Below are 57,671 nucleotides of genomic sequence, written 5' to 3' on the forward strand. Positions count from 1 at the left end.
TTGAAGAAGTTCCAGAAGGGCATCTGTTTGTGATGGGGGACAATCGTCGCTATAGTAAAGACTCACGCCATATAGGTCCAGTCCCTATAAGCGAAGTACTAGGAGAAACAAGCCTAATCTACTGGCCGCTATCTGACTTTGGTATTGTAAGATAAGTCCAAAGCAAAAATAATCATAAATTTAACCATATAAGTTGGTGAAGCATTTTGACAATTCAATGGTTTCCAGGCCACATGGCAAAAGCAAGGAGACAAGTAACAGAAAAACTCTCACTCATCGACATCGTATTCGAACTTGTGGATGCTAGAATCCCAGCATCATCAAGAAATCCAATGATCGATGAAATCATTAAAAATAAGCCGAGACTACTCCTTTTAAACAAAGCTGACATGGCTGATCCAAAGGTAACAAAAGAATGGATTGAATACTTTAAAGAAAATGATATACATGCCCTAGCTATAAATTCACAAGCAGGAAATGGCATGAAACAAATCGTGAGTGAAGCAAGGGAAATTTTAAAAGAAAAATTCGACAAAATGGCGGCCAAGGGAATTCGCCCACGTGCCATTCGTGCGTTAATCGTTGGTATCCCTAATGTCGGAAAATCGACTTTAATTAATCGCTTAGCCAAGAAAAATATCGCGCAAACAGGGGATCGCCCTGGTATAACAAAAGCGCAGCAGTGGATCAAGGTAGGCAAAGAACTAGAACTCCTTGATACACCCGGTATTTTATGGCCCAAATTTGAGGACCAAGAAGTAGGTTTGAAACTCGCAACAACGGGTGCGATTAAAGATACAATTTTAAACTTACAAGATATCGCAGTATATGCACTTAGATTTTTAGAGGCGAATTATCCAGAAAATCTAAAGGAACGTTTTTCTCTTGAAGAAATTCCGGATGATATTGTATTGCTTTTTGACGAAATTGCAAAACGTCGTGGGACTAGAATGTCTGGTGGAGTTACCGATTACGACAAAACAGCTGAATTAATCATTCGAGAAATCCGAACTGAAAAACTAGGTAGGCTCACATTTGAAAGACCGTAAAGGTTCGCATAATGCGGGCCTTCATTTTTTTGTGCAAATGACGATATTACATACATAGAGCTCGAGAAATAGAAGGTGAAGGCATGTCACAATTAACAATCAAAGATATCGAAAAGAAGTTAGCGACGATTTATGATGAACAGGATTCTTTTCTAAAAGACTGCGAACAAGATAGCCGGAAAGGCGTTCAAGTTCTGTTGCAGCGTTGGAAAAAGAAAAAGGCAGATGAAAAGGCGTTAGAGCAACAATATAAAGAAATGACCCAATATGAACAAGCTCTTTATAAAAAAAGTTTTACATATATTGCAGGTGTGGATGAAGTGGGGCGTGGCCCATTGGCAGGACCTGTTGTTGCTGCAGCGGTAATTTTGCCTCAGGATGCCTATTTACCAGGCTTGAATGACTCAAAGAAACTATCTGAACAAAAAAGAGAAGAATTATTTCAACTAATCACAGACTGTGCCATCTCTGTTGGGATTGGGATCATCCCTGCTGATGTTATTGATGATGTAAATATATATCAAGCAACAAAGCAGGCGATGAAAAAGGCCTTATTAGGTTTGTCAGTTAAGCCGGATTATCTTTTAGTGGATGCCATGGAAATTCCAATTGATATTCCACAAACATCCATCATAAAAGGGGATGCAAAAAGCGTGTCGATCGCTGCAAGCTCCATCATTGCAAAAGTAACGAGAGATCGTCTTATGGTACGCTTAAGCCACGAATTTCCACAATACGGATTTGAAAAGCACATGGGATATGGAACGGCATACCATCTGGAAGCACTTAAAAAATATGGTGTTACAAGTGAACATCGTCGTTCATTTGCTCCAGTACGAGAGTTAATCGAGGTAAACAAATGATACCAATTCATTTACTTCAAATCTTAATGAAGAGTGAAGCCTTTCAAAAGCTTCACTCTTTATCAAATGCAAATCCAACTGAACAAAAGACACAAAATGCTACCGGTCATCTTCCTAATCTATTACCAGTAGGAGGAGAAGAAATTGCAGACAATATAGTCAATCATAGTCGGATGCTTCAAACAGACACTGTTGAATTAACATCTAGTGACTCAACCCAATTTCTCCAGCAACAATTTACTTTTCAGAACTCAGCTAATCAAACTATATCGATACGAATGGATGGTAGGAAGAAAAACGGGAAAATCGATCCTGCTTTTTGTCACCTCCTCTTTTCTTTAGAGCTACATGAGTTAAAAGAGGTGGTCATTGATGTAAAAGTTCAAAACCGTATCTTATCCATATCCATCTTTAATGACAGAGAAGGAATCGAGTTGCTAGTCGAAGAACTGAAGCCCACTCTTCATACCAATTTGGAAAAGCAAGGATATTTGCTTTCATCGATTAAAATTGTGAACCCAATTGCAAGAGACAATCAATATGAGAAAACCGGATTTGAAGAAGTTCATGAAAAAGTGGATGTGAAAATATGAAAAAGTCACCGGAAGAAAATGGACTGAAGGCGGTTGCTTTGTCATACGATGAAAAGCTAGATGCTGAACCAAAAATTGTTGCAAAAGGTAAGGGGCTCATTGCTCAAAATATCGTTGAGATGGCTGAGGCTCATAGTATCCCCATCCAGGAGGATAGTGCATTAGTGGAGATATTAGGTGAACTAAAATTAAATGAGGGGATTCCTGAGGAATTGTACCAGGTAATCGCGGAAATCTTTGCTTTTATTTATAAAATGGATAAAAGTATCGAAAAACGAGATGAATAGTTTTTTGATATAGTATTTTTTGTAATTAGCAGTAAAAAAGAACAAATTCATGCGAAATGGTAGACAAGCAGTATTTTCAGTTATAAAATGAAAGCGCAGTCTAATTTTTGTCTAGTTTGCGTCATTATGATTTGGGTTAATTCCCGGTCATTTAAATGATGTCCTTTTCTATGCGTATGTGATTTTTCTGAAAAATTATAATTGTCATAGAAAGATTTAAAAAGAAAATGTATAATAACATTTGGACTGACAAAAAATTCTTTGCTTTTTTTACATAAGAATGGAGGATGGGAAATGAATATCCATGAGTATCAAGGAAAAGAGATCCTCAGAAAATATGGGGTAGCTGTTCCTAATGGTAAGGTTGCATTCACAGTTGATGAGGCTGTTGAAGCTGCAAAAGAACTTGGAACCCAAGTTTGTGTTGTTAAAGCACAAATTCATGCAGGGGGTCGTGGTAAAGCTGGTGGAGTTAAAGTAGCAAAAAACCTAGATGAGGTTCGTACATATGCTAATGAAATTCTAGGTAAAACTCTTGTTACACACCAAACAGGTCCAGAAGGTAAAGAAGTAAAGCGTCTACTTATTGAAGAAGGCTGCGATATTAAAAAAGAGTACTATGTTGGACTTGTACTTGATCGTGCAACTTCTCGCGTTGTTTTAATGGCTTCTGAAGAAGGTGGAACAGAAATCGAAGAGGTTGCTGAAAAAACTCCTGAAAAGATTTTCAAAGAAGAAATCGATCCAGTTGTTGGATTATTGCCATTCCAAGCACGTCGAATTGCATTTAATATCAACATTCCAAAAGAGTTAGTGAATCAAGCCGTTAAATTCATGACAGCTTTATACACTGCATTCGTTGAAAAAGATTGCTCTATTGCTGAAATCAACCCTCTAGTTGTAACTGGCGATGGCAAAGTAATGGCTCTTGATGCGAAATTAAACTTTGATTCTAACGCATTATTCCGTCAAAAAGACGTATTAGAGTATCGGGACTTAGACGAAGAAGATGTAAAGGAAATTGAAGCATCCAAATATGATTTAAGCTATATTTCACTTGATGGAAACATTGGCTGTATGGTGAATGGTGCAGGACTTGCGATGTCAACAATGGATATCATCAAACACTACGGTGGAGATCCTGCGAACTTCCTTGATGTTGGGGGTGGCGCTACAGCTGAGAAAGTAACTGAAGCATTCAAAATTATTCTTTCTGATGAAAATGTAAAAGGTATTTTTGTAAACATTTTTGGTGGCATAATGAAATGTGATGTTATTGCAGAAGGTGTTGTAGCTGCAACGAAAGAAGTAGGCTTGGAAATTCCTCTAGTAGTACGCCTTGAAGGAACAAATGTAGATTTAGGTAAAAAGATTTTACAAGAATCTGGTCTAAACATTACGGCTGCTGGATCAATGGCAGACGGTGCACAAAAAATCGTATCACTAGTAGGGTAAGAAAGGCAGGGGACAAACATGGGTGTTTTTGTTAATAAAGATACAAAAGTAATTGTTCAAGGGATAACAGGTGCTACGGCGCTTTTCCATACAAAACAAATGCTTGAATACGGTACTAAAATTGTTGGTGGTACTTCACCTGGTAAAGGTGGAACTGAGGTCGAAGGTGTTCCTGTATTCAATACTGTAAAAGAAGCTGTAGATCAAACAGGAGCAACAGCTTCTGTCATTTATGTACCTGCTCCATTTGCGGCGGATGCAATTATGGAAGCAGTTGACGCAGAACTTGACCTAGCAATCTGTATTACCGAGCATATTCCAGTATTAGACATGGTTAAAGTGAAACGCTATATGGAAGGTAAGAAGACTCGTCTAGTCGGTCCTAACTGCCCTGGTGTTATCACAGCTGACGAATGTAAAATTGGTATCATGCCTGGATATATTCATAAAAAAGGTCATGTAGGTGTTGTATCACGTTCTGGTACGTTAACATATGAGGCTGTACACCAACTAACACAAGCTGGTATTGGTCAAACAACAGCAGTAGGTATTGGTGGAGACCCTGTTAACGGAACAAACTTCATCGATGTGTTAAAGGCTTTTAACGAAGATGAGGAAACATATGCGGTTATCATGATTGGTGAAATTGGTGGAACAGCTGAAGAAGAAGCTGCAGAGTGGGTTAAAGCAAACATGACAAAACCAGTTGTAGGATTTATCGGTGGGCAAACTGCACCTCCAGGAAAGCGTATGGGACATGCTGGCGCAATTATTTCTGGTGGTAAGGGTACGGCAGCTGAAAAGATCAAAACAATGAATGAATGTGGAATTAAGGTTGCTGAAACACCATCTGTAATGGGTGAAACGTTAATTTCTGTTCTAAAAGAAAAAGGTTTATACGAAAAATGTAAAACACACTAAACAAAATATCGAAATGAGACAGTTCTGTCCTGAGGAACTGTCTCTTTCTAATGAAAAAAGGAGACAATATGGAAAAATTTCGAGTAAATTTAATACATCTTCACCATTGTCGGGGAATAGGTTGGAAATCTATTTTTCGAATTCTACAGCATGACCCAACACTTTCTTCTATTTATAATTACCCCTCATCGTTTTATGAAAAAATCCTTCCATTAACAAAAATCCAACTCAATATTTTTTTAAAAGATTTGCATTCTTTATCAATCCAAAGTATGCTAAAACAATATAGCAATAAAAGTGTGGGCATTATTACCATATTTGATGAAGAATATCCTCGTCTTCTGAAACAAATTTATGATCCGCCGTGGGTGTTATACACTGCTGGAGACAGGGCATTATTAAACCGTGATAAATTATTAAGTGTAGTAGGCTCTCGTACACCTACCGCATCGTGCTTGCAAAGTATGACGAAGGTGTTGGTGCCTTTACTCAAGCAAAATTGGGTATTGGTTAGTGGTTTGGCGCGTGGAATAGATACAATGGCTCATAGACTAGCAATCGCTCATAATGGGAAAACCATTGCGGTCATTGCTGGTGGCCTTCAACATATTTATCCCCTTGAAAACAAAGAGTTGGCAACTACTATCACTCAAAATCATATACTTATATCTGAATATCCCCCTTTTACAAGGCCAGAAAAATGGCAGTTTCCGATGCGAAATCGAATAATTAGCGGTTTGACACAAGGTACATTAGTTGTAGAAGCGAAGGAAAGAAGTGGTTCATTGATAACTGCAGATCAAGCACTACATCAGGGTAGAGAGGTTTTTGCCATTCCAGGGTCTATTCTTGAACCTTCATGTGTTGGAACGAATAAATTAATTCAATCAGGTGCAAAACTGGTGCTTACCAGCGAGGATATTTTATCGGAAATTCACACTTTTTCATAAAAAATGTATAAAAATTATCATAACAGTTTGACAAACTGTCCATAAATATTTAATAATATGGAGGATTTATTTTAATTTAGAATTTAACCTCTAAGGAGGAAGCGATACATGTCGGACTATTTAGTCATAGTTGAATCACCAGCAAAAGCAAAAACAATTGAAAGATATTTGGGAAAAAAATATAAGGTGAAGGCCTCAATGGGTCATATTAGAGACCTCCCAAGAAGCCAAATGGGTGTTGATCCAAAAAATCATTTCGAAGTGAAATATATAACAATCCGCGGTAAGGGACCCGTATTGAAGGATTTGAAAACTGCCGCAAAAAAAGCTAAAAAAGTATATCTCGCAGCTGACCCCGATCGTGAAGGGGAGGCAATTGCATGGCATCTTGCCCATTCATTAGATCTAGATATTCATTCAGACTGTCGAGTTGTTTTTAACGAGATTACGAAAGATGCTATCAAAGAGTCTTTTAAGCATCCGCGCCCGATTAATCAGGATTTAGTAGATGCACAGCAAGCAAGGCGGGTTCTTGACAGATTAGTAGGCTATAACATTAGTCCTCTGCTTTGGAAGAAAGTAAAAAAAGGCTTAAGTGCCGGACGTGTACAATCTGTTGCTGTCAGATTAATCATTGATAGGGAAAAAGAAATTCAAAATTTTGAGCCTGAAGAATACTGGACAATTAAAGCTGACTTTTTAAAAGGGAATGCGCAATTTGAAGGCCAATTTTATGGTGTAAAAGGAAAAAAACTGGAATTAACAAATGAAGCAGAGGTAAAAGATATTCTTTCAAAAATTGAAGGTAACTCATTTACGATTGCTTCTGTCACAAAAAAGGAACGAAAAAGAAACCCGGCACCACCTTTTATTACTTCTTCTTTACAACAAGAAGCAGCACGTAAATTGAATTTTCGTGCTAAGAAAACCATGATGCTAGCACAACAATTATATGAAGGTATTGACCTAGGCAAAGAAGGAACAGTCGGTCTAATCACATATATGCGTACAGATTCTACACGAATATCAGATACGGCAATTGCAGAAGGTTCACAATATATTGAGAAAACGTTTGGCAAACAATTTTTAACAGATACAAAAAGAAAAGAGAAAAAAGGAATGAATACCCAAGATGCTCATGAAGGGATTCGACCAACATCTGTTTTTAGAGAGCCAAATAGTGTGAAACAATATTTAGGCAGAGACCAATTAAGATTGTATAAACTTATTTGGGAGCGTTTTGTTGCAAGTCAAATGGCTTCTGCGATTATGGATACAATGAGTGTTGATTTAAATAATGGGGATGTTGTATTTCGAGCAACTGGCTCTAAAGTTAAATTTCCAGGGTTTATGAAGGTGTATGTTGAGGGTAATGATGATAATGTTGAAGAAAAAGAAAATATGCTCCCTGTGCTAGAAGAAGGAGACCAAGTATTTTCAAAAGATATTGATCCCAAGCAACATTTTACCCAGCCACCTCCACGCTATACGGAAGCACGACTTGTTAAGACCCTTGAGGAATTAGGAATAGGCAGACCTTCAACTTATGCGCCAACGTTAGATACCATTCAAAAACGAGGGTATGTGTCATTAGATAACAAACGTTTCGTACCAACGGAACTTGGAGAAATTGTAGATGAATTGATGCTCGAGTTTTTCCCAAGAATATTAGATGTTGAGTTTACTGCGAAAATGGAGCATGACCTTGATGAAATCGAAGATGGAAAGACAGAATGGATTAAGATCATAGATGATTTCTATAAAGATTTTGAAAAGAGATTAGAAATTGCAGAAGCAGAAATGCAGGAAGTTGAAATAAAAGATGAACCTGCAGGTGTGGATTGTGAAAATTGCGGTCATCCAATGGTTTATAAGATGGGACGTTATGGAAAATTCATGGCTTGCTCCAATTTCCCTGATTGCCGCAATACTAAACCAATTGTTAAAGAAATTGGGGTCCCTTGTCCGAAATGTGAAAAAGGAAATATTGTTGAACGCAAAAGCAAGAAGAAGCGAATTTTTTATGGTTGCGATCAATACCCTGAATGTGATTTTCTTTCTTGGGATAAACCTCTACCAAGGAAATGTCCGAAGTGCGAGAACTTACTTGTTGAGAAAAAACTCAAAAAAGGAATTCAAGTACAGTGTATTGAGTGTGATTACAAAGAGGAACCTCAAAAATAACTTGTGTGGTGGGTTATCTTATAACTCACCACTTTCCATGTTAACGTATTTGGAAATAGATGTGATTTCTTGCGCAATTCAGAATTTTGTAAAAAAATCAGAGTTTTTATTTGCAAGGGCTACTAAATTGTGATAATATTTAGTAGCCCTTGTGAGGTGAAAATAATGGAAAATGTGAACAAATCGTTACAGTTGTTCAAAGAATATTTACAAATCGAGAAAAATTATTCAGAATATACAATTGTCCATTATGAGCAATCAATCGAACATTTTTTCTTATTTCTGAATCAAGAATCCATCTCCAATTTGTCGGATGTGACATATTCGGATGTACGACTGTATCTGACGGAGCTTTACAAGAAACAATATGCAAGACGTACTGTTGCAAAGAAAATCTCAACATTGCGCAGTTTTTTTAATTTTCTTCTTCGGGAAAAGCTTATTTCCCAGAATCCATTCTCATTGGTTTCATTGCCAAAAAGGGAACAAAAGCTACCACACTTTTTATATGAAGAAGAATTGGAAAAACTTTTCAAAGTATCGGATGTTTCTACAAGTTTAGGGCAGCGGGATCAAGCTTTACTTGAATTGCTTTATGCGACCGGAATCCGTGTAAGTGAATGCTGCAAACTTACACTTCAGGATCTCGATTTCTCAGTAGGAACTGTGTTTGTTCACGGAAAAGGAAATAAACAACGCTATGTTCCTTTTGGAAGCTATGCTGAACAAGCACTTACAAACTATATACAAAAAAGTCGTAAGGAATTGCTCAAAAAAGCATCAGTACATACAAACAGTCTTTTCCTTAATTTTCGTGGTGGACCTTTAACAACGAGGGGAGTCCGGTTAATCCTAAATAACATGATTAAAAAGACTTCATCCACGATACATATTAGTCCACACGTATTGAGACATACATTTGCTACACACCTTTTAAACGAGGGCGCTGATATGAGGTCTGTACAAGAACTGCTCGGGCACGAAAATCTGTCGTCAACACAAGTTTATACGCATGTTACAAAGGATCATTTGCGGAATATTTATTTATCCTCACATCCACGTGCATAAGGAGGTTGTTCTAAAAAATGTCAAATTTTCATGCTACAACAATATTTGCTGTCAAACATAAAGGTCAATCAGCAATGGCAGGAGATGGCCAAGTAACCTTTGGTAATGCCGTTGTTATGAAGCATACAGCAAGAAAGGTACGAAAGTTGTTTCAAGGGAGAGTAATTGCAGGATTTGCGGGTTCTGTTGCAGATGCATTTACCCTTTTTGAAATGTTTGAAGGACGCCTTGAGGAGTTTAATGGGAATTTACAAAGGGCAGCGGTTGAGCTTGCAAAGGAATGGAGAAGTGATAAAGTTCTTCGTAAATTAGAGGCTATGCTCATTGTGATGGATGAGAAGGATTTGCTTCTCATTTCGGGAACAGGTGAAGTGATTGAACCGGATGATGGAATTCTTGCCATTGGTTCTGGCGGAAACTACGCTCTTTCTGCTGGCCGTGCATTAAAAAAATACTCAGGTGATCATTTAACGGCCAGGGAGATAGCAAAAGCTTCATTAGAAATTGCAAGTGAGATTTGTGTGTATACTAATGAAAATATTATAGTTGAAGAACTATAAGGAGGGGATTACTTTGAAAACGAATTTAACCCCAAGACAGATTGTTGAAAAATTAGATCAATACATTATTGGCCAAAACGATGCTAAACGAGCCGTGTCAGTGGCATTAAGAAATCGATACCGCCGAAGTCTACTTAACGAAAAGCTGAAGGATGAAATCGTACCAAAGAATATACTGATGATTGGGCCAACGGGTGTTGGAAAGACCGAAATTGCTAGACGATTAGCAAAGCTAGTAGGTGCTCCGTTTGTTAAGGTAGAGGCTACTAAGTTTACCGAAGTAGGTTATGTTGGTCGTGATGTAGAATCAATGGTCCGTGATTTAATCGAGACAGCTGTTCGCCTTGTGAAAGAGGAAAAAATGGCGGAAGTTTCTGAACGAGCTGTTGAAAATGCCAATAAGCGTATTGTCGAATTGCTAGTCCCAGGTTCAAAAAAGCAACCAACTTATAAGAACCCACTTGAAATGCTATTTGGTGGGAATACTAATGAACCAGAGGCAGAAAAGTCTACAGAAGAAGACAGTGTAAGTGAAAGAAGAAAGCGAATGGCTCACAAGCTTGCACTTGGAGAACTTGAAGATTATTATGTTACAGTAGAAGTAGAAGAACAGCAGCCATCTATGTTTGATCTTTTTCAAGGCTCCGGTATGGAGAACATGGGAATGAATATGCAGGATGCGCTAAGTAATTTAATGCCGAAAAAACGTAAAAAGCGTAAATTAACGGTTAAAGAAGCAAGGAAAGTCTTGACAAATGAGGAAGCAGCGAAGCTAATTGATATGGATGAGGTTACTCAAGAAGCTGTAAATCGTGCTGAACAATCAGGAATTATTTTTATAGATGAGATTGACAAAGTAGCAGGTAAAAGTCATAATTCTTCTTCGGCAGATGTTTCCAGAGAAGGAGTTCAAAGAGATATTTTACCGATAGTGGAAGGTTCAACCGTTGTAACGAAATATGGCTCCGTTAAAACAGATCATATGTTATTTATTGCAGCTGGTGCATTCCATATGTCAAAGCCTTCGGATCTAATTCCTGAATTACAAGGTCGTTTTCCGATTCGTGTAGAGCTCACTAAACTAACAGTAGATGATTTTTATCGAATCCTTGTTGAGCCAGATAATGCGCTATTGAAACAATATTCAGCATTATTAGAAACAGAAGGTATACAACTTGAATTTTCTGACGATGCTATTCGTAAGATAGCTGAAGTTGCCTTCCAAGTGAATCAGGACACAGATAATATCGGAGCTCGTCGCCTACATACAATTTTGGAGAGACTTTTAGAGGATTTATCTTTTGAAGCACCAGATATTACGATGGAAAAAATCACGATTACCCCACAATATGTGGATGATAAATTAAGTACAATCGTGAAAAACAAAGATTTGAGTCAGTTTATTTTGTAAGAATATCAGGAGGAACAAGTAAAATGCCATTATTACAAAGAACACGAAAAATTAATGCTATGCTGCAAAATGCAGCTGGTAAACCAGTTAACTTCAAGGAAATGTCTGAAACACTACGCGATGTGATTGGAGCAAATATTTTCTTATTAAGTCGCCGTGGAAAACTTCTTGGATATGCGATCAATCAACAGATTGAAAATGAAAGAATGAAGAAAATGATTGAAGATCGTCATTTCCCAGAGGAGTACACGCAAAGCCTATTCAATATTCAAGAAACTTCATCAAACCTTGATATTGAAAGTGCTTATACTGCTTTCCCAATTGAAAACAAAGATTTGTTCAAAAGCGGTTTAACAACAATCGTACCAATTATCGGTGGTGGTGAACGATTAGGTACACTTATTCTTTCAAGACTTGATCAAAGTTTTGAAGATGATGATTTAATTTTAGCTGAGTATGGTGCAACAGTAGTTGGTATGGAAATCCTACGTGAAAAAGCAGAGGAAATTGAGGAAGAAGCTAGAAGTAAAGCGGTTGTTCAAATGGCCATTAGTTCATTATCATATAGTGAGTTTGAAGCTATTGAACATATTTTTGAAGAATTAAATGGCAACGAAGGGTTATTAGTTGCAAGTAAAATTGCAGACCGCGTTGGAATCACACGATCAGTTATCGTTAACGCATTAAGAAAGCTTGAAAGTGCGGGCGTAATTGAATCACGTTCATTAGGAATGAAGGGAACTTACATTAAGGTCCTAAATGATAAGTTCTTATTGGAATTAGAAAAGCTAAAATCACATTAAGTATAAAAAGAGCGAAGATGGTTTTAATCCATCTTCGCTTTTTTTATCATTCAATAAAAGAACAAATGTCTGAAATAGATTTCTATCATAATATGTCGATTTTTTATAGTGGAAATAAGTTCTTGTCTTTTTTTGTAAAAAACAGATGAAAACCAACGACTTAAATCCTATAATTAAGAATAGAATCTGTAGGGAAAAAGACCTATATTGTCGAAAAACATCACTTTTTATCGTAAGCTTCATAGACAGATAGATTTAATTTCATTACAATAATAAAGAGTTAACACAATACGTTATATTTATTCGAAGAAACAATTTTTTTTGTGAGGGGATAAGATGAAACTTTTTTCTAATACCATTCATTCACTAGAGAAAGCATTAGATAATTCAGCTCTTCGACAGAAGGTAATTTCAAATAATATTGCAAATGTAGATACACCAAATTACAAAGCACAGGACGTTAGCTTTAAGAACCTTCTTTCAAATGAAATGAATAGTCCATTGAGAGCAAATCGTACGAATGAAAAGCATTTCGAATTTACTAGTAGCAAACGCCTAAACAGCCAAGTTGTTACCAAAAATGATACAGCATATAACCATAACGGTAATAACGTAGACATAGATAAAGAAATGGCGCTATTGGCGGAGAACCAAATTTACTACAATGCCGTAACAGAAAGAATTAGTGGGAAATTCAATACATTAAAAACAGTGATTAAAGGAGGGAACTAAGAGTGTCGATTTTTCATAGCCTCAATACTAGTGCTTCAGCATTAACAGCTGGACGACTCAGAATGGACGTTATTTCTTCGAATATGGCAAATGTGGATACAACAAGGGGGAAACTTGTTGATGGCCAGTGGCAGCCTTATAGAAGAAAAATGGTTGTTCAGCAACCCCTAGGTAATAGTTTTTCCTCACATCTATCAAAAGCGATGAATCAATCGAAAGTTGGCAATGGGGTAAAGGTGACAGGAATCGTTGAGGATAATACTCCATTCCAGCTGGTATATAACCCAGATCATCCTGATGCGAATGAAGAAGGCTATGTAGCACTTCCGAATGTAGACCCTCTAAAGGAAATGGTCGATTTGATAAGCGCCACAAGATCGTATGAAGCGAACGTGACAGTCCTTAATGCCTCAAAAGGAATGTTAATGAAGGCTTTAGAAATTGGAAAATAGGTGATGAATCGTGATTGAAAAAATAAATATTGCTACACCGCAGGTTTTTACAAAGCCTGGGATACAACCAAAGACAGCAAGCACTGTTCAAAAGGAATTTAGCCATTTTTTAAAAGACGCAATCAATAATGTGAATGATTCACAAAAGACATCGGATATCATGACCGAAAAGCTGATTAAAGGCGAAAACGTTGATTTGCACCAAGTAATGATTGCTTCTCAAAAAGCGAGTGTTTCCTTACAAGCGACACTTCAAATTCGAAATAAAGTAGTAGAGGCATACCAAGAAATCATGAGGATGCAGGTCTAATCTGAAATAATACAGCTTGATAGGGGTATGTAAATGAAAGAGAAACTTCTTTTATATAAAACGAAGATAAGTGAATATTGGAAGAAACAATCCGGTCTTCAAAAGACCACAATAATTGGATTGCCATTACTTTTAATTTTCGTGATTTCGCTTACCGTGTTTTTTACAACAAAATCAACCCTTGTTCCTTTGTATAGTAACCTTACACCACAGGAGACAGGGCAAATAAAAGCAACTTTAGATTCCAGGGGAATTCAATCAGAAATAGCGGATAATGGATCAACCATTAAGGTACCAGAAGAAGTGGTCGAAACCTTAATGGTTGAACTTGCGGCAGAAGGAATACCGGATAGTGGCAATATCGATTATTCATTTTTTGGTCAAAATGCGGGTTTTGGGATGACCGATAATGAATTTAATATGCTTAAACTCGAATCCACTCAAACTGAGTTAGCTAACCTAATCAAAGGCATCGATGGGATAAACGATGCGAAGGTTATGATTAGCATGCCGAACGACGGGATTTTTGTTAAGGACAGCCAGGCAGAGGCGTCCGCTTCTATCGTTCTAAACACGAAACCTGGATATAGATTTGAACAAGAGCAAATAAAATCTTTGTATCATTTGGTTTCAAAAAGTATTCCTAATCTACCTACTGATAATATCGTCATAACCAACCAAAACTTTGAGTATTTTGATTTGGAAAATGAAGAAAATTTAGCGGTAGTTGGAAATGTTGCGTCACAGCTTGAATTAAAACGTGAAATTGAAAGAGATCTACAAAGACAAGTCCAGAAAATGCTTGGAACAATGATGGGACCAGATAAAATTGTCGTGTCGGTTACAACGGATATTGACTTTACACAAGAAAACCGTCAGGAGAATCTTGTAACACCAGTTGATCCTGAAAATATGGAAGGTATTGATATCAGTGTTGAAAGAATAACTGAGACCTTTTCTGGTGATGGTGCCCAAGTTGGTGGGTTAAGCGGAACTGGAGAAAACGAAGTTCCGGCTTACAATACCGGTGGACAAGCTGGTAGTGGCGATTACGAACGTATTGAGGAACGTGTTAATAAAGATGTGAATCGGATCACAAAGGATATTGTAGAAGCTCCTTATAAAATAAGAGATTTAGGAATTCAGGTTATGGTCGAAGCGCCAGACCCTAAGGATCCTGCATCGATGCCACAAGAACGTGTCGATGATATTGAAAGAATTCTAAGTACGATCGTGAGTACTAGCATAAATCAAGATGTTAATAATCAATTAACACAACAAGAAATTCAAGATAAGATTGTTGTATCTGTTCAAGAATTTAATGGAAAATCAACTACAGTTAGTGAAACGCCTGTAATTTCAGCAATTCCTTTATGGGTTTATATTTTGGGTGGTCTTTTAGTACTTGGACTTATCATTCTATTATTCTTATTTTTACGCAAAAAGAAAGAACCAATTATCGAAGAGGAAGTTCCTGAAACAGAACCGGTTTTCTTTGATCATATCCCTGATGTTAATGAAGAAAAAGAATCAGAAGCAACGGTTCGAAGAAAGCAATTGGAGAAGCTTGCGAAGGATAAACCAGAGGATTTTGCAAAATTATTACGTTCATGGTTAGCAGATGAGTAGGGGGTGGCGAAGTGGCAAAACGAGATAGTAATAGTGGTCTTACTGGCAAACAAAAAGCAGCCATTCTTCTCATTTCACTAGGTCCAGATGTTTCCGCTTCAGTGTATAAGCATCTATCAGAGGAAGAAATTGAAAAGTTAACATTAGAGATTTCTGGAGTTCGAAAAGTAGAAGCTAATACTAAAGAACAAATTATGGAAGAGTTCCATCAAATTGCCATTGCCCAGGATTATATCACTCAAGGTGGTATTGGATATGCAAAGACAGTACTTGAAAAAGCACTTGGGGAAGAGCAAGCAGGAGTCATCATTAATCGATTAACGTCATCTCTTCAGGTTAAACCGTTTGATTTTGCTAGGAAGGCGGATCCTGGACAAATCTTGAACTTTATTCAAAATGAGCATCCTCAGACAATTGCATTAATACTATCTTATTTAGATTCAAGACAAGCGGCACAAATTTTATCGGAGTTGCCACAAGAAGTTCAAGCAGATATTGCAAGAAGAATTGCAATTATGGATAGAACTTCACCTGAAATTATCAATGAGGTCGAACAAATCCTCGAACGCAAGCTTTCAGCTACCGTAACACATGATTATACGCAAACCGGTGGAATTGAGGCTGTTGTGGAAGTATTAAATGGAGTCGATCGTTCAACAGAAAGAACGATTTTAGATGCACTTGAGATTCAAGATCCTGAGCTAGCAGAGGAAATCAAAAAGAGAATGTTTGTATTTGAGGACATTGTTACTCTTGATAACCGCGCTATTCAGCGTGTCATTCGTGATGTGGAAAATGAGGACCTCATGTTATCACTTCGTGTTGCAAGTGAAGAAGTGAAGGAAATTGTCTTTAAAAACATGTCCAAACGAATGGTTGAAACATTTAAAGAGGAAATGGAATATATGGGACCGGTTCGCTTACGTGATGTGGAGGAAGCTCAATCACGTATTGTAGCGGTTATAAGAAGACTTGAGGAAGCTGGGGAAATCGTCATCGCTCGTGGCGGAGGAGATGATATTATTGTCTAACGTTATAAAGTCAAATTCGACTCCGTCTAAGGATACTCAAAAAAGAGTCATCGGGCTAAAAGTGTTACAAACAAAAGAAAACAATCAAGTTGAGGTGGAACAAGAAGATTTACAGGTTGTTTCCAAAAAAATGCTAGATGATGCAAAGGAACAGGCTGATCAGATTGTCAAAGATGCCATTGCATACTCCAATTCAAGCAGACAGCAAGTATTAGTCGAAAAACGTAATTGGGAAGAAGAGCAACAGGAACTTTACCGTAAAACTACAGAAGAGGGCTTTCAAGCCGGGTTGAATGAAGGAAGAGAAAAGGGATATCAAGAGTATTCTGACTTACTAACTGAAGCTCGTCAAATTATTGATGCATCAAAGCAAGATTACAATCAATATCTGGATTCTTCAGAAGAGGTTATTTTAAAGCTAGCAATGACAGTTGCAGAAAAGGTCATTGGGATTCATCTTTCACAGCAACCAGAAAACTTTACACACCTTGTAAAAAAGGCGATTAAAGAAGTAAAGGAACATTCTGATATAACGATTCAAATACACCCACGTTTTTATCCATTTGTGATTGAGCAAAAAGAGGATTTAACCGCTATTCTTAACCGGGAAACCAATCTTTTTGTTTATCCGAATGATGACCTAGGAGAAACAGATTGTGTAATTGAATCGTCCTTTGGAAAGATTAATGCAAGTGTTGATACCCAGCTTTCTGAGATTAAAGAAAAATTACTTTCTTTGCTATTGGAGGAATAGTCTGTGAAAGCAATCGAGCTTCTTAATGAAATACATGCAATCGATTCTTATAAAAGGTACGGTAAGGTAACAAGAGTCGTTGGCTTAATGATTGAATCGCGCGGACCAGAATGTTCGATTGGAGATCTGTGCTTTATATATGTTGGTTTTAATCATAAAAGATGTATTCAAGCTGAAGTTGTGGGTTTTCGTGAAGAGCATGTCATCCTTATGCCATTTTCTAATGTCAAGGATATTTCACCAGGAAGCATTGTGGAAGCTACTGGCAAACCGCTTGATATAAAGGTTGGCGCTGGATTAATAGGAAAAGTATTAGATCCACTTGGCCATCCGTTGGATGGAAGTGGGCTACCTAGGGGGTTATCTTCTGTTCCTACTGAACAAGATCCTCCAAATCCATTATCTCGTCCTCCTATTGATGAGCCAATTGAAGTTGGTGTGAAAATGATAGACACCTTGTTAACTGTTGGTAAAGGCCAACGTGTCGGAATTTTTGCAGGTAGTGGTGTCGGGAAAAGTACACTTTTGGGTATGATTGCTCGTAATACGACCGCGGATATAAATGTGATTGCCCTTGTTGGAGAACGTGGACGCGAGGTGCGAGAATTTATAGAAAAAGATTTAGGCAAGGAAGGTCTTAAAAGATCCATTTTAGTTGTGGCAACTTCCGATCAGCCAGCACTACTTCGTATCAAAGCAGCAATGACTGCAACAGCAATAGCTGAATATTTCAGAGACAATGGGCAAGATGTCATGTTAATGATGGATTCGGTTACGCGTGTTGCGATGGCAAGTCGCGAAATTGGCCTAGCTATTGGTGAGCCACCGACAACCAAAGGATATACACCAAGCGTTTTTACAACACTTCCAAGACTGTTGGAGAGAACCGGGACGAATCATTTAGGTTCGATAACTGCTTTTTACACAGTTCTAGTGGATGGAGACGACATGAATGAGCCGATAGCAGATACGGTCCGAGGGATCCTTGATGGACATTTCGTACTTGATCGAAGTCTTGCCAATAAAGGGCAATACCCAGCCATTAATGTTTTAAAATCCATCAGTCGTGTTATGAGCCAAATTACAACAAGGGAACATAAGGCATATGCTGAAAAACTTAGAGGGATTATGGCAACCTATCTTAATTCAGAGGACTTAATTAATATTGGCGCCTATAAAAGGGGCTCCTCCATTGAAGTTGATGAGGCCATTAGGTATTATCCAAAGATTATATCGTTTATCAAACAGCAAACGGATGAGAAATTTACGTTTGAAGAAAGTTTACACTTATTGGCACAATTAGCTGAAAAAGGTGAATGAATCGAATGAGCTACAAGTTCAAATTTCAAAAAGTGATGTCGATAAAAGAAAATGAGAAAAATCAAGTTTTGGCAGATTATAAATCTTCTGTTAAGGAATTTGAAGAAGCAGCTAAAAGCTTATATGAATCGCTAAAGAAGAAGGAAACATTAGAAGAAGATCAAAGACAGCAATTACAAAGTGGCTTATCTATCCAGAGCATTCGGCATCAGCAGTCTTTCATTACTGGCTTAGAAAAAACAATTATGTATTACCAACAGCTTGTCATTAAAGCAAGAAATAAAATGCAGCAGTTGCAAGCAATATTAACTGAAAAAAATATTGAAGTTAAAAAATATGAGGTCATGCATGAAAAGGACTTTGCAGTTTATGAAGGACAAATAAAAATGCAGGAAAGCCAGATGATGGATGAAATTTCAATTCAACAATTTATGTCAAAAGGAAGATAGGTGATCAAATGGAGCCCAACGATAAAGAATATAGCAAATTCCAATGGTTTCTGTTTGTCGTACTCATTCCATCCTTCTTTACATTGGTTGTCATTTTTGTTCTATTATCTGTGGCTGGATTTAATCCAATTGGAACTGTTAAGGATTATGCATCCAAGGTTCCAGGTATTTCTTCCCTTTTTAATGATAAAGAAGATTCAAAGGTACAAATAGAGGATGATGTATCGGTTTCAGAATTAGAGGTAGAAATTCAGGCAAAGGAATCAAAAATCACACAACTTGAAAGTGAATTAGAAACAAAAGACAGCGAAATCCAGTCATTAGAGCTTGAAATCGAAAATCTTTCTGATGAAATAGTCAAACTTCAGGAAGAGCGTTTAGCGAAAAATAAATCATTGGAAGATTTAACCAAAATGTATGAGCAAATGAGTCCCAAAAATGCGGCAAAAATTATTCCAAATCTAAAAGATAATGAAGCAAGAGAGATACTTTCAAGTATTAATACTGAAAAACTTGCTGCTATCTTTGAAAAAATGTCACCTGAAGATGCTGCGAGATTTACGCAATTGATTACCCAATAAAGCATTCTAAACGCTTGAAAGGAGGTGAAATGACATGAACATGGTTGCAAGCTTCGATCCCTCAATGGCTTCCATTCGAAATGCCGTTGAAACCGGGTCAGTGGGTAATAGAAATCTACTAGGAAATAGTTCATCACAAATGTCTTTTCGGGAAAGTTTAGAGGCATTAGTAAAAGAACAGCAACCGAACGAAAAGACTATTACAAATGGTTCACATAGCCTAGCAGAAGAAATTGGAGAAGATGAATCAATCAAGAATTTATTAATTGACATCGAAACGGTTACAAAGGAGTCTATCGACCTAGCAGATTATGAAGATGTATTTATAATGCTGCCGCCTGATTTGGTAGAACAAATAAAAGCATTTATTACGGATATTCAAAATGGCGATAAAAAGTTGGAAGCAGAGCAGGGGTTTGGTAAGGCAGAGCTCATAGGACTACTTATGGTTATAGCACAATATGCAGAGAAACCCTCAAATACAAATAAGGAAGGGCTTATCAATCTGCTAAAACAATTGAAAATGGTCTTTAACGAGACATTACAAACATCATCAAGTGGGCTTGTTGAAAAAGAACCGACAGATTTAAGGTTTAACAAGATTGTACAGGAAATGATGCACACACTTGAAAACAAGCTTCCAGATAAGCCTTTAACAGAATCACAGAATAGACAACAATATTTGCAGGTAGTCCATGCAAGGTATTTCTCCACACCAAAAGGGTTGGAAACACCACAAACGATAATAACGGAAAAACTCTTGCAAAGGACAAGCAATACGAACCAGGCTGTAACAACAACGCCAGAGGGCGCACCATTAGGTGATGTTGGTTCAAATCAACTATCTAAAGTCCAACAATTTTCATTATTTGTTGAACAAAATGGAAAGCAGCTTCCTAATCAGCAACAATTTATTAAGCAATTTCAAAACATCCTAGCGCGAAGCAACTTTTTTAATAGTGGTGGGCAGCAAAAACTATTAATTAACTTATATCCAGAGCATCTTGGTTCATTACGAATTGAACTACTTCAAAGTGAATCAGGAATGATTGCTAGAATTATGGCTTCTACGACTCAAGCAAAGGAATTAGTTGAATCACAGCTAACGAATCTAAAGCATACTTTCTTAGCACAAAACATTTCAGTGGATAAAATTGAAGTCTCATCTCAACTTCAGTATCAAACTGAAAGAAGTTTACAAAGAGAAAGTGAACAACAGCAAGGACAACAATCAGGAAGACAACCAAAGGAGAATAACCAACAAGAAACCAATGAGGATCACTCTTTTACGTCTGTCTTACTTGATGAACTTGTCAATTTTAAAGTATAGGTGGTGAATGAAGTGGCGACTAAAATTGATCCAAATCTTTATCTGACAAATTTAAAACCCGAAAGAAAAACAAGTAATGACATATTAGGCAAAGATGATTTCTTGAAAATCTTAATGACTCAGCTTCAAAATCAAGACCCGATGAATCCAATGGAGGATAAAGATTTTATCGCTCAAATGGCGACCTTTACTTCGTTAGAGCAAATGACTAATATGAATAGTACTTTAGAGAAATTTGTGAATGGCAATCAGGGTGAGCAACTTTTAAAATACAGCAATATGATTGGAAAAGAAGTTGAATACAGCTTTAAAACGGAAGATGAAGATGGCAAAGAATTCATTAAAAATGGAACAGGGATTGTCACATCCGTTTCACAAAAATCTGGTTATATCGAGCTAGAGTTAAAGGATGGAACGAAAATTTATAGTGATGAAATTTTGAAAGTGAAACAACCTTCTAACGAAGAAGAATAGGAGGTGAAAACATGGATCATCGAATTTTTCAAATACAAAATCATCCATTATCATTACAAACTCGTAAAAAGGTGCAGCATACCGAGCCTCCTAAAATATCATTTAAAGAAACATTCGAAAAAGAGACAAACTTGGTTATAAGTAAGCACGCACAAAAAAGGTTAGACGAGAGGAATATAAATATTCAAGATTCAAAATGGAAAGAAATCCAAATGAAAATAACGGAAGCTAAAACAAAAGGAATCCGAGATTCATTGGTTGTTACGAATAATGCTGCATTAATTGTAAATGTCCCAAATAACACGGTCATTACTGCAATGAATCGAGATGAGGCAAACTCACAGATATTTACGAACATAAATGGAACCATTATTTTAGATTAATTAGGCTGGACCTTAACAGGAAGCCAAGGTGTGCGGATCGACAGAAGCCACCTACATTCGAAAGGGGAAAATGAAATGTTACGTTCAATGTACTCAGGAATCAGTGGAATGAAAAACTTTCAAACCAAACTAGATGTGATTGGTAATAATATTGCAAACGTAAATACGTACGGCTTTAAGAAAGGTAGAACCATCTTTAATGACATCATGAGTCAAACAATCAATGGTGCAACTGCACCTGGACAATCGCTCGGTGGTGTTAACCCTAAACAAGTTGGACTAGGTTCATCTTTAGCAGCAATTGATACAATCCACAATAGTGGAAGCACGCAAACGACTGCTAGAATCTTAGACTTAGCAATTGCTGGCGATGGATTTTTCCAGGTATCACCAACAGATACACCAACTACTGGATTTTCACAAGACGCAGTATACACAAGAGCTGGTAACTTCTATATGGATCAGGAAGGCTACTTGGTAACAAGTGCTGGTATGTATGTTCAAGGTTTTTCACCAAATGCAGTTATTGAACCAACTGATGTAAATTCAGGGTTATTCGATTTTAATGTATCTCCACCTGAATATAATCCAACTAATATTGATGGAGAACCAGTGATAAATTATAAACCTATCCAAATCCCAACAGATGCGAAAAGCATGAGCATCGGTAAAGATGGTTCAGTTACTTATGTAGATGCAGCTGGTACATTACGTTGGGCAGGTCAGCTTGTGTTAGCGAAATTCCCAAATACAGGTGGTTTAGAAAAAGTGGGAGGGAATCTCTTCCAACAATCATCAAACTCAGGTATTCCAGTCGTCAATTTTGCTGGTGAATCCGGACTCGGATCAATCGAATCGGGTGCACTTGAAATGTCAAACGTTGACCTTTCTGAGGAATTTACAGAAATGATCGTTGCGCAGCGTGGATTCCAAGCGAATACTCGTATCATCACAACATCTGATGAAATCCTGCAAGAACTCGTAAACTTAAAACGTTAAGGGGGCAGGGGTTTTAGTCATTTCCTAAAACCCCGATAAATCTTGATTACTTTGACGAAATTAAATAACAAAGAATTTACATTAAATGCAATATATATTGAGCAGGTTGAATCTTTTCCTGATACAACAATCACATTAACAAATGGTAAAAAATTTGTTGTAAAGGAAACAGAAGAGGATGTACAAGTGAAGGTTCTTGAATTTTATCAAAAAATAAATTTGCTTGGCCTTCGTTAAAGCTTGGGGGGAAAAGGTACTATGAAAAATAAGCTGCTTGTCATAATGGTCATCATTTTAAGTACGATTACTTTAGTCGGTACCACCGCTTTTGTCATTTTAACTAAAGTGACTGCTAGTGAAAGTCAAAAGGAACCGTCAATCGACCAAGTTCTTAAGGCGACCGTCGAAATTCCAGAAATCACAACTAAATTACTTAGTGATGATTATATTCGTATATCCTTTAACATTCAGACAGATGGTAAAAAGGGAAAAGAAGAATTAGAAAAACGACAATTCCAGGTAAGCAATCTCATTATAAAAGAGCTTTCCAACATGACATCTGAAGAATTTAAAGGTGAAGAAGGAATCGTCAATCTTGAAAATAGATTGAAAGATCGAATTAATGAATTAATGCAAGATGGAACTATTATCAAAGTTTATGCGACATCCTTTCTTCCGCAATAACCAATAATATGATGAAAGAAGTATGTAATGAGCGGAGGTGGAACCTTGCCTGGAGAAATATTATCCCAAAGTGAAATAGATGCATTACTTTCAGCTCTTTCGACTGGTGAAATGAATCCAGAAGAACTAAAGAGAGAAGAAAGTGAACGCCGTGTAAAAGTATACGATTTTAAAAGGGCACTTCGTTTTTCAAAGGATCAAATTCGGAGTATCACTCGGATCCATGAAAACTTTGCACGATTATTAACAACCTATTTTTCGGCCCAACTTCGAACCTATGTGCAAATTACAGTAGGTACAGCCGACCAAGTGCCATATGAGGAATTTATACGTTCCATTCCAAATATGACGATTTTAAATGTATTTGAAATGCCTCCTTTAGATGGGCGTATTATTTTGGAGGTAAATCCGAATATTGCTTACGCCATGCTTGATCGAATGCTTGGGGGAAGAGGAACAGGTCTTAACAAAATCGAAAATTTAACTGAAATTGAAACAAAAATTATGAGCAATATGTTTGAAAAAGCTTTTGAACAAGCTCGGGATGCATGGGCTAATTTGGTTGAGGTAGATCCAATATTAACCGAATTTGAGGTGAATCCACAGTTCCTTCAAATGTTTTCACCCAATGAAACGGTGGTAGTCATCTCACTTAATACCCAAATCGGAGAAACAAGTGGAATGATCAATATTTGTATTCCTCATGTGTTCCTTGAACCGATTATTCCGAAATTATCAGCCCATTATTGGATGCAATCAACACCTAAAAAAGAACGAAATATAGATGAAATTACTTATATCCAAAACAATCTTAAGGATACAAAGTTACCAATTGTTGCAGAGTTAGGAACTACAAATATTGCTATCCAGGAATTCCTGTTATTGGATATTGGGGATACTATTCAACTTGATAAAATGATTGAACAACCAATCGAGTTGAAAGTTGAGGGAGTACCTAAATTCTATGCACAGGTTGGTAAGGTGAATAAAAAACAAGCCGTACAAATCTTAGAGGAAATTAAAGGGGGGGACCGTGAAAATGAATAATGGAAATATGCTATCACAAGACGAAATTGATGCACTATTAAAAGGTACCGCAGACTTAGACAACGAAGAACCGGTAGCGAATGTGAATAAACCCCTTGTAGAAGATTTTTTATCTTTAATGGAACAAGATGCGCTTGGGGAGATTGGAAATATCTCTTTTGGAAGTTCAGCAACTGCGCTTTCCACATTACTCAATCAAAAGGTTGAAATTACGACACCAAATGTCTCGCTTGTTTTAAGCTCTGAGTTAGCTGATGAGTTTCCACACCCATATGTTGCAATCTATGTTAATTATACAGCTGGTTTTACAGGGACAAATCTATTAGTCATAAAACAAAGTGATGCAGCGATCATTGCCGATTTAATGCTCGGTGGAAATGGTCTTGCAGCACCGGAAAACTTAGGCGATTTGCAATTAAGTGCTGTGCAGGAAGCCATGAATCAAATGATGGGGTCTGCCGCAACGTCTATGTCAACTGTTTTTAGTAAGAAAATTGATATCTCTCCACCGAATATTGACATTCTCGACATAAAACAAGGTGAAGGAGCTGAAAACCTTCCAGCTGATGATATTCTAGTGAAAATATCGTTTCGTTTAACGATAGGTGAATTAATTGATTCAACCATCATGCAATTGGTTCCAGTTGGATTTGCGAAAGAACTTGTTGGAGAACTTTTATCTCCACAGTCGGAAAATACTGGTTCAGCACCGGAAAGTACAACTCAACATGTGGATGTTGAAATGCCAGTCCAGCAAAAGAATTATGCGTTGCCTAATGCTGAATCTGAACAACAAATGGAGACACCATATCAATCTACACAGCAATTTCATCAACCTAATTTTATTCAACCGATGACAAATAGTGCTCCACAGCATCTGGGTGGTACTCACGCGAAACATCCTGAAATTCAACCAGCTGTATTTTCAGAGTTTGAATCTGTTCATTTACAAGAAGCTGAATCAAGGAACCTAAATATGTTATTAGATATTCCACTTCAAGTAACGGTTGAATTAGGAAGGACAAAACGCTCTATTAAAGAAATTCTTGAATTATCCACTGGCTCAATTATTGAATTAGACAAGCTTGCTGGTGAGCCGGTAGATGTTTTAGTAAATGGAAAGCTAATCGCACAAGGTGAGGTAGTAGTAATTGAAGAAAACTTTGGTGTCAGAATTACTGATATCATCAGCCAAAGTGATCGAATTAAAAAATTGAATTAATGTAGGGGGCAATACAAATGGCACATAAAATTCTTATTGTTGATGATGCAGCATTTATGAGAATGATGATAAAGGACATCCTAACTAAAAATGGTTACGAGGTTGTTGCTGAGGCAGCTGATGGAGCACAGGCTGTTGAAAAATATAAAGAACACCAACCGGACCTTGTAACAATGGACATTACAATGCCTGAAATGGATGGGATATCAGCACTGAAAGAAATTAAAAAAATGAACCCAAATGCAAAGGTCATTATGTGTTCAGCTATGGGTCAACAGGCGATGGTCATTGATGCAATCCAAGCGGGTGCAAAGGATTTTATTGTAAAGCCATTCCAAGCAGACCGAGTAATTGAAGCAATCAGTAAAACTTTAAGCTAATAATCCCAGGAGAGTGGCAACGAAGTGAAACATATAAAAAAAGCTTTTATAGCCATCATTTTCTTTCATACATTGCTTGTCACTTTTCCTGTTCAAGCAGAAGATGGCCAAATTGATAAAAATGTTTACAACAACTATAATCCAGAAAACCAAACAGAGCCTGCGCAAGAGAATGATGTTACAGAACTTGCACCGCCAGCCAATGAACTAACATCCGGCGATTTTTTTAAAATGATTTTTACAACTTTATTTGTAATTGCACTTATTTATTTTTTATTAAAGTTCTTGAATAAAAGAAATCGCATGTTTAACCAGCATAGGTTTATTGAAAACCTTGGTGGAACAAGTCTAGGTACAAACCGTTCGATTCAAATTGTAAAGGTTGGAGAGCGTATCTTAGTTGTGGGAGTCGGAGATTCCATTCAGTTACTTAAGGAAATCGAAGACACAGATGAAATAAATGAAATACTTGAACAACACAATTCTTCATTAGAATCAATGATTCAACCAAAAGATATCATTAATCGTTTTCTTGAAAAAAGAAAAGCAGCAAAGGAGAAAGATCAAGCTCTTTTTTCCTCAATTCTGCAAAAACAATTGACGGAGTTAAAACATGGGAGAAAGAAAATTGTCGAGCAACTTGAAAATAAGGAGTCTAGCAAAGAATGAACGAATTTATGGAATTTTTTAATACTAGCGCCCCTGAAAATGTCTCGACATCAGTTAAGCTCCTTCTCCTTCTAACTGTTCTTTCAATCGGACCTGGTATTTTAATGTTAATGACGAGCTTTACAAGAATTATTGTTGTTCTTTCTTTTGTTAGGACATCTTTGGGGACACAGCAAATGCCACCCAATCAGGTTTTAATTGGACTCGCATTATTTTTAACTTTTTTTGTGATGGCACCAACATTTAGTGAAGTGAATGAACAAGCTTTAACCCCGTTATTTAATGAAGAAATAAATTTAGAGGAGGCGTATACGCGGGCTGCCATACCGTTTAAGGAATTTATGAGTGTACATACTCGACAAAAGGACTTGGAATTGTTTTTAAATTACTCTGGAGCAGACAGACCCGAAACGATTCAAGATATCCCTTTAACCGCATTAGTACCAGCTTTTGCAATAAGCGAACTAAAAACAGCATTTCAAATTGGATTTATGATTTTTATTCCATTTCTTGTTATTGATATGGTTGTCGCAAGTATCCTAATGTCAATGGGAATGATGATGCTTCCACCTGTCATGATTTCCTTGCCATTCAAAATACTGTTATTTGTTCTTGTGGATGGATGGTATTTGATCGTTAAATCCCTGTTACAAACCTTCTAACTTTATTTAGCAAAAGATCTCACTTCTGCTAAATAAAGTTAAAGCCTCCGGCGGATGCCACGATTTTTTAAAGGAAATTTTTCGAGCATAAGATCAAAGACTAATTACGCCACTTCATGTGGCAACTTCTTTGTGACCCACCTCGTGTGGGCCTAAAAAAATCGGGCGCAAATACGCCAAGGCGCATTTGATAAAGTAGGTGAACCGTGTTGAATCCTGAAGTAGTTATATCGTTGGCAGAAAAAGGTGTATATACGACATTAATGATTTGTGGTCCGCTATTATTGGTTGCACTCGTAGTCGGGCTAATTGTGAGTGTGTTTCAGGCAACAACACAAATCCAGGAACAAACTTTGGCTTTTATTCCTAAAATCATTGCTGTCCTTGTTGGCTTGGTCTTCTTTGGACCTTGGATGCTTTCTAAGATGCTTGCATATACCCATGATATTTTTAGTAATTTGACGAGATTTGTAGGTTGAAAAAATGACAGAGGTATATACCTATTTTCCTGCTTTTTTGCTGGTCTTAGTTCGAGTAACCAGCTTTTTTGTAACAATGCCGTTGTTTTCCTATCGAACACTTCCTGCTTCCCATCGGATCGGCATTGCATTTTTTATCTCTTGGATTATGTTCCTATCCATGGAAAAGCCGATATTTCAAATTGATGGCTACTTTATCATGCTGATTTTTAAAGAGGTCATGGTAGGGCTTTTAATTGGTTTAGTTGCTTATATGATTTTTGCTGCTATCCAAATTGCAGGTGGCTTTATTGATTTTCAAATGGGGTTTGCCATTGCCAATGTAATCGATCCCCAAACTGGAGCACAAAGCCCGTTAATGGGTCAATATTTATATACATTCTCCCTTCTCTTTTTACTAGCTATTAATGGTCACCATCTTTTATTAGACGGAATTTTTTATAGCTATGAATTCATTCCAATGGAACAAGCGACCCTTCCATTTGGAAATGAACATGTAGTGGAGTTTGTTTTAAAGGCTTTTAGCACCATGTTTATCATTGCATTTCAAATGTCCATGCCCGTTGTGGGTGCTTTGTTTTTAGTGGATATTGCCTTAGGAATTGTGGCAAGAACTGTTCCGCAGTTAAATGTGTTTGTTGTCGGATTACCATTAAAGATCGGGGTTAGTTTTGTTGTCATGTTAATCGCAATGTCGATGATCTTTATGCTTGTCGGAAAACTAGTAGACAATATGTTATATACGATGCGAGGATTAATGGAACTTTTAGGAGGAAGCTAGATGTATTTTGTTCGTCTAAACCTACAATACTTTGCAGGTGAAAAAACAGAAAAAGCAACTCCTAAAAAACGTCAAGAAACAAGAAAAAAAGGGCAAGTAGCAAAAAGTGCGGATGTAAATACAGCTATTTTGTTGCTTTCCATCTTTTTTACACTCCTTGTTTTTGGTGGTTTTATTTTTGATCGGATGATGACGTTTTTAAAACATTCATTCAATCATTATTTATCAATTACACCAACCGAGCAAAGCGTTCAAGAAATTTTTATCGAGTTATCTTTAGAAGCTGCGATTATTTTAGCACCCATCATGGTCGTAGCTCTGATTGCTGGAATAGCAGCAAACCTTATGCAGGTTGGGTTTTTATTTTCACCTGAAGCGATTCAAATGAAGCTAAATAAGCTTGATCCTATTCAAGGATTCAAACGTATTTATTCGATTCGTGCGCTTGTAGAGATGATTAAATCTATCTTAAAAATAGTCATTGTTGGTGGCGTGACCTTTGCCATTCTTTGGTTCCGACTGGAGGATATCTTGTCCTTATCACAAAAAACAGTCGGATCAGCACTAATTGTTCTGGCAAAACTGACTGTTCAGATGGGGCTATTTGCTGGAGGCGCACTTTTATTCTTATCCTTCTTAGATTATCTTTACCAACGCTTTGATTATGAAAAAAACATAAGAATGTCAAAGCAAGATATTAAAGATGAATATAAGAAGACTGAAGGGGATCCACTAATTAAATCAAAAATCAAGCAAAAACAACGTGAAATGGCAATGAGTCGGATGATGCAGGAAGTGCCAAAGGCAGATGTGATCATTACGAACCCAACTCATTATGCTGTCGCATTAAAATATGACGAGGCAAAAATGGATGCACCGTTTGTTGTTGCTAAAGGTGTAGACTTTGTCGCTCAGCGAATTAAGGAAATTGCCAAAGAACATGAAATTACAACGATTGAAAACAGACCACTTGCAAGAGCTCTTTACGCAGGGACAGATATCGGGGATGCGATTCCTGAAGATTATTTCAAAGCGGTAGCTGAAATTCTTGCCTATGTGTACCGCTTAAAAGAGAAGGTTTAATTTAAATGCTATCAAACCTTCTCATCACCAATTGTGCTTTTTTGACTAAAGGAGAGAAAAACAATGCAAGCAAGAGATTTATCCGTTTTACTAAGTGTAATCTTAATAGTTGCGATGCTTATTATTCCATTCCCATCTTGGATGCTGAGCATCTTAATTATCATAAATATTTCTCTTGCACTCTTGGTCCTCTTAACTTCAATGAATATGCAAGAACCACTTCAATTTTCAATTTTCCCATCATTATTACTCCTTCTAACTCTATTTCGATTAGGGTTAAATGTTTCAACAACAAGATCAATTCTTTCAACAGGGGATGCTGGTGGAGTTGTTCACACCTTTGGTACCTTCGTTGTTGGGGGAAATATTGTCGTTGGATTCGTCGTTTTTTTAATCCTCGTTGTTATTCAATTTATTGTAATTACAAAAGGTTCAGAACGTGTATCAGAAGTGGCTGCTCGATTTACATTAGATGCAATGCCAGGAAAGCAAATGAGTATTGATGCTGATTTAAATGCAGGGATGATTTCGGATACAGAGGCCCGCGAACGTCGTGATAAGGTAAGTAGAGAAGCTGATTTTTACGGGGCAATGGACGGTGCAAGTAAATTCGTAAAAGGGGATGCGATTGCGGGGATCATTATTGTCCTTATTAACTTACTATTTGGTTTTATAATTGGAATGACTCAGCATGGGCTAGGCTTTCAAGAATCCCTTTCTAAGTTTACACTTTTAACAATAGGGGATGGACTCGTTAGTCAGATTCCAGCTTTATTAATTTCTACTGCAACAGGGATCGTCGTAACGCGTGCTGCTTCAGAAGGAAATTTAGGAACAGATATTACAAAGCAATTATTTGCCTATCCGAAAATGTTGTATGTAACAGCCGGTACTATTTTCCTGTTAGGGTTGTTCACACCGATTCACGATTTGTTAACCATATCCATTTCAAGCTTTTTAGCGATTGGTGGCTTTATGATTTCTAAGAGTAAGGATCAGGAAATTCAGTTAGAACCAGATACTGAAGAAGAAGTACAAGTTGAGGACTTAAAAAGTCCTGAAAGTGTTGTGAATTTGTTAAATGTAGATCCAATTGAGTTTGAGTTTGGCTATGGCTTGATACCTTTAGCTGATACTAACCAAGGTGGGGATATCTTAGATCGAATCGTTATGATCCGTAGGCAATTAGCGATTGAGTTAGGTTTAGTCGTACCGGTCGTTAGAATTAGGGATAATATTCAATTGCAACCCAATGAGTATCGCTTGAAAATAAAGGGAAGTGAAATGGCTCGAGGAGAACTATTGCTTGACCATTACTTGGCGATGAGTCCAGGCTATGAAGATGATTCGATTGAAGGGATTGATACGGTTGAGCCATCGTTTGGTCTTCCAGCAAAATGGATTGCCGAGAATATGAAGGAGCAGGCTGAAATGCTCGGGTATACAGTGGTTGACCCACCATCTGTTGTATCTACACATATTACAGAGGTCATTCGAAGAAATGCTCATGAATTACTCGGTAGACAAGAAACGAAACAGTTAATTGATCATTTAAAGGAATCATACCCAATTTTAGTGGATGAAGTAACACCAAATCCACTATCCGTTGGAGATGTTCAAAAGGTACTGGCAAAACTATTAAAAGAAAGTGTTTCAATCCGAAACTTACCGATTGTATTCGAAACATTAGCTGATTTTGGTCGGATGACAACTGATACTGATTTATTAACAGAGTATGTAAGACAAGCCTTGGCTAGACAGATTACAAACCAATACATCGTACAAGGAGAGACAATGAAGGTTGTGACTCTTTCTGGCAGAGTCGAAAAGTTCGTTGCGGATGGTGTTCAGCAAACAGAGCATGGAAATTATTTATCTATCGACCCAAGTGTGTCACAATCAATTATTGAATCGATTGCAAAGCAAATCGAAACTGTTAGTATCCAAGAGCAGTCACCGATTTTATTATGTTCTCCTGCTGTCAGAATGTATGTAAGGCAATTAATAGAACGATACTTTCCACAGGTCCCTGTTCTTTCCTATAATGAGCTTGAGGCTAATGTAGAAGTTCAAAGTGTTGGGGTGGTGAATATAGATTGAAGGTAAAAAAATATATTGCGCCTTCTATGCCGGAAGCAATGAAAATGATACGTGCAGAATTAGGTAGTGAAGCGGTTATTTTAAACTCAAAGATTGTTCAAACACAAGGAGTTTTCGGCTTTTTTCGGAAAAAGAATTTTGAGGTAATAGCTGCTGTAGACCCAGTAGCTACAAGAACACAAAAGGTTCAACCTAAAGAAAAGGAACGAAAAGTACCGGTAATCACCAAACAAACTGAACCACAACAACCGGTTGTTCATGAATCGTCTAAAAAGTACGACACACCGGAAACTCATAGCGCTGCACCAGAATTACTTAAAGAAATTAAAGATATAAAAGCAGCAATGAAAGATTTATCCTCTGATATTAGCCTGTATTCTGGATATCTGCAGGAAATGAATCAAATGTTAATGAATCAAGAAATAGACCCATCAATTCGAAAAGAAATCATGTCTAGTCTGCTTGAAAAATGGTACCTATCGTCTGAAAAGGCTTCATTTGCAGAAGTTCAAAATTGGACGAGAAAAAGTATTATTTCAAAAATATCTAACGTTGATTACGGTGGCTTAACCTATCAAAAAAAATATATTAATGTAGTCGGTCCAACTGGGGTTGGGAAAACGACAACCATTGCAAAAATTGCTGCTGATTGTATGTTAAAGGATAAAAAGAAAATTGCTTTTATTACTACCGATACATTTCGGATTGCGGCGATTGAACAGTTGAAAACTTACGCAAAAATTCTAGGTGCACCTGTTGAAGTTTGTTATTCCTTTGAGGATTTTAAAAAAGCAAAGGAAGCCTATAAAGAGTACGATGTTGTTTTCATTGATACCGCGGGGAGAAACTTCCGCAATGAAAAATACATTAATGATTTAAATGAATTAATTCATTTTTCAAATGATATGGAGACGTTTTTAGTACTCTCTTTAACATCAAAAATGACTGATATGAACATGATATATCAACAATTTTCCAAAATTAAGATATCAAAATTTATATTTACAAAAGTGGATGAAACGGCAAACTATGGAGCAATAGTCAATTTAATAGTCAATTCTGGCATTGGTGTAGCCTATTTAACAAATGGACAAGATGTGCCCGATGATATTGCCATTGCTTCACCTTCTTTAATCGCTAATACTATCCTTGGAGTCGATGAATCATGATAGACCAAGCTGCAGCTCTTCGTAGAAAACTAGCTATGATGAATAACAAACGAGATCAAACGAAGGCAATTGCCGTTATCAGTGGAAAAGGTGGAGTTGGAAAATCGAATGTATCCCTAAACTTTTCCATTGCCCTTTCTAGATTTGGTAAGAAGGTTTTGCTATTTGATATGGATATCGGAATGGGAAATATTGATATATTGATGGGAATAACCGCCCATCATACAATTGTTGATTTATTTGAAAAGAATCTTACCATAAAAGAATTGCTGATCAAGGGACCTGAAGGCATTGATTATATCGCAGGTGGAAATGGGTTGCCGAATCTATTTAAGCTTGATGAAAAGAAATCAGAATATTTAATGGAACAATTGCAATTCATCCTTAATGAATATGATTACGTTATTTTTGATATGGGTGCAGGAATGACAGAGGAAAATGTAAAATTCCTTTTGGCCATGGATGAAATCTTTGTCATTACAACATCAGAGCCAACCGCAATTACGGATGCTTATTCAGCGATGAAATATATCTGTTTGTTTGACCAATCTATTCCATTGTACCTTGTTGTTAATCGTGCAGAAAATGAGGCGGAAGGGATGCAAACCCTTAAAAGAGTCAAGCAAGTCGTGTTACAGTTTTTAGTAAAAGAAGTCAACTTATTAGGAGTTTTACCAGATGATAAAGCGGTTCAAAAGGCTGTAAGTCACCAGGAACCATTTTTGCTATATGCACCAAAAGCTTTAATAAGCAAAAATTTGCTTGATATTTGCAAAAAATATCTTGATGAAAATAATGAACAAAGTCAAGAAAAGAATCAAGATACGTCCTTCATATCAAAGTTACAGCGTTTTTTCGTACGTGGTAGATAGGAGCTTTAAAATGGATAAAATCAATGTTCTCATTGTAGACGATTCGGCATTCATGAGGAAACTCATTGCTAACTTTCTTCAGGAAGATTCAAGGATTCATGTTGTTGGAACTGCAAGAAACGGAATGGATGCTTTGGACAAAATTAAAAAACTCAATCCTGATGTTGTCACTTTAGATATTGAGATGCCTGAAATGAATGGCATTGAAGCCTTACAGCGAATTATGAATGAAAGTCCACGACCAGTGGTGATGCTCTCAAGCACAACGAAAGAAGGAGCAGAGAATACATTACTCGCGATTCAAAATGGTGCGGTCGACTTTATTCAAAAACCATCAGGTTCAATATCCATTGACCTTCATCTAATTAAGAACGAACTTGTGACAAAAGTACTACAAGCAGGTAGAGTGAATATAGCTTTATTAAAAAAGCCATTGAAAATACAAGAAAATAATACAAGTAGAAACATAGATTATAGTAAAATAGAACTAGAACCAAATAGGAATATTAAAAAAATTGTTTGTATAGGTACCTCTACTGGGGGACCAAGAGCATTACAACAAGTTCTTCCTAGATTTCCCAAAAAATATCCTGCGCCAATTGTTATTGTTCAACATATGCCGGCAGGTTTTACGAAATCGTTGGCTACTAGACTTAATAGTTTATGTGAAATTACCGTTAAAGAAGCTGAGAATGGTGAAGTTTTGAAGGCTGGAATAGCTTATATTGCACCTGGTGGTCATCACATGAAAATAAAAAAGATCGGCACTTCACTAGCCGTGAATGTTGATGAGAGTGAAATTAGAAATGGACATAGACCCTCCGTTGATGTCCTTTTTGAATCGATAAGTGACATTAAAGGTATTCAAAAAATATCGGTTATTATGACTGGAATGGGTACGGATGGATCCTATGGTCTGAAGAAATTAAAAGAAACCGGACAAGCTGTTGCCATTGCGGAATCACAAGAAACTTCAATCGTTTTTGGAATGCCGAAATCGGCAATTGAGACACATTTAGTTGATCGTGTTGAAAAATTAGAGGAAATAGCTGATACCATAATTAACCTTACATAAGAAAAGGGGTGTTGTTTGATGGAAATGGATCAATATTTAGAAGTCTTTATTGAAGAGAGTAAAGAGCATCTCCAGTCTTGTAATGAGCATCTATTAGAATTGGAAAAAGAACCTGAAAATATTTCAATCGTCAATGAAATTTTCCGCTCAGCCCATACATTAAAGGGAATGTCAGCGACAATGGGGTATGACGATTTAGCTAGCCTCACACACCAAATGGAAAATGTCCTTGATGGCATTCGAAATATGAAAATTAATGTTACACCTTCCCTATTAGATATTGTTTTCAAAGCAGTAGATTATTTGGAAGAAATGATTTTTTCAATTGCTGACGGGGGCGACGGAAAAAAAGATGTTTCAGATGTCGTGTTTTTATTGAAAAAAATTGAAAGTGGAGACGTAATCAAGGATGATGAAGATACACCTGTCATTGTAAATCCAAAAACGGAAGATGCGGCTATAAAGTCTAATTATGATGATTTTGAATTAACAGTCATCCAACAATCAAAAGAACAAGGTTTTAATTGTTATGAAATTTCAATTGTTCTTAGAGAGGATTGTTTATTAAAGGCTGCTCGTGTATTTATGGTATTTGAGGTTCTCGAACAGATTGGTGAAATTATTAAATCCATTCCTTCAGTTGATCAGTTAGAGGAAGAGCAATTTCAAAGTGAGTTTACTGTAACCCTTGTATCAACTGAATTAGCCGAAAATATCGAAAAACGTATTATGAAAGTATCTGAAATAGATAGAGTAACAGTTCTAGATGTCCAACTTGATTCATTGAATGCTGTAACTCAAGAACATCTTCAGGCACAAGCAGAAGTTGCTCCTACACTTGCTGTTGGGGATGAACAACTGAAATCTGAAAAAGAAGACCAGCATCCTGCTAGATCAGGTACTAAGCATGGAGGAAATCACAAGACGATTAGGGTCAATATTGAACGACTTGATATTCTGATGAATTTATTTGAAGAACTGGTCATTGATAGAGGACGTTTAGAGCAAATTTCTCGTGACCTAAACCATTCTGAGTTAAATGAAACGGTAGAAAGAATGTCAAGAGTTTCAGGAGATTTACAAAATATCATCCTCACAATGAGAATGGTTCCTGTTGAAACCGTTTTTAATCGTTTCCCACGTATGGTACGCCAATTAGCCAAGGATTTGCATAAAAAAATTGACCTTCAAATCATAGGAGCGGAAACGGAATTAGATCGGACTGTTATCGATGAAATCGGTGACCCACTTGTACATCTTTTGCGCAATGCACTGGACCATGGGATTGAAACACCTGAAATCCGAGTGCAAAATGGAAAACAAGAAGAAGGTACTGTTATTTTACGTGCCTATCACAGTGGGAATCATGTCTTTATTGAAATTGAAGATGATGGTGCTGGTATTAGTCGTGATAAAATCATTCAAAAAGCGATTAACAAAGGGTTGATTACAGTGAAATCAGCCGAGACCTTAACTGATAGCCAAGTATTTGATTTCATTTTCTCATCCGGTTTTTCAACTGCTGAAAAGATATCGGATGTTTCTGGCCGTGGGGTTGGGCTAGACGTTGTAAAGAATACAATTGAATCACTAGGTGGCTCGATTACGATTCAATCTGCGATGGGAAAAGGATCTGTTTTTTCCATCCAGCTACCATTAACGTTATCTATCATATCGGTCATGCTTGTTGAAGTTCAAAATGAAAAGTTTGCAATACCACTTTCTTCAATTATTGAAACGGCTATCATCAAAAAAAGGGAGATCCTTCATGCCCACAATCAAAAAGTAATCGATTTTAGAGGCAAAGTTGTTCCGCTAGTAGACTTAAAAGATATTTTTGAAATACCTGCTGACACAGTTGAGGATGAATACCTTTCCGTTGTCATTGTGAAAAAAGCAGATAAATCCGCAGGACTCATTGTTGATTCGTTCATTGGTCAACAAGAGATTGTGTTGAAGTCGTTAGGAAACTATTTATCAAATGTGTTCGCCATTTCTGGAGCAACCATCTTAGGTGATGGTCAAGTAGCTTTAATCGTTGATTGTAATGCATTAATCAAATAAATTTTTTGTAGGTAATAGGGGGAGGAAACATGACTGAACAAGCAGCTGTGTTAAAAGTAATTGTATTTTCACTCCAAAATGAGGAATACGGGATACCAGTTTCTCAGGTACGTTCTATTGAAAAAGTACAGCACATTACTCGTGTACCTAGAACAGCACCATTTGTAAAGGGTGTTATTAATCTAAGAGGAGTTGTTACTCCAATTATTGATTTAAGAACACGTTTTGGTATGGTTGATACTGAGTATACGGACAGCACAAGGATTATTATTGTTGCGACGGATGATGCTGAAGTCGGATTAATTGTAGATACCGCAAATGACGTAATGGATATTCAAGTTGACTCAATTGAGCCTCCACCCGAGATTGTAGGTAGTGTTGAAGTAGAATACCTAGAAGGAGTAGCAAAGCTGGAGAAAAGGCTGCTTATTTTATTAAATCTAGAAAAGGTTCTTAATCCAAAATTAGTAAAGGAAAAGATGGAAGGATAATCGATATGTCATTTTTCAAACGTATTAATTCTACACATTTAGATATTTTAAAAGAGATTGGAAATATTGGGGTTGGGCACTCTGCTACCGCTTTGTCGAAGCTATTACAGCGAAAAATTGATATGCAGGTGCCAAATGTGAGAATCGTTTCGTTTGATGAAATGATGGAGTTTGCAGGTGGTGCTGAAAATATTGTTGCGGGTATTTTCCTCCGTATTGAAGGGGATTTAACCGGGAATATGTTTTTTATTTTGCAGCTTCCACAAGCTACAACATTAATCCAGGATGTCGTCGGTGATAAAAGTTTCTCTTTTGAAAGTGACTCTCAAAATGAAATGGGGATATCAGCGTTTCAAGAAGTTGGAAATATACTATCTGGCTCCTATCTTACATCATTATCAGATTTTACTGGGTTGAATTTGTATCCATCCGTTCCCGGTTTTTCAATCGATATGGTAGGTGCTATTATCGGCTATGGCTTACTGGAATTATCACAGGTAAGTGATTTTGCGATTGTCATCGAAACCGAAATTAAAGAAAATGAAAATCCAGAAAACAACAATATAAATGGGCATTTTTTGCTGTTGCCGGATCCTGATTCATTCGAAAAAATCTTCACTGCATTAGGAGTTCAAATTCATGATTGACTCTTCTCAAGTCATAAAAGTGGGGATCGCTGATATGAATGTTATTACTGCACCTGACTTAATCCGAACCTCTGGATTAGGTTCCTGTGTGGGGGTGGTCATTTATGATCAAGCAAAAAAGGTAGCAGGACTAGCCCATATCATGTTACCAAGTTCGGCCTCGACAAAAGCAGGAAACATCAATATTGCTAAATATGCAGATACTGCAATAGAGGAGCTCATATATAAAATTACTGGAATCGGTGGTCGGGAAAAGAGCCTAAAAGCCAAAATTGCTGGTGGGGCCCAAATGTTTCAATTTCAATCAGGCAGTGATATTATGAGAATTGGCCCGCGCAACATTGAAGCGGTGGAGGCAGAGTTAAAACGCTTAAAAATCACTCTTGTTGCTTCAGATGTTGGTGGGAGCAATGGTCGAACGATTGAATTTAATCCGGAGACAACCATATTAAAAATCCGCACAGTCAACAAAGGGACTAAGGAAATTTAAGTAGGTTAAAATAATGTTTCTTAAAATTAACGAAAAGGAGGAGTAGAATGTCCAGATTATCATCAACTGATCAAGAGGAGCATTGGCAGAAATGGACCGACTCAAGAGACCCAGATGCAGGGGATGCGCTTGTAAGAAAATACTTGCCTCTCGTATCATACCATGTACAGAGAATCTCAGTCACACTACCGAAAAGTGTGAATAAAGATGATTTAAAAAGTCTTGCGATGGTTGGGTTATATGATGCTCTGGAAAAATTCGATCCTTCTCGTGACTTAAAATTTGATACATATGCTTCCTTTCGAATACGAGGAGCCATATTAGACGGGCTCAGAAAGGAAGATTGGTTACCTAGAAGTTCAAGAGAAAAAACAAAAAAAGTGGAGTCTGCCATCGAAAAGCTAGAACAAAAGCTGATGCGCAATGTAACAATTTCGGAAATCGCCGCTGAAGTCGAGATGAGTGAAGAGGATGTTTATCAAACCATGAATGAAGGCTTCTTTGCAAATGTACTTTCCATGGACGATCATCAACATGATGACGAGGGCCTTGATAAATCAGCTTTTACCATAAAGGATTATGCGACCTTAACACCAGAAGAACATGTTGTTAAAAAAGAAGTACTTCACCAATTAATGAATGTCATCCAACAATTAAACGAAAAAGAGCAGTTGATTATAAGTTTATTTTATAAAGATGAGCTTACATTAACTGAAATTGGACAGGTTATGGGGTTATCGACATCGAGAATATCCCAAATTCACTCGAAGGCCCTCTTTAAATTAAGGGATATCTTACAAAAACACATCCATTAAAAAAAGGCATCAAAAAGGCGGGAGGATTGTGTCAGAATTAGAATTATTAATATCCAAGGATAAATTAACTGTACATATCAATGTCATGAGAGATTCTATACCTCTTCAAATTGAAGAGTCTGACGTCTATTCTTTACTGTCTAAACATGGAATTTCGTTTGGAATAAAACGAGATGTCATTTCTAAAATGGTTTCGGATGTGAATAGCATGCTTTTCCCCGTATTACTTGCAGAGGGCGAGGCTTCACAAAAAGGCGAAGATGGTTTTATAAAGCTAGAAACTGTTGAACAGAAACACGAGATTCATTCTAACGAGGTATTAAATTTTCGAAATGTAAGGCAAATACCGTCCGTAAGAGCAGGTCAGCTTGTTGCAACCATTTATCCGAGTAAGCTTGGGATTCCAGGAAGAAACGTATTCGGACATCCAATTGCAGCTGCAGATGGGAATCCAAATCCATCTATGGTGGGTAAAAACGTTGTGGAGACAAATGGGAAGCTTTACGCCTCAATTGACGGACAAATCACCTTATCAGATAAAAAGATTAACGTTCTCCCATTTTTTGAAGTAGATGGAGATTTAAATTTAAAAACCGGAAATATTGACTTTGTTGGGAATGTAACCATTAGAGGGAATGTACCTAGCGATTATGTTGTCAAAGCAGGTGGTGATATCTCAATATATGGCATTGTTGAAGGCGCACAAATAGTGGCGGGAGGTTCCATTTTTATATATGGAGGGATTGTTGGGTTTACAAAAGCATTGATTCGTGCCGAAGGGGATATTATTGCATCCTATTTGAATCAATGTCAGGTATATGCAGGAAAAAATATCGAAATAACAGGTTCGATTTTACATAGTGTCTGTTTTGCCAAAGAAAATGTTCATGCCATAACTGGGAGTCTCATTGGAGGACTAATATCGGCAGGGAACCATGTAACGGCAAAGGACATCGGCAATGCATCACATACAAAAACAGAGATCCAGATTGGAACAACTGAACATAATAGTGAAGAAGAAAAACGAATTCGTTCGGAAATAGATACAACAAAAGCCCATCTTCAAAAAGTTTTACTAATACTGCAGAAATTAGCAGAAAAATACAAGCGGACATCCATTCTAACAGAGGATGAAGTGCTACTTCTCAAAAGAGACAAACTCACACAAACGGAGCTAACAAAAAAGCTAGAGTTACTTGAATCAGAATTACTTGAACTTTCTTCAAAACAGAAGGAAGTGACTGCATTTATAATAGCTACCGGAAATCTATATCCGAATGTCAATATCCAATTTGGTAAATATAAAAGAATCACCAACCAACTCTTTCACCATGTAAAAGCGCAACTAGTTAATAAAGAGATTTCAATAGACATCTATTCTGAAAAATAAATTGGAAGAAGTGATAATCATTGAGTCTAAAATTAGTCGAGTTACAAGTTGCGATTCCAAGAACTCAGGATGCAGGAAAGGTCCAGGAACAAGTAATTAACCGTGGACAGCATATGCAAGACAAAATCACAGCAGAAAATGAGAAATTGGAGAAAAGAAACCGAGCAAAAGTCAACGAAAACAACAAATCTGAAAACGCACAAATACATAAGGATGCATCATCAAACTCTTTTTCAAAACAGCCTTCAAATAAAACTAAACATGCTGAACAAGAAGAGAAAGAGCAACATCCATACAAGGGCAATTTTATTGATATTGTGGGATAGAGGGAATTGAATGACAACCATATTATTTATACTTAGTTTTGCGTTACTTGCTGTTGCCTTTTTTTTAATCATTCTTTTATATCTTAAAATAACGCAACTAAAAGATGTTGAAATGAAACAAGAACGTTTACTAAAAGAATTTGAAAATGTGATCACTTCATATGTGATGGAAATCAAGGAAGAAAATGAAGTGTTTTTAAATAGAATTAAAGATATGAACCATGAACAAAAAGAAGAAAGCCAGAAGGAATCCATTCACATTAGAGAGCCGGAGTTAACTACTGATGATCTACAAGACCTTCTCCCGTCTTATTCAGATAGGGAGGAAGCTGGGAAGGTTAATCTAGTAGAAAATGAAATAAAACAAGAAACCCATGGAAATAATGAAAATAGTAAAGATACTATTGTTAGAGACATCGAACATCTTCTAAAACTGGGCCTTTCTTATGAAGAGATTGCAAAAAAACTAAATAAGGGAAAAACTGAAATCGAACTTTTACACAAATTTCGTCAAAACCACTAATTTTTCTTGACCCACTGATTTCGATTGTGGTATATTAATTTTTGGTGTTATCACACACGTTCATAGATTTAAGCATTGGTGCTGTTCATACAGTTTTGCTTAAAGATGATATGAACGGAGGACAAAAAACCATTAGGAGGATTCATCCATGTCAGTAATTTCTATGAAGCAATTGCTTGAAGCTGGTGTTCACTTCGGTCATCAAACTCGCCGTTGGAACCCAAAAATGAAGCGTTACATCTTTACAGAGCGTAACGGAATCTATATCATTGACCTTCAAAAAACAGTTAAGAAGGTTGAAGAAGCTTATAATTTCGTTAAGGAATTAGCAGGTAACGGTGGAACAATGCTTTTTGTTGGTACAAAAAAGCAAGCTCAAGATTCTGTTAAAGAAGAAGCTGAGCGTTCTGGAATGTACTTTGTTAACCAACGTTGGTTAGGTGGTACATTAACAAACTTTGAAACCATTCAAAAGCGTATCAAGCGTCTGAAAGACATTGAAAAAATGCAAGAAGACGGTACTTTTGATGTTTTACCTAAGAAAGAAGTTGTTCAGCTTAAGAAAGAGTTAGAACGTCTTGAAAAGTTCTTAGGCGGAATTAAAGATATGAAGCAATTACCAGATGCTTTATTCATCATCGACCCTCGTAAAGAGCGCATTGCCGTTGCAGAAGCACATAAATTAAACATCCCGATCGTAGGTATCGTTGATACTAACTGTGATCCAGATGAAATTGATTATGTAATCCCTGCAAACGATGATGCAATTCGCGCGGTTAAGCTTTTAACAGGAAAAATGGCAGACGCTATCCTAGAAGCTAAACAAGGTGAAGAAACATCTGCTTAATGAGCGAAAGGTGATAAGAGGGTTATGCCTTTTATCACCTTTTTTAAGAACTATATATTTTTACCGTTTTTAAGTCATAATACAAACAGAATGTTTAAAGAATTAATATTCGTTCAAGTACATAGTGGCAAATAAGGAGGAAAACATAATGGCAGTTACTGCACAAATGGTAAAAGAGCTCCGTGAAAAAACTGGAGCAGGAATGATGGACTGTAAAAAGGCTCTTACAGAAACTGATGGTGATATGGACAAAGCGATCGACTACCTTCGTGAAAAAGGTATTGCGAAAGCTGCGAAAAAAGGTGACCGTATCGCTGCTGAAGGTTTAACTTCTATTGAAGTTTCAGGTAATGAAGCAGTTATTTTAGAAGTAAACTCTGAAACAGATTTCGTTGCAAAGAACGAAGGCTTCCAAACGTTAGTAAAAGAATTAGGTGCTCATCTTTTAGCGAAAAAGCCAGCTAATGTTGAAGAAGCATTAGAACAAAAGATGGACAACGGTTCAACTGTTTCTGAATATATTAATGGTGCAATTGCAAAAATTGGAGAAAAGCTTTCCCTTCGTCGTTTCGAGATTGCTACAAAAGAAGACGGTGATGTATTTGGTGCTTACCTTCACATGGGTGGACGTATTGGCGTTCTGTCTGTTTTAGGTGGTACAACAGACGCTGATGTAGCAAAGGATGTAGCAATGCACGTAGCAGCGGTAAATCCTAAATATGTATCACGTGATCAAGTTTCTTCTGAAGAAGTTGAACATGAGCGTGAAGTTTTAACACAACAAGCATTAAATGAAGGTAAACCAGAAAATATCGTTGCGAAAATGGTTGAAGGACGCCTTGGTAAGTTCTTCGAAGATATCTGTCTTCTTGACCAAAGCTTCGTTAAAGACCCAGACCAAAAAGTTCGTAAGTTTGTTGAATCTAAAGGTGCTACAGTGAAGAGCTTCGTTCGTTACGAAGTTGGTGAAGGTATCGAGAAACGTCAAGATAACTTCGCTGAAGAAGTAATGAGCCAAGTGAAGAAGTAAAAAGAAAACAGGGAACACGTTATGTGTTCCCTCTTTTTGAAATGTTTAGTATTGCGCCATTAAAAAAGGTGCTAGTACTTTTTTTGTGTCTAGCACAAGGCGCCATCGGCTCTCAGGTCTAAGCCAATCGCTTCTGAAGGTAAAATGCACCTTCTGTCAGCGCTCGTCTTATGCTTGGCGCCGATAGGCGGGCGCATTGTACTTTTCTTAAAAGATGGAGGTTTTTTATTCGATGAGTGGTGCCAAATATAAGCGTGTAGTGTTAAAATTAAGTGGTGAAGCATTAGCGGGTGAACAGGGATTTGGCATAAATCCATCTGTAATCCAGTCTGTAGCAAAACAAGTGAAGGAAGTTGCTGAACTAGGAGTAGAAGTTGCAGTAGTTGTCGGTGGTGGAAATATTTGGAGAGGTAAGATTGGCAGTGAAATGGGGATGGACCGTGCTAATGCTGACTATATGGGAATGCTTGCAACGGTAATGAATTCCTTAGCTTTACAAGATAGCTTAGAAAATCAAGGAATTCAAACTCGTGTCCAAACCTCTATTGAAATGCGTCAAGTCGCTGAACCATACATAAGAAGAAAGGCAATTCGTCATCTTGAAAAGAAACGAGTTGTCATATTTGCAGCAGGTACAGGAAATCCTTACTTCTCAACAGATACAACTGCAGCCCTACGTGCTGCTGAAATCGAGGCAGAGGTTATCTTAATGGCTAAAAACAATGTTGATGGTGTCTATAATGCGGATCCATCAATAGATAAAACAGCTGTGAAATATGACACGTTATCCTATCTCGATGTTATAAAAGAAGGACTTGCTGTTATGGATTCCACTGCATCTTCACTTTGCATGGACAATGATATTCCGTTAATTGTTTTTTCAATTATGGAAGAAGGCAATATTAAACGTGCCGTTCTAGGAGAAAATATCGGAACAATTGTAAGGGGGAAATAACTTTATGGCAAATAATACCTTAAATCAAGTAAAAGATAAAATGTCTAAAGCAATCCAAGCATTGTCTCGTGAACTAGCAACTGTTAGGGCTGGTAGAGCGAACCCAGCAATCCTCGATAAGGTATCAGTTGATTACTATGGCGCACCAACGCCTTTAAATCAGCTTGCATCTATTAATGTACCTGAAGCTAGAATGCTTGTTATCCAACCATATGACAAATCCGTTCTAGGAGATATGGAAAAAGCGATTCAGAAGGCTGATTTAGGCTTAAATCCAACTAATGATGGGTCCATTATTCGTATTTCAATCCCACCACTAACAGAGGAAAGACGTCGTGAGTTAGTGAAGTTAGTAAAGAAATATGCGGAAGAATCTAAAGTTGCGATTCGTAATGTTCGTCGTGATGGAAATGATGAATTGAAAAAGCTTGAGAAAAATGGTGAAATCACTGAAGACGAATTGCGCAGCTTAACGGATGATGTTCAAAAGATCACGGATGAATCTATTAATAAGATTGATTCCGTTGCAAAAGAAAAAGAAAAAGAAATCATGGAAGTCTAATCCATTTCAATGTACAATATATTGTAAAAAGACCCTCTAACGTTTACAGGGGGTTTTTTTGTTAATACTGACTACTAATTAGTTACCTTGACCGATATAAAAATGGTAAAATGAAACTGGTCTGGTGCAAAAACACCAAGGCGCATTTGATTCAGGTGTTGGAGGACTTGTGAATGTTTGAAAAATTTAAAAAAACGAATAAAAAGCCAGTTTCTATTTCAGAAGAAGAAATAGTAAAAGGGTCAATTCCTAATCACATAGCGATTATAATGGATGGAAATGGGAGATGGGCAAAAAAACGTTCATTGCCCAGAACTGCTGGTCACCATGAAGGAATGAAGGTAGTTAAAAGAGTGACCAAGCTTGCCAGTAGACTTGGTGTAAAGACTTTAACAGTCTACGCGTTTTCAACAGAAAACTGGAAGCGTCCAGAGGATGAGGTTAATTATTTATTAAGACTTCCCCAAGAATTTTTGGGAACATTTCTACCTGAGTTGATTGAGGAAAACGTTCGGGTTCGTATCATGGGGAATAAAGAAGCAATTCCTGCGCATACTCAAAAAGCGGTAGATAAAGCTGTACATGATACAAAGCATAATACCGGCTTAGTATTAAACTTCGCACTTAATTATGGAGGTCGAGCAGAAATTTTAGATGCTGTAAATCACATTCTTTTGGACTATCAAGAGGGAAACCTACATAAAAAAATAGACGAGGATGTATTTGACCAATATTTAATGAGTGCTGGATTACAAGACCCGGATTTGTTAATCCGTACAAGCGGGGAAATACGATTAAGTAATTTTATGCTCTGGCAGCTTGCATATACCGAATTTTGGTTTACAGATGTATTATGGCCTGATTTTAAAGAGAAACATTTATTAGAGGCCATCCACGCATATCAAAAGAGAGGTCGGCGATTTGGGGGCGTATAAGACCCAATCGTTTTTGAAAAAGGAATGATAAGATGAAACAAAGAATTATTACAGCAATAATTGCAGCAGCAATTTTTCTACCGATTGTAATTATTGGTGGCATCCCGTTTACTATTTTAGTTTTTGTAATGGGTGCTATAGCTATTTTTGAGCTTCTACGGATGAAGCAAATTAAAATTGCATCAATCCCGGGCGTAATTTCTATCATATTGTTATGGATTATTTTAATTCCAAGTCAATACAATGATTTATTTACTACCCTTCAATTTACGAAAATTGAAATCGTCCTACTGATTGTTTTATTAATCTTAACGTATACGGTTGTTTCTAAAAATAGCTTCAATTTTGACGATGCTGGACTAGTTATCCTTGCAGCACTCTATATTGGTTTTGGTTTTTATTATATGATTGAAATAAGAGCGCTGGGATTAGCATATATATTTTATGCATTCGTTGTTATTTGGACTACTGATTCGGGGGCTTATTTTGTTGGGAGAAAACTAGGTAACAAAAAACTTTGGCCGGAAATTAGTCCGAATAAAACAATTGAGGGTTTCTTAGGTGGAATTGTTACAGCTATCATATTTGCGTTTGTATTTAACTTAATCACGGATTTATTTGATTCCTTCTTATCCCTTATTATCGTGACATTGTTTGTGTCTGTTTTTGGACAAATAGGGGATTTGGTAGAATCCGCGTTAAAGAGACATTATAATGTGAAAGATTCGGGGACATTGCTACCAGGTCATGGCGGAATCTTAGACCGTTTTGATAGCATGATATTTATCCTGCCGATTCTATATTTTTTAAGTGCTATTATTCAGTAGTGGTTTTGTATTGGGAGTGAGTTTGTGAAGAAAATTAGTTTATTAGGGGCAACGGGCTCCATCGGGCAACAAACATTGGATGTGATCAAGCAGCATCCAGAAAAGGTAAAGCTTGTTGCTATGTCTTTAGGGGAGAATGTGACCTTAGGGCGTGAAATTATACATAAGTTTTCACCAAAACTTGTTTCTGTAAAAACAAAAGAAACATGTGAAGTATTGAAAAGTGAGTTTTCTACCGATATTCAGTTTGTATATGGTGATGAAGGTTTAATTGAGGTTGCTACTTATGATGAAGCAACAATCGTTCTTAATGCTGTAGTTGGGAGTGTAGGCTTATTACCAACTTTAAAAGCAATTGAATCAAAAAAAACAATTGCGCTTGCTAACAAGGAAACTTTAGTTACTGCAGGGCACCTTGTTATGGATGCCGCAAAGAGACATGGCGTTGACATATTACCAGTAGATAGTGAGCACTCTGCTATCTTTCAATGCCTACAGGGTGAAGATGAAAAGAATGTGGAGAAACTCATTTTAACTGCTTCAGGCGGAAGTTTCCGTGATCGCACTCGTGATGAGCTTAAGGATGTTACGATTGAAGATGCACTTAATCATCCGAACTGGTCAATGGGTGCTAAAATAACCATTGATTCAGCAACGATGATGAACAAAGGGTTAGAAGTGATTGAAGCTCATTGGTTGTTTAATCTTCCATATGAACAAATCGATGTTCTTCTACATAAAGAAAGCATTATTCATTCCATGGTTGAGTTTCATGATAGCAGTGTCATTGCCCAGCTTGGAACACCAGATATGAGGGTTCCTATTCAATACGCCTTTTCTTATCCAGATCGTTTTCCAATGCCTGCATCTAAGGAGAGATTACGCCTTTGGGAAATCGGAAAACTACATTTTGCAAAGCCGGATTTTGACAGATTTAGATGCCTTGGATTTGCTTTTCATGCGGGTAAAACAGGTGGGACTCTTCCAACTGTATTAAATGCTGCAAATGAAGAGGCGGTGTCAGGATTTTTAAATAGTAAAATCTCATTCTTAGAGATTGAGGAAATCATAGAAGAAGCATTGGAAAAACATGATACCATCCAAAAACCAAGTTTGGATATCATCCAACAAGTGGATCAGCAAACTCGAGTTTTTGTTCGTGACTTGGTAGATAAGAAATAGTTCTTTACGTCTAGCTTCAAGTGCCATCGGCTCGAGGTCACAAGTCAATAGTTTCTGAAGGCAAAAAGTGCCTTCCGTCAGCTCTCGTCTTGTGTTCGTCGCCCATAACTGGGCGTGCTTAATGCTTTTGGCTTAATCTAACAAAAGGTGGTTAAATATGTGGAGACTGTGATAGCCTTTATCATAATATTTGGTGCACTTGTATTTTTTCATGAGTGGGGGCATCTCGTTTTAGCTAAGCGAGCCGGAATTCTCTGTCGTGAATTTGCAATTGGGATGGGACCAAAGGTATTTACCTTTAGAAAAAATGAAACACTTTACACAATTCGTCTCCTTCCGATTGGCGGATATGTTAGAATGGCTGGCGAAGACCCGGAAATGGTTGAAATTAAACCAGGTCATAACATCGGGTTGTTATTCAATAAAGATGGGAAAGTCGATAAAATCGTTTTAAATAATAAGGACAAATATCCAGATTTAAAGGTAGTCGAGGTTGAGGATGCTGACTTAGAGCACGGCTTATTTATTACTGGCTATGAAGATGGAGAAGATGAGGTTCTAAAAAGATATGAGGTTAGTGAGACTGCTTTTTTTGTGATGGATGGACAAGAAACGCAAATCGCCCCTTATAATCGCCAATTCGCCTCTAAAACATTAATGCAGCGTACATTGGCAATTGCAGCTGGTCCGGCAATGAATTTTGTACTAGCTTTTATTATTTTAATTGTAATCGGCTTATTACAAGGGACTCCGGTTGATAAACCGATCCTTGGAAAATTAACGGAAGATGGAGCAGCACTTCAAGCTGGACTCCATGAAGGTGATATTGTTCGTGAAATCGATAATGAACAAGTTTCGACTTGGAATGATATTGTAAATATTATTCGCGCAAATCCCGAGGAAGAAATCGGATTTGTGGTCGAGCGTAATGGTAACCTTCATGAAATTTCGGTAACCCCTAAAGCTCAACAGCTTGAGGATGAAACAATTGGGGTCATAGGTGTTTATGGTCCAGTAGAGAAATCAGTTTTACCTTCATTGAAATATGGGGTTTTGGAAACCTTTATGTGGACTAAGGAAATATTACTCGGTCTAGGAAAGCTTATTACAGGTCAATTCTCAATTGACATGCTTTCAGGACCTGTTGGAATATATGTATCAACTGATACAGTTGTTCAATCTGGAATCTTTTATGTGATGAAATGGGCTGCTATTCTTAGCATTAACCTAGGAATTGTGAACCTGTTGCCACTGCCAGCTCTTGATGGTGGACGATTAGTGTTCTTTGCGTTGGAAGCTGTACGAGGAAAACCGATTGACAAGCAAAAGGAAGGTATGGTTCATTTTATTGGATTTGCCTTACTAATGCTGCTAATGTTGGTTGTAACATGGAATGATATTCAACGATTCTTTTTATAAATTGAAGTTCAATTAAACGAGGTGCAAGATATGAAACAAAGTATGACACTTATCCCTACACTAAGAGAAGTACCTGCTGATGCAGAAATCAAAAGTCACCAACTTTTAATTCGTGCAGGTTTTATTAGACAAAATGCAAGTGGTGTTTATAGTTATCTTCCATTAGCAAGACGAGTTTTACAAAAAATCGAAACCATTGTCCGTGAGGAAATGGAGCGGGCTGGTGCAGCAGAACTCCTTATGCCAGCTTTAACAGCTGCTGAGCTCTGGCAGGAATCTGGGCGTTGGTATTCGTATGGTCCAGAACTAATGCGTCTGCATGATCGTCATCAGCGTGATTTCGTATTAGGACCAACCCATGAAGAAGTAATTACGAGTCTTGTCCGTGATGAAATTAAATCATATAAAAGACTACCGATTACACTTTATCAAATTCAAACAAAATTCCGTGATGAAAAAAGACCTCGTTTCGGCCTCCTGCGTGGTCGAGAATTCATCATGAAAGATGCCTATTCATTTCATGCTGATCAAGATAGCCTTCATGAGGTATATGAAAAAATGTATACCGCCTATTCAAATGTATTTGCACGTTGCGGACTTAACTTCCGTGCCGTTATTGCTGACTCTGGTGCAATGGGTGGTAAAGATACCCACGAATTCATGGTTCTATCGAAAGTCGGAGAGGACACGATTGCCTATTCTGACACTTCTTCATTTGCGGCAAATATTGAAATGGCACCAGTTGTCATGGAATATCCAAAAAGTGATGAGCCAGCAAAAGAGCTAGAAAAAGTAGAAACAATCGGAAAGAAGACAATTGAAGATGTGGCTGCTTTCCTTGATGTTTCAAAGGATAAATGTATAAAATCACTTCTTTTTGAGGTGGACGAGGAATTTGTTCTTGTGTTAGCTCGTGGTGACCATGAAATAAATGATATAAAAGTGAAAAATCTGCTAGAAGCTACAACTGTAGAATTAGCAAGTACTGAAGATACTGAGCGGATTATGGGCTGTACAGTTGGTTCATTAGGTCCAATTAATGTAACGAAGGAAATCACTGTAATAGCTGACCATGCCGTAGCATCAGTTGTTAATGGAGTCTGTGGTGCAAACGAAGAGAATTATCATTTTATCAATGTAAACCCGGATCGTGATTTTGCAGGAATACAATTTGCAGACCTTCGCTTCATTCAAGAAGGGGATCCATCACCTGATGGACAAGGTAAAATTGTGTTTGCAGAAGGTATCGAAGTCGGCCATATCTTTAAGCTCGGTACACGGTATAGTGAAGCGATGGGCGCAACCTTCCTCGATGAAAATGGAAGATCACAGCCAATGATTATGGGATGCTATGGTATTGGCGTCTCTAGAACTCTTTCCGCTGTTGCAGAGCAATCGAATGATGAAAATGGTCTGATTTGGCCTGAGAATTTAGCGCCATATGATCTTCACCTTATCCCTGTAAATATTAAGAACGAAGAACAAAAAGCACTATCTGAATCTTTATATGTCGCCCTACAGGAAAGCGGCTATGACGTTTTATTTGATGATCGTATTGAACGCCCAGGGGTAAAATTTGCAGATTCCGATTTAATTGGACTGCCACTACGAGTCACTGTTGGAAAACGTACTAGTGAAGGCATTGTTGAAGTGAAGATTCGTAAGACAGGGGAAACATTGGAAATAAATATTGAAAATCTTATCGAGACAATTAAGAAATATGTAGTAAAATAAATAATAGAAAAGAAGAGGGTACCTCGATCATTTGAGGTACCTTCATTATTCTGTCTGAAGAGGGGGAACGAGGATGGAATTATCGCCACAGCAAAAAGAACGTTTTAAAGTATTGCTCCAACAACTTGAATTAACTGACGATGCACTGGTTGCACACTTTGATAATGCAGGTATTGTAAAACTGATGATTGACAAAGAAAACAAAGCATGGCATTTTTTATTTTCTTTTGAACATGTAATTCCTGCTGATGTCATGAGGATTTTTTCGACCCAAATGCGAACAAAATTCGCCCATATTGCATCTGTAACCTTCTCTTTACATGTTGGGTCTCAGCAAGTGACTGAAGAAATGGTCCAAGCATATTGGCCGTTATGTTTACAAGAATTAGATGGAATTGCACCACCAATTCTATCGTTATTGCATGATCAACTTCCGACCCAGCAGGGTCTTAAACTGCACATAAAAACAAGAAATGATACTGAATCTATTGCGATTAAGAAAAAATACGGTCAATTGATAGGAAATGTGTATCAATCCTATGGTTTTCCAATGTTCACCCTTGAAACAGAAGTAGAGGTTTCAAATAAGGAGTACGAACAGTTTCTAGAGAAAAAACAACAAGAAGATCAGGAGAAAGCATTGTTAGCCGTTGCTGACATGCAGAAGAAGGAAAAGGATAAAGAACAAGCAAACTCCGTTTCTGGACCGATTACAATTGGCTATACAATTAAGGAAGATGAAGACTTTAAAGAGATTAGTTCAATCCTTGACGAAGAGCGGAGAATTGCGATTCAAGGCTATATCTTCTTTGCGGAGACGAGGGAGTTACGTAGTGGCAGAACACTTCTAACTTTCAAGGTTACCGATTATACGGATTCAATTCTAGTAAAAGTATTCTCACGTGATAAAGAAGATGTTCATCTTTTACAGTCGATTAAAAAAGGTATGTGGGTACGAGTACGTGGAAGTATCCAGAATGATACCTTTGTTAGAGACTTAGTAATGATTGCGAATGATATTAATGAAATCCAGCCTTTGAATGAAAGAAAAGACACAGCTCCTGAGGGAGAAAAACGTGTTGAGCTTCACTTGCATACACCGATGAGTCAGATGGATGCTGTCACTTCAATTAGCCAATTAGTTGGACAAGCTAAAAAATGGGGCCACACAGCTATTGCTTTAACAGACCATGCTGGTGCTCAATCATTCCCAGAAGCATATTCAGCTGCTAAGAAAAATGGGATAAAGATGATCTATGGTGTGGAAGCTAATTTGGTCGATGATGGTGTCCCAATTGCATATAATTCACAGCATCGTAATTTAGAAGAGGATACGTATGTCGTGTTTGACGTTGAAACAACAGGTTTATCTGCGGTCTATAACACGATTATAGAGTTGGCTGCTGTTAAAGTGAAAAACGGTGAAATCATTGATCGATTTGAATCATTTGCTAACCCGCATCATCGCTTAAGTGCAACGACAATCGATCTAACTGGAATCACAGATGACATGGTGAGTTCAGCGCCAGAAGTTAGTGAAGTTTTAGTGAAATTTAAGGAATGGGCTGGGGATGCCATATTAGTAGCGCATAACGCAAGCTTTGATATGGGTTTCCTGAATGTAGGTTATAAAAAGTGCGGACTTGAGCCAGCGACCAATCCTGTCATTGATACATTAGAACTTGCTAGATTTTTATATCCGGATTTAAAAAACCACCGTTTAAATACATTGTGTAAAAAGTTTGATATTGAATTAACCCAGCATCACCGTGCGATATATGATGCAGAGGCAACCGGATTTTTAGCAGTTAAATTGTTAAAAGATGCAGCTGAAAAAGAAATTAACTACCATGATCAATTAAATGATTACATGGGGCAAGGTAAATCATACCAACGTTCTCGACCATATCATGCGACATTACTTGCCCAAAATGATGTGGGTCTTAAGAACTTATTTAAATTAATTTCGTTAGCACATATTCATTATTATTACCGTGTGCCTCGTATTCCAAGGTCACAACTCCAAAAATATCGAGAAGGTATTTTAGTAGGCTCTGCTTGTGATAAAGGGGAAGTATTTGAAGGTATGATGCAGAAGTCGCCTGAGGAAGTAGAGTCTATTGCTCAGTTTTACGACTATCTAGAGGTTCAGCCACCATCAAACTATAAACATTTATTAGAATTAGATTTGATTCAAAATGAGCGGGAACTTAGGGATATCTTAAAGAATATTGTCGGCCTTGGTGAAAAGCTGAATATACCGGTAGTTGCAACTGGAAATGTACATTATCTTAACCCAGAGGATCATATATACCGAAAAATTTTAGTAAGGTCTCAGGGTGGAGCGAATCCGTTAAATCGACACTCACTTCCAGAGGTCCATTTCCGAACAACAAACGAAATGTTAGATTGTTTCTCTTTCCTTGATAAAGCTAAAGCGAAGGAAATTGTCGTTACAAATACACAAAAAGTGGCAGACATGATTGATGAAGTGAAGCCGATTAAAGATGATCTGTATACCCCTAAAATCGAAGGTGCGGAAGATGAAATTAGGGATATGAGCTATAGCATGGCAAGAAGCATCTATGGCGAAGAATTACCCGAAATCGTAGAAAAGCGTTTGGAAAAAGAACTTAAAAGTATCATTGGTCATGGATTCGCAGTTATTTACTTGATTTCCCATAAACTTGTTAAAAAATCACTTGATGATGGGTATCTAGTAGGTTCTCGTGGTTCAGTTGGTTCATCGTTAGTCGCTACGATGACGGAAATTACAGAGGTTAACCCATTACCACCACATTATGTATGTCCGGACTGCAAACATTCTGAGTTCTTTAACGATGGTTCTGTCGGTTCTGGATTTGACCTCCCAGATAAGCAATGCCCAAATTGCGGCGCTTATTATAAAAAGGACGGACATGATATTCCTTTCGAAACATTTTTAGGATTTAAAGGTGACAAAGTACCGGATATCGACTTAAACTTCTCTGGTGAATACCAGCCGCGTGCTCATAACTATACAAAGGTGTTATTTGGTGAGGAGTATGTATATCGTGCAGGAACCATTGGTACCGTTGCTGAAAAAACTGCCTATGGGTATGTAAAAGGGTATGCGAATGATCATAACTTAACCATGCGCGGTGCCGAAACAGATCGATTAGTAGCAGGTTGTACCGGTGTTAAACGAACAACTGGACAGCACCCTGGTGGTATTATCGTTGTACCAGACTACATGGATATTTATGATTTTTCACCTATTCAATTTCCTGCAGATGATATAAACTCTGAATGGCGAACAACCCATTTCGATTTCCATTCTATTCATGACAATGTGTTAAAGCTAGATATTCTTGGACACGATGATCCAACAGTTATCCGGATGCTCCAAGATTTAAGTGGGATTGATCCAAAAACAATCCCAACTGATGACCCTGAGGTTATGAAAATTTTCAGTGGAACAGAATCACTTGGTGTAACTGAAGAGCAGATTATGTGTAAAACAGGTACCCTCGGGATTCCGGAATTCGGTACAAGATTTGTACGTCAAATGCTTGAGGATACAAAGCCGACTACTTTCTCTGAATTAGTTCAGATTTCTGGATTATCGCATGGTACAGATGTTTGGCTTGGAAATGCACAGGAGCTCATCCATAATAATATTTGTACGCTTAGCGAAGTTATTGGTTGTCGTGACGATATAATGGTTTATCTTATCTATAAAGGATTAGATCCGTCATTGGCATTTAAAATCATGGAATCAGTCCGAAAAGGTAAAGGACTGACCGATGAATTTATCGAAGAAATGAAGAAAAATGATGTTCCTGATTGGTATATCGATTCATGCTTGAAAATAAAATATATGTTCCCGAAAGCCCATGCTGCAGCTTATGTTCTAATGGCTGTAAGGATTGCTTACTTTAAGGTTCATTTGCCATTACTCTATTATGCAGCATACTTCACTGTTCGCGCAGACGATTTCGATGTAGAGGCATTAGTTCGTGGTTCCAGTACAATTCGTGCTCGTATGGAAGAAATCAATGCTAAAGGGCTTGATGCTTCACCTAAAGAAAAGAACCTACTAACCGTTCTTGAGTTAGCACTTGAAATGTGTGAGCGTGGATTTTCCTTTAATAAGGTAGATTTATACCGCTCAAGTGCAACTGAATTTATCATTGACGGAGATGCCCTCATTCCTCCGTTCAATTCGATTCCTGGACTTGGTACTAACGCCGCTATTAATATTGTAAAAGCGAGAGAACAAGGTGAATTTTTATCAAAAGAAGATTTACAAAAGCGCGGGAAAGTATCAAAGACAATCATGGAATATCTTGAAAACCTTGGCTGCCTTGAGGATATGCCAGAACAAAATCAATTATCCTTGTTCTAATCAAGACTTTTATTTGCATATAAACAGCGATTATGTTATAGTTTTTATGGAAATGCTATGTATAATTACTGATGAAAGAGTGGGGCTTCCCACTCTTTATTCTTTGGCTGAGGCTAAATTGTGTAATAACTTTTTTTTAAGATGGAACTTCTCTATATTTTCCAACTGCCTCCCTGCTACTATAGCAGGGTGTTTTTACACTACTTAGGAAATACTAAAGAACAAAAACGAAAATTCCTTTTCAGCTTAGGAGGAAAAACATGAGTAAAAAGGTAACACAAATAGTGGAAGAATTAGTGATACCTATATTAACTGAATTACAGATGGAACTTGTAGATGTTGAGTATGTAAAGGAAGGAAAAGACTGGTTTCTTCGAGTCTTCATCGACTCTCAAAAAGGCGTTGATATAGAAGATTGTGGAACAGTTAGTGAAAAATTAAGCGAAAAGCTTGATGAAATTGATCCAATTCCTTATAACTATTTTCTCGAGGTTTCAAGTCCCGGTGCTGAACGTCCGTTGAAAAAAATGAACGACTTCGAAAAGGCTATTGGAAAACAGGTATATGTGAAGACATATGAACCAATAGATGGTGAAAAGATTTTTGAAGGAGAGCTTGCATCCTTTGATGGAAGTATAATTACTATCAACATAATGGTCAAAACACGCAAAAAATCTGTAGAAATTCCGTATGAAAAAATTGCAAATGCAAGACTTGCTGTTACTTTTCATTAATAGTTAGAATTCATAAGGGGGATTAGAAGACAAATGAGTAGTGAATTATTAGATGCCTTAACATTGCTCGAGAAAGAAAAAGGCATTAGTAAAGATGTAATTATTGAAGCAATTGAGGCAGCACTGATTTCTGCATATAAGCGGAATTTTAACCAGGCTCAAAATGTAAGAGTTGATTTAAACTTAGCAAACGGTTCAATGCGTGTGTTTGCTAGAAAAGATGTAGTAGATGAAGTGTTTGACCCTAGACTCGAGATTTCCATAGAAGAAGCTAGAACCATTAATCCAAATTACCAAGTAGAAGACGTTGTGGAAATTGAAGTAACTCCAAAAGACTTTGGCAGAATTGCTGCTCAAACTGCCAAGCAGGTTGTCACTCAACGTGTACGTGAAGCTGAAAGAGGCGTTATCTATTCCGAGTTTATTGACCGTGAAGAAGATATCATGACAGGAATTGTTCAACGTTTAGATTCCAAGTTTATCTATGTTAGCTTAGGAAAAATCGAAGCGTTGTTACCTGTAAATGAACAGATGCCAAATGAACATTATAAGCCACATGACCGAATTAAAGTCTACATAACAAAGGTTGAAAGAACGACAAAAGGACCACAAATCTTTGTTTCTAGAACACATCCTGGATTATTAAAACGCCTTTTTGAAATCGAAGTTCCGGAAATCTATGATGGAACAGTTGAAATTAAGTCAGTTGCGAGAGAAGCAGGAGATCGTTCAAAGATTTCTGTTCACTCTGATAATTCTGAGGTAGACCCAGTTGGCTCATGTGTTGGTCCTAAGGGGCAACGTGTTCAAGCTATCGTGAATGAACTAAAAGGTGAAAAAATTGACATTGTCAAATGGTCTGATGATCCAGTTGTTTTTGTGGCAAACGCGTTAAGCCCATCAAAAGTACTTGATGTCATTGTTCATGAGGAAGAAAAAGCAACAACTGTTGTTGTTCCTGACTATCAATTATCATTAGCAATCGGAAAACGCGGGCAAAATGCACGTTTAGCAGCAAAATTAACAGGATGGAAAATTGACATTAAGAGTCAAACAGAAGCTGAGCAAGCGGGTATATTCCCTAGAGACGGCTTTGGATTATTTGACGATAATGATGAAGAAGAGCTAGAGGTTGAAGCATTCGATTTGCAATCTGAAGAAATCGAGTGAGGTGAAGGAAATTGGTAGGTAATAAGAAAATACCATTACGTAAATGCATAGCTAGTGGTGAAATGAAGCCAAAAAAGGAACTTGTAAGAATTGTACGATCCAAAGATGGCGAAGTGTCAATTGACTTGACTGGAAAAAAGTCGGGACGTGGTGCGTACCTCAGTAAAGATAAAGAATGTATTTTACTTGCAAAGAAAAAGAACATTCTTTCAAATCAACTGAAAGCAACAATTGATGATTCGATTTATGAAGAATTACTTCAGTTGGTAGATAAGGAGTAGCCTTTATCGATGGAAAACAAGGAATGGATGTCATTATTGGGTCTTGCCAAT

Annotated in this window: 62 protein-coding genes (2 of these 62 running past the window's edge); all 62 read left to right on the forward strand. The window is 37.3% G+C overall.

What is annotated here, in order from left to right:
• Positions 1 to 155: the end of a signal peptidase I gene (lepB, locus tag E1I69_RS04045; RefSeq protein ID WP_136378322.1), read on the forward strand. The gene continues 379 nt to the left of window position 1, outside the view; the window shows 155 of its 534 coding nt (coding positions 380-534); the start codon falls outside the window, past its left edge; it ends in the stop codon at positions 153 to 155.
• 51 nt (positions 156 to 206) lie between these two features.
• Positions 207 to 1,049: a ribosome biogenesis GTPase YlqF gene (ylqF, locus tag E1I69_RS04050; protein WP_136378323.1), complete on the forward strand. Its 843-nt coding sequence runs from the start codon at positions 207 to 209 to the stop codon at positions 1,047 to 1,049.
• Between the two features lie 83 nt (positions 1,050 to 1,132).
• Positions 1,133 to 1,912: a ribonuclease HII gene (locus E1I69_RS04055; RefSeq protein WP_136378324.1), complete on the forward strand. Its 780-nt coding sequence runs from the start codon at positions 1,133 to 1,135 to the stop codon at positions 1,910 to 1,912.
• Entirely contained in the window at positions 1,909 to 2,505 is a 597-nt protein-coding gene (locus E1I69_RS04060) for a hypothetical protein (RefSeq protein WP_136378325.1), read from the forward strand. The genes E1I69_RS04055 and E1I69_RS04060 overlap by 4 nt, the downstream gene beginning before the upstream one ends.
• Complete coding sequence (locus E1I69_RS04065) at positions 2,502 to 2,792, forward strand: EscU/YscU/HrcU family type III secretion system export apparatus switch protein (RefSeq protein ID WP_136378326.1); 291 nt, start codon at positions 2,502 to 2,504, stop codon at positions 2,790 to 2,792. The genes E1I69_RS04060 and E1I69_RS04065 overlap by 4 nt, the downstream gene beginning before the upstream one ends.
• A 294-nt stretch (positions 2,793 to 3,086) precedes the next feature.
• Positions 3,087 to 4,247: an ADP-forming succinate--CoA ligase subunit beta gene (sucC, locus tag E1I69_RS04070; RefSeq protein ID WP_136378327.1), complete on the forward strand. Its 1,161-nt coding sequence runs from the start codon at positions 3,087 to 3,089 to the stop codon at positions 4,245 to 4,247.
• 18 nt (positions 4,248 to 4,265) lie between these two features.
• Complete coding sequence (sucD, locus tag E1I69_RS04075; protein ID WP_136378328.1) at positions 4,266 to 5,168, forward strand: succinate--CoA ligase subunit alpha; 903 nt, start codon at positions 4,266 to 4,268, stop codon at positions 5,166 to 5,168.
• Between the two features lie 68 nt (positions 5,169 to 5,236).
• Positions 5,237 to 6,118 carry a DNA-processing protein DprA gene (dprA, locus tag E1I69_RS04080; RefSeq protein WP_136378329.1) on the forward strand — a complete coding sequence of 294 codons (882 nt, stop codon included), beginning with the start codon at positions 5,237 to 5,239 and terminating at the stop codon, positions 6,116 to 6,118.
• A 108-nt stretch (positions 6,119 to 6,226) separates the two neighbouring features.
• On the forward strand, positions 6,227 to 8,302 hold the full coding sequence (gene topA, locus E1I69_RS04085; RefSeq protein ID WP_136378330.1) for a type I DNA topoisomerase: 2,076 nt from the start codon (positions 6,227 to 6,229) through the stop codon (positions 8,300 to 8,302).
• A 165-nt stretch (positions 8,303 to 8,467) separates the two neighbouring features.
• Positions 8,468 to 9,370 carry a tyrosine recombinase XerC gene (gene xerC, locus E1I69_RS04090; protein WP_136378331.1) on the forward strand — a complete coding sequence of 301 codons (903 nt, stop codon included), beginning with the start codon at positions 8,468 to 8,470 and terminating at the stop codon, positions 9,368 to 9,370.
• Between the two features lie 17 nt (positions 9,371 to 9,387).
• Positions 9,388 to 9,930 carry an ATP-dependent protease subunit HslV gene (gene hslV / locus E1I69_RS04095; protein WP_136378332.1) on the forward strand — a complete coding sequence of 181 codons (543 nt, stop codon included), beginning with the start codon at positions 9,388 to 9,390 and terminating at the stop codon, positions 9,928 to 9,930.
• Between the two features lie 13 nt (positions 9,931 to 9,943).
• Positions 9,944 to 11,341 carry an HslU--HslV peptidase ATPase subunit gene (hslU, locus tag E1I69_RS04100; RefSeq protein WP_207308501.1) on the forward strand — a complete coding sequence of 466 codons (1,398 nt, stop codon included), beginning with the start codon at positions 9,944 to 9,946 and terminating at the stop codon, positions 11,339 to 11,341.
• Positions 11,342 to 11,364: 23 nt separating this feature from the next.
• On the forward strand, positions 11,365 to 12,144 hold the full coding sequence (gene codY / locus E1I69_RS04105) for a GTP-sensing pleiotropic transcriptional regulator CodY (RefSeq protein ID WP_136378333.1): 780 nt from the start codon (positions 11,365 to 11,367) through the stop codon (positions 12,142 to 12,144).
• A 336-nt stretch (positions 12,145 to 12,480) separates the two neighbouring features.
• On the forward strand, positions 12,481 to 12,876 hold the full coding sequence (flgB, locus tag E1I69_RS04110; RefSeq protein WP_136378334.1) for a flagellar basal body rod protein FlgB: 396 nt from the start codon (positions 12,481 to 12,483) through the stop codon (positions 12,874 to 12,876).
• 2 nt (positions 12,877 to 12,878) lie between these two features.
• Positions 12,879 to 13,328, forward strand: coding sequence for a flagellar basal body rod protein FlgC (gene flgC / locus E1I69_RS04115; RefSeq protein WP_207308502.1), 450 nt, complete (start codon positions 12,879 to 12,881; stop codon positions 13,326 to 13,328).
• 10 nt (positions 13,329 to 13,338) lie between these two features.
• Positions 13,339 to 13,638, forward strand: a complete 300-nt coding sequence (gene fliE, locus E1I69_RS04120; RefSeq protein ID WP_136378335.1) for a flagellar hook-basal body complex protein FliE — start codon at positions 13,339 to 13,341, stop codon at positions 13,636 to 13,638.
• 33 nt (positions 13,639 to 13,671) lie between these two features.
• A complete protein-coding gene (fliF, locus tag E1I69_RS04125) occupies positions 13,672 to 15,267 on the forward strand; it encodes a flagellar basal-body MS-ring/collar protein FliF (RefSeq protein WP_136378336.1) in 1,596 nt (531 codons plus the stop codon).
• Between the two features lie 11 nt (positions 15,268 to 15,278).
• Positions 15,279 to 16,298: a flagellar motor switch protein FliG gene (fliG, locus tag E1I69_RS04130; RefSeq protein WP_136378337.1), complete on the forward strand. Its 1,020-nt coding sequence runs from the start codon at positions 15,279 to 15,281 to the stop codon at positions 16,296 to 16,298.
• Positions 16,291 to 17,052: a flagellar assembly protein FliH gene (fliH, locus tag E1I69_RS04135; RefSeq protein ID WP_161974832.1), complete on the forward strand. Its 762-nt coding sequence runs from the start codon at positions 16,291 to 16,293 to the stop codon at positions 17,050 to 17,052. Before fliG ends, fliH begins: the two co-directional genes overlap by 8 nt.
• Before the next feature lie 3 nt (positions 17,053 to 17,055).
• Positions 17,056 to 18,372, forward strand: coding sequence for a flagellar protein export ATPase FliI (gene fliI / locus E1I69_RS04140; RefSeq protein WP_136378339.1), 1,317 nt, complete (start codon positions 17,056 to 17,058; stop codon positions 18,370 to 18,372).
• A gap of 5 nt (positions 18,373 to 18,377) precedes the next feature.
• A complete protein-coding gene (gene fliJ, locus E1I69_RS04145) occupies positions 18,378 to 18,821 on the forward strand; it encodes a flagellar export protein FliJ (RefSeq protein WP_136378340.1) in 444 nt (147 codons plus the stop codon).
• A gap of 8 nt (positions 18,822 to 18,829) precedes the next feature.
• Entirely contained in the window at positions 18,830 to 19,402 is a 573-nt protein-coding gene (locus E1I69_RS04150) for a MotE family protein (RefSeq protein ID WP_136378341.1), read from the forward strand.
• Between the two features lie 34 nt (positions 19,403 to 19,436).
• Complete coding sequence (locus tag E1I69_RS04155) at positions 19,437 to 20,732, forward strand: flagellar hook-length control protein FliK (protein ID WP_136378342.1); 1,296 nt, start codon at positions 19,437 to 19,439, stop codon at positions 20,730 to 20,732.
• A 12-nt stretch (positions 20,733 to 20,744) separates the two neighbouring features.
• Positions 20,745 to 21,206: a flagellar hook assembly protein FlgD gene (gene flgD / locus E1I69_RS04160; protein WP_136378343.1), complete on the forward strand. Its 462-nt coding sequence runs from the start codon at positions 20,745 to 20,747 to the stop codon at positions 21,204 to 21,206.
• An 11-nt stretch (positions 21,207 to 21,217) separates the two neighbouring features.
• Positions 21,218 to 21,589, forward strand: coding sequence for a TIGR02530 family flagellar biosynthesis protein (locus tag E1I69_RS04165; RefSeq protein ID WP_136378344.1), 372 nt, complete (start codon positions 21,218 to 21,220; stop codon positions 21,587 to 21,589).
• Positions 21,590 to 21,664: 75 nt separating this feature from the next.
• Positions 21,665 to 22,588 (forward strand): flagellar basal-body rod protein FlgG, encoded by a 924-nt coding sequence (locus E1I69_RS04170; RefSeq protein ID WP_136378345.1) that lies wholly within the window; start codon positions 21,665 to 21,667, stop codon positions 22,586 to 22,588.
• A gap of 42 nt (positions 22,589 to 22,630) precedes the next feature.
• Entirely contained in the window at positions 22,631 to 22,825 is a 195-nt protein-coding gene (locus E1I69_RS04175) for a flagellar FlbD family protein (RefSeq protein ID WP_136378346.1), read from the forward strand.
• Between the two features lie 21 nt (positions 22,826 to 22,846).
• Entirely contained in the window at positions 22,847 to 23,272 is a 426-nt protein-coding gene (fliL, locus tag E1I69_RS04180; protein WP_136378347.1) for a flagellar basal body-associated protein FliL, read from the forward strand.
• 45 nt (positions 23,273 to 23,317) lie between these two features.
• Positions 23,318 to 24,319 (forward strand): flagellar motor switch protein FliM, encoded by a 1,002-nt coding sequence (gene fliM / locus E1I69_RS04185; RefSeq protein WP_136378348.1) that lies wholly within the window; start codon positions 23,318 to 23,320, stop codon positions 24,317 to 24,319.
• Positions 24,312 to 25,541: a flagellar motor switch phosphatase FliY gene (fliY, locus tag E1I69_RS04190; RefSeq protein WP_136378349.1), complete on the forward strand. Its 1,230-nt coding sequence runs from the start codon at positions 24,312 to 24,314 to the stop codon at positions 25,539 to 25,541. The genes fliM and fliY overlap by 8 nt, the downstream gene beginning before the upstream one ends.
• 17 nt (positions 25,542 to 25,558) lie before the next feature.
• Complete coding sequence (locus E1I69_RS04195) at positions 25,559 to 25,921, forward strand: response regulator (protein ID WP_136378350.1); 363 nt, start codon at positions 25,559 to 25,561, stop codon at positions 25,919 to 25,921.
• A 24-nt stretch (positions 25,922 to 25,945) separates the two neighbouring features.
• Entirely contained in the window at positions 25,946 to 26,590 is a 645-nt protein-coding gene (gene fliO / locus E1I69_RS04200) for a flagellar biosynthetic protein FliO (RefSeq protein WP_136378351.1), read from the forward strand.
• Positions 26,587 to 27,252: a flagellar type III secretion system pore protein FliP gene (gene fliP, locus E1I69_RS04205; protein WP_136378352.1), complete on the forward strand. Its 666-nt coding sequence runs from the start codon at positions 26,587 to 26,589 to the stop codon at positions 27,250 to 27,252. Before fliO ends, fliP begins: the two co-directional genes overlap by 4 nt.
• Positions 27,253 to 27,461: 209 nt before the next feature.
• Positions 27,462 to 27,731, forward strand: coding sequence for a flagellar biosynthesis protein FliQ (gene fliQ / locus E1I69_RS04210; RefSeq protein ID WP_116350572.1), 270 nt, complete (start codon positions 27,462 to 27,464; stop codon positions 27,729 to 27,731).
• Positions 27,732 to 27,735: 4 nt separating this feature from the next.
• Positions 27,736 to 28,512, forward strand: coding sequence for a flagellar biosynthetic protein FliR (gene fliR, locus E1I69_RS04215; RefSeq protein WP_136378353.1), 777 nt, complete (start codon positions 27,736 to 27,738; stop codon positions 28,510 to 28,512).
• Positions 28,513 to 29,595, forward strand: a complete 1,083-nt coding sequence (gene flhB, locus E1I69_RS04220) for a flagellar biosynthesis protein FlhB (protein ID WP_136378354.1) — start codon at positions 28,513 to 28,515, stop codon at positions 29,593 to 29,595.
• 63 nt (positions 29,596 to 29,658) lie between these two features.
• On the forward strand, positions 29,659 to 31,695 hold the full coding sequence (flhA, locus tag E1I69_RS04225; protein ID WP_136378355.1) for a flagellar biosynthesis protein FlhA: 2,037 nt from the start codon (positions 29,659 to 29,661) through the stop codon (positions 31,693 to 31,695).
• Positions 31,692 to 32,864 (forward strand): flagellar biosynthesis protein FlhF, encoded by a 1,173-nt coding sequence (gene flhF / locus E1I69_RS04230; protein WP_136378356.1) that lies wholly within the window; start codon positions 31,692 to 31,694, stop codon positions 32,862 to 32,864. Before flhA ends, flhF begins: the two co-directional genes overlap by 4 nt.
• Positions 32,861 to 33,736 (forward strand): MinD/ParA family protein, encoded by an 876-nt coding sequence (locus E1I69_RS04235; protein WP_136378357.1) that lies wholly within the window; start codon positions 32,861 to 32,863, stop codon positions 33,734 to 33,736. The genes flhF and E1I69_RS04235 overlap by 4 nt, the downstream gene beginning before the upstream one ends.
• Before the next feature lie 10 nt (positions 33,737 to 33,746).
• Positions 33,747 to 34,811 (forward strand): protein-glutamate methylesterase/protein-glutamine glutaminase, encoded by a 1,065-nt coding sequence (locus E1I69_RS04240; RefSeq protein ID WP_136378358.1) that lies wholly within the window; start codon positions 33,747 to 33,749, stop codon positions 34,809 to 34,811.
• Positions 34,812 to 34,829: 18 nt separating this feature from the next.
• Complete coding sequence (locus E1I69_RS04245; RefSeq protein WP_136378359.1) at positions 34,830 to 36,875, forward strand: chemotaxis protein CheA; 2,046 nt, start codon at positions 34,830 to 34,832, stop codon at positions 36,873 to 36,875.
• A 29-nt stretch (positions 36,876 to 36,904) separates the two neighbouring features.
• Entirely contained in the window at positions 36,905 to 37,366 is a 462-nt protein-coding gene (locus tag E1I69_RS04250; protein WP_136378360.1) for a chemotaxis protein CheW, read from the forward strand.
• A 5-nt stretch (positions 37,367 to 37,371) separates the two neighbouring features.
• On the forward strand, positions 37,372 to 38,013 hold the full coding sequence (locus E1I69_RS04255) for a chemotaxis protein CheC (RefSeq protein WP_136378361.1): 642 nt from the start codon (positions 37,372 to 37,374) through the stop codon (positions 38,011 to 38,013).
• Positions 38,006 to 38,503 (forward strand): chemotaxis protein CheD, encoded by a 498-nt coding sequence (locus E1I69_RS04260; protein ID WP_136378362.1) that lies wholly within the window; start codon positions 38,006 to 38,008, stop codon positions 38,501 to 38,503. The genes E1I69_RS04255 and E1I69_RS04260 overlap by 8 nt, the downstream gene beginning before the upstream one ends.
• A 47-nt stretch (positions 38,504 to 38,550) precedes the next feature.
• Positions 38,551 to 39,318: a FliA/WhiG family RNA polymerase sigma factor gene (locus E1I69_RS04265; protein WP_136378363.1), complete on the forward strand. Its 768-nt coding sequence runs from the start codon at positions 38,551 to 38,553 to the stop codon at positions 39,316 to 39,318.
• A 28-nt stretch (positions 39,319 to 39,346) separates the two neighbouring features.
• Entirely contained in the window at positions 39,347 to 40,708 is a 1,362-nt protein-coding gene (locus E1I69_RS04270; protein WP_136378364.1) for a DUF342 domain-containing protein, read from the forward strand.
• A 20-nt stretch (positions 40,709 to 40,728) separates the two neighbouring features.
• A complete protein-coding gene (locus E1I69_RS04275) occupies positions 40,729 to 41,034 on the forward strand; it encodes a hypothetical protein (protein WP_136378365.1) in 306 nt (101 codons plus the stop codon).
• Between the two features lie 10 nt (positions 41,035 to 41,044).
• Positions 41,045 to 41,557 carry a hypothetical protein gene (locus E1I69_RS04280; RefSeq protein ID WP_136378366.1) on the forward strand — a complete coding sequence of 171 codons (513 nt, stop codon included), beginning with the start codon at positions 41,045 to 41,047 and terminating at the stop codon, positions 41,555 to 41,557.
• 148 nt (positions 41,558 to 41,705) lie between these two features.
• Positions 41,706 to 42,404, forward strand: coding sequence for a 30S ribosomal protein S2 (gene rpsB, locus E1I69_RS04285; RefSeq protein WP_010282364.1), 699 nt, complete (start codon positions 41,706 to 41,708; stop codon positions 42,402 to 42,404).
• A gap of 148 nt (positions 42,405 to 42,552) precedes the next feature.
• A complete protein-coding gene (gene tsf / locus E1I69_RS04290; RefSeq protein WP_136378367.1) occupies positions 42,553 to 43,434 on the forward strand; it encodes a translation elongation factor Ts in 882 nt (293 codons plus the stop codon).
• A gap of 232 nt (positions 43,435 to 43,666) precedes the next feature.
• Positions 43,667 to 44,389 carry a UMP kinase gene (pyrH, locus tag E1I69_RS04295; RefSeq protein ID WP_136378368.1) on the forward strand — a complete coding sequence of 241 codons (723 nt, stop codon included), beginning with the start codon at positions 43,667 to 43,669 and terminating at the stop codon, positions 44,387 to 44,389.
• A gap of 4 nt (positions 44,390 to 44,393) precedes the next feature.
• Positions 44,394 to 44,951 (forward strand): ribosome recycling factor, encoded by a 558-nt coding sequence (gene frr / locus E1I69_RS04300; protein WP_136378369.1) that lies wholly within the window; start codon positions 44,394 to 44,396, stop codon positions 44,949 to 44,951.
• A 173-nt stretch (positions 44,952 to 45,124) separates the two neighbouring features.
• Complete coding sequence (locus E1I69_RS04305) at positions 45,125 to 45,886, forward strand: isoprenyl transferase (RefSeq protein WP_136378370.1); 762 nt, start codon at positions 45,125 to 45,127, stop codon at positions 45,884 to 45,886.
• Positions 45,887 to 45,918: 32 nt separating this feature from the next.
• Positions 45,919 to 46,713 carry a phosphatidate cytidylyltransferase gene (locus tag E1I69_RS04310; RefSeq protein WP_136378371.1) on the forward strand — a complete coding sequence of 265 codons (795 nt, stop codon included), beginning with the start codon at positions 45,919 to 45,921 and terminating at the stop codon, positions 46,711 to 46,713.
• A gap of 24 nt (positions 46,714 to 46,737) precedes the next feature.
• Entirely contained in the window at positions 46,738 to 47,895 is a 1,158-nt protein-coding gene (locus tag E1I69_RS04315) for a 1-deoxy-D-xylulose-5-phosphate reductoisomerase (protein ID WP_136378372.1), read from the forward strand.
• A gap of 159 nt (positions 47,896 to 48,054) precedes the next feature.
• Positions 48,055 to 49,314: an RIP metalloprotease RseP gene (rseP, locus tag E1I69_RS04320; RefSeq protein WP_136378373.1), complete on the forward strand. Its 1,260-nt coding sequence runs from the start codon at positions 48,055 to 48,057 to the stop codon at positions 49,312 to 49,314.
• 30 nt (positions 49,315 to 49,344) lie between these two features.
• Complete coding sequence (locus tag E1I69_RS04325; protein WP_136378374.1) at positions 49,345 to 51,048, forward strand: proline--tRNA ligase; 1,704 nt, start codon at positions 49,345 to 49,347, stop codon at positions 51,046 to 51,048.
• 73 nt (positions 51,049 to 51,121) lie between these two features.
• Complete coding sequence (locus E1I69_RS04330) at positions 51,122 to 55,435, forward strand: PolC-type DNA polymerase III (RefSeq protein WP_136378375.1); 4,314 nt, start codon at positions 51,122 to 51,124, stop codon at positions 55,433 to 55,435.
• 260 nt (positions 55,436 to 55,695) lie between these two features.
• Positions 55,696 to 56,169 (forward strand): ribosome maturation factor RimP, encoded by a 474-nt coding sequence (gene rimP, locus E1I69_RS04335; protein WP_136378376.1) that lies wholly within the window; start codon positions 55,696 to 55,698, stop codon positions 56,167 to 56,169.
• Positions 56,170 to 56,202: 33 nt separating this feature from the next.
• A complete protein-coding gene (nusA, locus tag E1I69_RS04340; protein ID WP_136378377.1) occupies positions 56,203 to 57,339 on the forward strand; it encodes a transcription termination factor NusA in 1,137 nt (378 codons plus the stop codon).
• A gap of 11 nt (positions 57,340 to 57,350) precedes the next feature.
• Positions 57,351 to 57,620, forward strand: coding sequence for an RNase P modulator RnpM (gene rnpM, locus E1I69_RS04345; protein WP_136378378.1), 270 nt, complete (start codon positions 57,351 to 57,353; stop codon positions 57,618 to 57,620).
• A gap of 9 nt (positions 57,621 to 57,629) precedes the next feature.
• Positions 57,630 to 57,671, forward strand: the 5' end (the start) of a protein-coding gene (locus E1I69_RS04350; RefSeq protein WP_116350545.1) for a YlxQ family RNA-binding protein. 261 nt of this gene lie beyond the right edge of the window; the window shows 42 of its 303 coding nt (coding positions 1-42); its start codon is at positions 57,630 to 57,632; the stop codon falls past the right edge of the window.

The organism is Bacillus timonensis (assembly GCF_004799755.1).
GTDB lineage: Bacteria > Bacillota > Bacilli > Bacillales > Bacillaceae_L > Ferdinandcohnia > Ferdinandcohnia timonensis_A.

What these genes read in the sequence shown, in the direction of transcription:
- E1I69_RS04055 (WP_136378324.1), top strand. Translation starts at nt 1,133, where the DNA reads ATGTCACAATTAACAATCAAAGATATCGAAAAGAAGTTAGCGACGATT.
- E1I69_RS04060 (WP_136378325.1), top strand. Translation starts at nt 1,909, where the DNA reads ATGATACCAATTCATTTACTTCAAATCTTAATGAAGAGTGAAGCCTTT.
- E1I69_RS04065 (WP_136378326.1), top strand. Translation starts at nt 2,502, where the DNA reads ATGAAAAAGTCACCGGAAGAAAATGGACTGAAGGCGGTTGCTTTGTCA.
- sucC (WP_136378327.1), top strand. Translation starts at nt 3,087, where the DNA reads ATGAATATCCATGAGTATCAAGGAAAAGAGATCCTCAGAAAATATGGG.
- sucD (WP_136378328.1), top strand. Translation starts at nt 4,266, where the DNA reads ATGGGTGTTTTTGTTAATAAAGATACAAAAGTAATTGTTCAAGGGATA.
- dprA (WP_136378329.1), top strand. Translation starts at nt 5,237, where the DNA reads ATGGAAAAATTTCGAGTAAATTTAATACATCTTCACCATTGTCGGGGA.
- topA (WP_136378330.1), top strand. Translation starts at nt 6,227, where the DNA reads ATGTCGGACTATTTAGTCATAGTTGAATCACCAGCAAAAGCAAAAACA.
- xerC (WP_136378331.1), top strand. Translation starts at nt 8,468, where the DNA reads ATGGAAAATGTGAACAAATCGTTACAGTTGTTCAAAGAATATTTACAA.
- hslV (WP_136378332.1), top strand. Translation starts at nt 9,388, where the DNA reads ATGTCAAATTTTCATGCTACAACAATATTTGCTGTCAAACATAAAGGT.
- codY (WP_136378333.1), top strand. Translation starts at nt 11,365, where the DNA reads ATGCCATTATTACAAAGAACACGAAAAATTAATGCTATGCTGCAAAAT.
- flgB (WP_136378334.1), top strand. Translation starts at nt 12,481, where the DNA reads ATGAAACTTTTTTCTAATACCATTCATTCACTAGAGAAAGCATTAGAT.
- fliF (WP_136378336.1), top strand. Translation starts at nt 13,672, where the DNA reads ATGAAAGAGAAACTTCTTTTATATAAAACGAAGATAAGTGAATATTGG.
- fliJ (WP_136378340.1), top strand. Translation starts at nt 18,378, where the DNA reads ATGAGCTACAAGTTCAAATTTCAAAAAGTGATGTCGATAAAAGAAAAT.
- E1I69_RS04150 (WP_136378341.1), top strand. Translation starts at nt 18,830, where the DNA reads ATGGAGCCCAACGATAAAGAATATAGCAAATTCCAATGGTTTCTGTTT.
- E1I69_RS04155 (WP_136378342.1), top strand. Translation starts at nt 19,437, where the DNA reads ATGAACATGGTTGCAAGCTTCGATCCCTCAATGGCTTCCATTCGAAAT.
- E1I69_RS04165 (WP_136378344.1), top strand. Translation starts at nt 21,218, where the DNA reads ATGGATCATCGAATTTTTCAAATACAAAATCATCCATTATCATTACAA.
- E1I69_RS04170 (WP_136378345.1), top strand. Translation starts at nt 21,665, where the DNA reads ATGTTACGTTCAATGTACTCAGGAATCAGTGGAATGAAAAACTTTCAA.
- fliL (WP_136378347.1), top strand. Translation starts at nt 22,847, where the DNA reads ATGAAAAATAAGCTGCTTGTCATAATGGTCATCATTTTAAGTACGATT.
- fliY (WP_136378349.1), top strand. Translation starts at nt 24,312, where the DNA reads ATGAATAATGGAAATATGCTATCACAAGACGAAATTGATGCACTATTA.
- E1I69_RS04195 (WP_136378350.1), top strand. Translation starts at nt 25,559, where the DNA reads ATGGCACATAAAATTCTTATTGTTGATGATGCAGCATTTATGAGAATG.
- fliP (WP_136378352.1), top strand. Translation starts at nt 26,587, where the DNA reads ATGAACGAATTTATGGAATTTTTTAATACTAGCGCCCCTGAAAATGTC.
- fliR (WP_136378353.1), top strand. Translation starts at nt 27,736, where the DNA reads ATGACAGAGGTATATACCTATTTTCCTGCTTTTTTGCTGGTCTTAGTT.
- flhB (WP_136378354.1), top strand. Translation starts at nt 28,513, where the DNA reads ATGTATTTTGTTCGTCTAAACCTACAATACTTTGCAGGTGAAAAAACA.
- flhA (WP_136378355.1), top strand. Translation starts at nt 29,659, where the DNA reads ATGCAAGCAAGAGATTTATCCGTTTTACTAAGTGTAATCTTAATAGTT.
- E1I69_RS04235 (WP_136378357.1), top strand. Translation starts at nt 32,861, where the DNA reads ATGATAGACCAAGCTGCAGCTCTTCGTAGAAAACTAGCTATGATGAAT.
- E1I69_RS04240 (WP_136378358.1), top strand. Translation starts at nt 33,747, where the DNA reads ATGGATAAAATCAATGTTCTCATTGTAGACGATTCGGCATTCATGAGG.
- E1I69_RS04245 (WP_136378359.1), top strand. Translation starts at nt 34,830, where the DNA reads ATGGAAATGGATCAATATTTAGAAGTCTTTATTGAAGAGAGTAAAGAG.
- E1I69_RS04250 (WP_136378360.1), top strand. Translation starts at nt 36,905, where the DNA reads ATGACTGAACAAGCAGCTGTGTTAAAAGTAATTGTATTTTCACTCCAA.
- E1I69_RS04255 (WP_136378361.1), top strand. Translation starts at nt 37,372, where the DNA reads ATGTCATTTTTCAAACGTATTAATTCTACACATTTAGATATTTTAAAA.
- E1I69_RS04260 (WP_136378362.1), top strand. Translation starts at nt 38,006, where the DNA reads ATGATTGACTCTTCTCAAGTCATAAAAGTGGGGATCGCTGATATGAAT.
- E1I69_RS04265 (WP_136378363.1), top strand. Translation starts at nt 38,551, where the DNA reads ATGTCCAGATTATCATCAACTGATCAAGAGGAGCATTGGCAGAAATGG.
- E1I69_RS04280 (WP_136378366.1), top strand. Translation starts at nt 41,045, where the DNA reads ATGACAACCATATTATTTATACTTAGTTTTGCGTTACTTGCTGTTGCC.
- rpsB (WP_010282364.1), top strand. Translation starts at nt 41,706, where the DNA reads ATGTCAGTAATTTCTATGAAGCAATTGCTTGAAGCTGGTGTTCACTTC.
- tsf (WP_136378367.1), top strand. Translation starts at nt 42,553, where the DNA reads ATGGCAGTTACTGCACAAATGGTAAAAGAGCTCCGTGAAAAAACTGGA.
- pyrH (WP_136378368.1), top strand. Translation starts at nt 43,667, where the DNA reads ATGAGTGGTGCCAAATATAAGCGTGTAGTGTTAAAATTAAGTGGTGAA.
- frr (WP_136378369.1), top strand. Translation starts at nt 44,394, where the DNA reads ATGGCAAATAATACCTTAAATCAAGTAAAAGATAAAATGTCTAAAGCA.
- E1I69_RS04305 (WP_136378370.1), top strand. Translation starts at nt 45,125, where the DNA reads ATGTTTGAAAAATTTAAAAAAACGAATAAAAAGCCAGTTTCTATTTCA.
- E1I69_RS04310 (WP_136378371.1), top strand. Translation starts at nt 45,919, where the DNA reads ATGAAACAAAGAATTATTACAGCAATAATTGCAGCAGCAATTTTTCTA.
- E1I69_RS04325 (WP_136378374.1), top strand. Translation starts at nt 49,345, where the DNA reads ATGAAACAAAGTATGACACTTATCCCTACACTAAGAGAAGTACCTGCT.
- E1I69_RS04330 (WP_136378375.1), top strand. Translation starts at nt 51,122, where the DNA reads ATGGAATTATCGCCACAGCAAAAAGAACGTTTTAAAGTATTGCTCCAA.
- rimP (WP_136378376.1), top strand. Translation starts at nt 55,696, where the DNA reads ATGAGTAAAAAGGTAACACAAATAGTGGAAGAATTAGTGATACCTATA.
- nusA (WP_136378377.1), top strand. Translation starts at nt 56,203, where the DNA reads ATGAGTAGTGAATTATTAGATGCCTTAACATTGCTCGAGAAAGAAAAA.